Raw genomic sequence first — 56,605 nt, forward strand, 5'->3', positions numbered from 1 at the left:
CAGAACACAAACCAGCAATCGCCAATCCGCTTGAGTTTCTTTAGAACGAAAGACTTCGTCGCCAGCAGCGCCGCCGCCCTCGTTCAGTGAGTGGGCTTATAGAACTAACCCTCCCAAACAGTCAACACACCAAAACAAAGTTTTTTGACATTTTTGTAACAGGTTGATTCGGCAAGGATTTTTGGCGCTCGCCGTTATCCACAGGCTGCCTTTTCGGGTCGGAGTCCCGAAAATTCCTTTATCAGCCGGTCAAAAATTCATCGAAACCGCATCCTCAGCGGCCGAAAGGTGCCTAAAAAACAGCGCCTTGAGCGAATTTATGGTTAATGAAGGATTAAATCGCTTCCGACCGGCGCGCTTTAAATTTCCGTCACAAATCAACGGCCCGCATTTCGGAACCTATCACCGTTTGAGGTGTTGTCTCTCCCATTGAAGAAAGGAGACCGACATGGCCGCCAATACCGAAGACATCAGAGCATCTGTGAGCAAGGACATTGCCGCGCTTCAGCAGGAAGTATCGCGCCTGCAGAAGATGATTTCCGCTCAGGGCGCCGAAGCCTATTACGAGGTGCGCGGCCGCGCCGGCAAGGCTTACGAGGATGCCCTGCCCCGCGCAAAAAACGCCGTCGCCCAGATCAAGGCCGAAGGGGCTGCCGCCGCGGGTGCTGCCCGCGAGCACGCGGCAGCGACGACGACTGCGCTGGCGCTTGCAGGCGCGATCGGGTTCCTCGCCGGATATCTGCTTTCCGGCGCTTCGCAGCCCCAGCCCCGCCATTGGTGGCGCTAAACGCCAAATCCATCCAGAACGAGCTTTTTTACGCACCCGCCGATCCATTTTTCGGCAGGGTGCGTAAATGCTTATGTCTCAGAAAAACCAATTTTTAATGCAAGTGGTGGGAATATAAAAAACGAAGGGAGGACTACAATGGATAACAAGAGGGCCAACTGCATCATTGAAGTCAGCGTCGACGGCGCCAACGGCCGTTACGCGGTCGGTATCATGAATATGCGTCAGGCACTCGAACTGCCGGAAATGCCGAGCCTGTCTTATACACATCCCGACCCCGACAAGGCCGCTGCCGGTATCGTCGTCAGCCGCAAGGAACTGGCCGGCTTCATGGCCTGCCGCTAAGGCAGGGCAACCTCCATCATGTCTGACAGCGCTTTTCCTCGAAGCGCTGACGTTTCGTTGCGGCATCCGCTATCCCCCCGGTTTTTTCTTACCTTGCTGGAATCCTCGCGCTGTTCGTGCCAAGAGATGGCATCGAGACAGGACAGGGACGGCAGATGAGAGAGCGGCGGCCACCGCACAAAACGCGCGCGCGGACAAAGTCCGCTGACGATGCCGCGGCTAAGCGGGTCACCCTTCCCCGCGCCCTTTCCAAGCTCGGCTATTGCTCCCGCACTCAGGCCGAACGGCTGATCGCCGAAAGCCGCGTCGCCGTTGACGGCCGCACCGTCAGCGATGTCTCCGCATGGGTCGATCTTGCCACCGCAAAGATCAGCGTCGACGGGCTGGTCATCGCCGCCGAGACGAAAATATACCTGATGCTCAACAAGCCGCGTGGTCTCGTCACCACGCGCCACGATCCCGAAGGCCGGCCAACGGTCTATGATTGCCTCAGGGAATTCGACATTCCGCATCTCTCCCCGGTCGGCCGGCTCGACAAGGCAAGCGAGGGCCTGCTGCTTTTCACCAACGACACGGAATTTGCCCAAATCCTGCTCGATCCGGTCACGCATGTGACGAAGACCTATCATGTCCAGATCGACCGCATCATGGACGACGAGGCGTTTGCCGCCATGATGTCAGGCATCCGCCACGACGGCGAATTGCTGACGGCAACCGCCGCGCGGCGCCTGCGCCAAGGCGACAGGAACTCATGGATCGAGGTCGAGCTCGACGAAGGCCGCAACCGCCAGATCCGCCGCATGCTGGAGGCGCTCGGCACCGAGTGCCTTCGCCTCGTGCGCGTCGCGATCGGCGAGTTGGAACTCGGCGAACTGCCGAAAGGCGCCGTCCGCGCGCTAAGCGAAGCGGAATTGCAGGCGCTGCGCCGCCGAGCCGGCATGGAGAGGATGAGGCGCAATTGACCGGCGTCCCGGACATCGCGCCGCACGACTTCTGGCAGGAGATTCACCCGCCCGGCAGCTTTGTCGACGCGGGAGAGTTCACCTCCTTCTATGTCGCCGCGCTGGAAGACGGCCGCCAGCTTCGCCTGCCGATCCGGGTGCTTGATGATGGCGATCATGCCCTCGCCTCGCTGATCGTCAATCAGGCGAGCTTCGACGTCCTCGATGCACTGGCGGAAAGCCTCGCCGAAAAGATCAGGCCGATGAACGTCGATATCGTCGCAGGCCTGCCGACACTCGGCCTGACGCTCGCCGCCGCCCTTGCGCAGAAGCTTGGCCACGGCCGCTACATCCCGCTCGGCACCTCGCGCAAATTCTGGTACCGCGACGAACTCTCCGTCGCTTTGTCCTCGATCACCACGCCGACGCAACAGAAGCGCCTCTATATCGATCCGCGCATGCTGCCGCTGCTTGAGGGACGGCGCGTCGCGCTGATCGACGACGTCATTTCCAGCGGCGCCTCGATCGTTGCAGGCCTTGATCTTCTGGCGGCTTGCGGTATCGAACCGGTCGTCATCGGCGCCGCCATGTTGCAATCGGAGCGCTGGCGCGAAAGGCTGGCGGCCGCCGGGCCGCAATGGATGGCACGCACGGTCGGCGTCTTCGCAACGCCCATGCTGGAGCGGAATGCCGCAGGCCGGTGGCAGGCGCAACGAAGTTCAAGCAGGACGTGAGGACTGTTCCATCTTTGCGGACCGGCGCCCTGTACAGCGGATAAAGAACGGCTACAGTCCGCGTGATCGATGAACCACCGGATCCGCCCATGTCGCTCGAGCAAGCATCCCTGCTGATCCTTCTGCTGGCGATGCTCATCCTCTTTTCGCTCGAACGTTTCCGCATCGAGATCGTCTCGATCGCCGGCCTGCTTGCCGGCCACGCGCTCGGTCTTTATCCGGCCGACCAGATTTTCACGGGCTTCGCCAGTCCCGTCGTCATCACCGTCGTCGAGATCCTGCTGATCGTCCAGGTGCTGGCGCGCGCCAGGCTCTTCGACAGTCTGGCGGCCCGTTTCGCGGCCGCAAGGCTCTCGGACTTCAAGGTCATATCAGGCACGTCCTTGCTTGCCGGCTTCATTTCGATCTTCATGAACAATATCGGCGCCTTCGCGATCACCCTGCCGGTGGCTCTGCGGCTCGGGTCAGCGCTCATGATCCCCCGCCGCCAGCTCGTTATGCCCGTCTCGTTCGCGGCCCTGCTCGGCGGCCTCGTCTCGCTGATCGGCACGCCGGCCAATCTGCTCGTCAGCGATGCTCTCGCCAAGGCGACCGGTGCAGGCTTTCACTTTTTCGATTTCGCCTATGTCGGCCTGCCGGTCGCAATCGCCGGCATTCTGCTCGTCACTCTTCGCATACAACGTCTGTTTCCGGAACCGGACGAAGCCCCTCCAACGGTTTCATCGGCTGTGCGCCGCATCGTCGTCGAGCGTCGCGTCCCTCATGTCTCGCCGCTGATCGGTGTTCGGCTTTCCGAGTGTCCGTCGCGTTTCGGGGTCAAGCCGCACGCGCTGATCCGCAGCGACAATTTTGTTTTCGGTCCGCTCGACCAGTCGGCGATCGAACCGGGAGACGTGCTGCTTGCCGAAGGCGCGGACGCGGTCTTCGCCGGCCTTGCCGCCGCGCAGGCGCTGATTGCCGATGACCATCCGCATGGCCTGCATCCGGATTTTACCCGTGTCGAAAGCGTCGTCATGCCGGAAAGCACGCTTGTGGGTTCACGCATCCGCTCGCTCGAGGTCTTTCATAACCGCGGCGTCTTGGTCACCGCTCTTTCCATGCGCGCGCCGCGCATCGAGGGCCGCTTTATCGATCTGCAGCTGTCGATCGGCGATATATTGACGCTGGAAGGCCCCCGCATAGCGATTGCCGAAGCGCTAGAGGAAAGCGAGTGCCTGCCGCTTGCTCCGACAGTCCCGGCCGAACCGGCCTTCTTCTCATGGCAGCCTTTCGCACTCTTCGCCTGCGGCGTCGCCGCCTCCGCGGCCGGATTGCGTCCCGATATCGCCTTTGCCTGCGTCGTGCTCGTGCTCGCCTTGCTCAATCATCTGAATATCCGCCAGGCAATGGCCGATCTCAATTGGCCGATCATCATCATGCTCGCGGCGATGATTCCGATCGGCCAGGCGGTGGCGACCACCGGAGCGGCCGAAACCATTGCCGGCTGGCTGAGCTTGGTCGTGCCGATCGCCCACCCACTCATCGGCATCGCCCTCATCCTCTTCCTCGCGATGGCGCTGACGCCCTTCGTCAACAACGCGACGGTCGCGATCGTGCTGACCCCGATCGCGCTGGAATTCGCAAGAGCCGGCCAGCATGCGCCGAACGCCTATCTGATTGCCGTCGCCGCCGGCGCCTCGCTCGATTTCCTGACACCCTTCGGTCATCACAACAACACGCTGGCGATGGGCATCGGCGGCTACCGCTTCGCTGACTTCCTGCGCGCCGGCTGGCCGCTTGCCGTTACAAGTTATGGTCTCGCTCTGTTTCTCCTGGCTCTCTTCTGGCTGTGATGCGATATTCGGGGCTCTGCTTGACTTCGCCGGCAATGGAACTAGAGCAGGAAACCTTCACCCAATCATAAGGACAGTCGAGCGTCGTGCGAATCCTCTCCGAAGCCCATTTCCCGGAATTGCCGAACTACTATCGCGGCAAGGTGCGCGAGAATTACGACCTTCCGGACGGGAGCCGCATCATCATCAGCACCGACCGGCTGAGCGCTTTCGACCGTATCCTCACCTGCATTCCCTATAAGGGCCAGGTGCTGACACAGACGGCACGCTACTGGTTCGAGGCGACGAAGGATATCTGCCCGAACCACGTTCTGGGTTATCCCGATGCGAATGTCGTCATCGGAAAGCGGCTCGACATCCTGCCGGTTGAGATCGTCGTGCGCGGTTATCTCGCCGGCACCACCGGCACCTCGATCCTGACGCTCTACAAGAAGGGTGAGCGGGAGATGTACGGCATGCGCCTGCCCGACGGCATGCGCGACAACCAGATCCTGCCCGAACCCGTCATCACACCGACGAGCAAGGAATTCGACGGCGGTCATGACGAGCCGCTGACGCCTGCCGAAATCGTCACGCGCGGCCTTCTGACCAGGCAGCAATGGGAGACCCTGTCGCGATACGCGCTTGCCCTTTTTGCCCGCGGCCAGGAGATGGCGGCGAAGCAGGGCCTGATCCTCGTCGACACCAAGTATGAATTCGGCACCGATGGCGACGGCAATATCATCCTTGCCGACGAGATCCACACGCCCGACAGCAGCCGCTACTGGCTTGCCGAAAGCTATCCGGCAAGCTTTGCCGCCGGCAAACGCCCGGAAAGTTTCGACAAGGATTTCGTCCGCGCCTGGGTGGCGGAGCGCTGCGATCCCTATAAGGACGAAATCCCCGAGATCCCCGTCGAACTGATCGAGCAGACCTCGGCCGTCTATATCAGGGCTTACGAGGCGATCACCGGCACCCGGTTTGTTCCCGACGACAGCGGCGAGACGCCGCTAGCCCGTATCCGAAACAATCTCGCTCGCTACTTCCCTGATGGCGATGCATGAAGGCGCCGAGCCGATCACCGGCTTGCAGCGTTTCGCCCAATCGCAATAGAGCGCCGCGCGTCCGGCAGACGCGCTAGGACGCTCTATCACTTTGAATTGGCGCATAATCCCTTCCGAAAATCGATTCCGGTTTTCGGGCTTATGCGCTAGCATCGGCCGAAAAGGGATCGGGCTCGGCCCGGCGGGGGACAGATGGCGAGAAGGCCGAGACGCAAGGCCGAGGAAACGCGGGAAGACATTCTCTCCATGGCGGAGATGCTGTTTCGCGAGCGCGGTTTCGTTGCGGTTTCGATCGCCGATGTCGCCGCAGCGCTCCACATGTCGCCCGCCAACGTTTTCAAGCATTTCCGTTCCAAGGTCGCACTGGTCGATGCGATCGCCGGGCGCCATCTCGACAACGCCACCGAACGTTTCGCCGCTTTCGACCAGGACCTGCCGCCCAAGGAGCAGTTGCTCCGCTTCGTCCTGCGTCTGCTGGAAAGCCATCTGCAGGACATCCAGAAGAACCCTTACCTCTTTGAAATGGTGCTTTCGACCATCGAGGCCAAACTCGAGGCCGGCAATCGCTATCGCGCCCGAATCGAGGAGAAGCTCGGCGAGATCATCCGCACGGGTATGGCGGAGGGATGTTATCATTGCCGCAATCCAGAGCGCGCGGCACATACCGTTGCCGACGTGCTCGCCTGCGTGCTGCATCCCATCCTCATTGCCCGCGACGACAAGGACACGCTCGTGCACCGCGCCGAAGAAATCGTGTGTCTGGTGGATGCCGCACTGCAAAATAAAGCTTGCTAAGTGACGGTTGCTGACTTACGTCACTTCGTAAAGCTTTTCTTAAATTCGGATCGTGGCATTTGAGGCCAAATCAATCCTGACGCTTATATAAGCCTGCGCTCGGCCCTGCCGAGCCCGTGGATCGAACGGCGATTGCCAACGCACAGGGATTTCAGAATGATACGGCGTGCCCTCCTCATCTCCTCGGCCCTGGTGGTCGGCGCATTGCTTGCCGCCTGCAGCGACAACGCCGGCAAGCCTGCCGGCAGTGCCGGCGCGGGCGCGGCGCAGCAGGCGGCCCCGGTCGGCGTGATCACGCTGAAGAAGGGTAATTTCCCGATCACCACGATCCTTCCCGGCCGCGCCGAAACCTTCCAGACGGCCGACATCCGGCCGCAGGTGAGCGGCCTCATCCGCGAGATCGCCTTTAAGGAAGGCGGCGAGATCAAGAAAGGCGACCTTCTCTATCAGATCGAGGATGCGCCCTATATCGCTGCCGTCGAGCAGGCCAAGGCGGCAATCTCCAAGGCCGAGGCGAGCGTGCCGAGCGCTGAAAGCAATCTCGAACGATATCAGCGCCTCGTCGGCAGCGGCGCGACCCAGATCGAATTCGAAACGGCCAAGACGACGCTGCTTCAGGCCAAGGCCGAAGTCGAATCGACAAAGGCAGCGCTTTCCGCCGCACAGATCGACCTCGACCATACGAGGATCATCGCCCCCTTCGACGGCGTCATCGACCAGACCGTCTATAATGTCGGCAACGTCGTCTCGGCCAACCAGTCGACGGCGCTGACGACGATCCGCCAGCTCGATCCGATCTATATCTCGCTGACCGAATCGAGCACCAATCTCCTCAAGCTGCGCGATGCGATGACCGCAGGCAACATCAAGGGCGCAGACAATGTCCCCTTCCACCTGATCCTGGAAGACGGCAAGGAATACAACCAGCAGGGCAAGCTCGACATGTCGAAGCAGGTGGTCAGTGAGACCACAGGCACCTTCATCATCCGCGTGCTCTTTCCCAATCCGGACCGTATCGTCCTGCCCGGCATGTACGTCCGCGCAACGGTCGAGCTTGGCGCTGAAGTCGGCTATGCGTTGCCGCAGCTGGCGACGAGCCGCGATGCCAACGGCCGGCTGACGGCGCAATTCGTGTCCGCCGACGGCAAGGTCGAAACCCGCGCCTTCGAGAACAGCTCGCCCTCCAACAATTCCTGGCTCGTGACCGAAGGCATCAAGGACGGCGATCAGCTGATCGTCAGCGGCCTGCAGTCGATCACATCAGGCATGCCGGTGAAGCCGGTTCCGATGAAGATCAATGACAACGGCGTGGTCGTGCCTGCCGAGCAGCCCGCGGCCGGTGACGCTGGGAAGCCCGCAGCGAAGTAATCGCTGAAAGCCCCGCATCGTCACCGTCTCAGCCGCACAGGAACAACCGATGGCCAAGTTTTTCATCCGACGTCCGATTTTCGCCTGGGTCATTGCGATCACCATCATGCTCGCTGGGCTCTTGGCGATCTTCACGCTGTCGATCTCGCAATATCCCGACATCGCGCCGACGACGGTCCGCATCAATGCCACCTATCGCGGCGCCAGCGCCGAAACCGTCGAGAAATCGGTCACGACGATCATCGAGGACGGCATGACCGGCCTTGACGACCTCACCTACATGACCTCGACCTCGTCAACCGGTTCAGCCAGCATCCAGCTCACCTTCGGAACGAGCGTCGATCCCGACATCGCCCAGGTGCAGGTGCAGAACAAGCTGCAGCTGGTACAGTCGCAGCTTCCGGGCGACGTCATCGATGCCGGCATCAGCGTGACGCGCTCGACCTCGAGCATCCTTCTCGTCGGCTCGCTCGTTTCAACCGACGGCAAGCGCAATTCGGTCGACCTCGGCAACATCATGTCGACCTCGATCGAGGATCAGATCCAGCGCCTGGAAGGCGTCGGCAGCATCAACGTCTTCGGCTCGGGATATGCCATGCGCGTCTGGCTCGATCCCTACAAGCTCCTGAAATACCAGCTGACGCCAAGCGACGTCACATCGGCGATCCAGGCGCAGAACACCCAGGTCTCCGTCGGCTCGCTCGGTGGCCAGCCGACGATTCCCGGCCAGCAGATCAACGTCACCATCACCGCGCAAAGCCAGCTGACCACCGTCGCCGACTTCGAGCACATCATTCTGAAGGTCGAAAAAGACGGTGCGACAGTCCGCCTGAGCGACGTCTCGCGCATCGAGATCGGCCAGGAAAGCTACGGCGGCAGTTCACGCTACAACAGCCAGCCATCGACCGGCTTCGCAGTCAATCTGGCGATCGGCGCCAACGCCATCGATACAGCCACCCGCGTGCGCTCCGCGCTTGAAGTCATCGGCCGCGGCCTGCCGGCGGGCGTGGAGATCACCTATCCCTACGACACGACGCCGTTCGTGGAACTGTCGATCGAGAAGGTCGTACATACGCTGATCGAGGCGATCGTCCTCGTCTTCGTCGTGCTGCTCGTCTTCCTGCAGAATCTGCGCGCAACGCTGATCCCGACGATCGCCGTTCCCGTGGTGCTGCTCGGCACTTTCGGGGTGCTCGCCATCACCGGCTACTCGATCAATACGTTGACGATGTTCGCCATGGTGCTGGCAATCGGCCTTCTCGTCGACGACGCGATCGTCGTCGTCGAAAACGTCGAGCGCATCATGTCCGAGGAAAAGCTCTCGCCGCTCGAGGCGACGGAAAAATCGATGGGCGAAATCACCGGCGCGATCGTCGGGATCGCGCTCGTGCTGACCGCCGTCTTCATTCCGATGGCTTTCTTCGGCGGCTCGACCGGAATCATCTATCGCCAGTTCTCGATCACTATCGTCTCGGCGATGCTGCTGTCGGCGCTCGTCGCCATCGTGCTGACGCCCGCACTTTGCGCCAGCATGCTGAAACCGGTCGGCGAACACAGGAAGCATCGCGTCGGCGACTGGTTCAACCGCAACTTCACGCGCTCGACCAAGGGCTATGTCAGGGCCATCGGTTATCTGCTGAAGCGTCCCATCCGCGTCATGCTGGTCTTCCTCCTCGTCGGTGCCGGCTGTGCCTATCTCTTCACCCGCCTGCCGAGCTCCTTCCTGCCGCAGGAAGACCAGGGCGTGCTGCTGACCATCGTCACCACGCCGCCGGGCTCGACCACGCAGCAGACCCAGGCGGTCGTCGAGAAAGTGGAGAAATACTATCGCGAGAATGAAAAGGACGCGGTCGAGTCCGTGTTCGGCGCGCTGGGCTTCGGCTTCAACGGTTCCGGCCAGAACAGCGCCATCGTCTTCACCAAGCTCAAGGATTTCTCGAAGCGCACCGATCCGCAGCTGAGCGCCCAATCGGTCGTCAACCGCGCGCTGCGCAGCTTCTTTGCGATGCGCGAAGCGCAGGTCTTCGCGCTCCTGCCGCCAGCGATCCAGGGTCTCGGCGTGTCGAGCGGCTTCTCCATGTATCTCGTCGATACCGGCGGCCATGGCAACGATGCGCTGACGGCAGCTTCCAAGCGGCTGATCCAGATGGGCAATACCTCAGGCAAGATCGTGGCGCTACGCAGCAGCAGCAAGGAAGTCGAGCCGCAGATGCGCATCGTGCTCGACCAGGAAAAGATCGGCGCCATGGGCGTCGATATCGCCTCGGTGAATTCGATGCTGTCGATCATCTTCACCGGCCGCGACGTCAACGACTTCACGCTGAACGGCGAGATCAAGCCGGTCTACGTCCAGGGCGATGCGCCCTTCCGCATGCAGCCTGATGATCTCGACCACTGGTATGCCCGCAACACAACCGGCGAAATGGTGCCCTTCTCCGCCTTCACCAAAACCGAATGGGTGAAGGGCGCGCCTTCGCTTGCCCGCTTCAACGCTGTCAGCGCGATTCCTCTCGACGGCGCCTCCGCACCCGGCGTTTCCTCCGGCGATGCGATGAACGAGATGGAAGCGCTGACCGAACAGCTCGGCGGCGGATACACCGTCGCCTGGCAGGGCATCTCCTATCAGGAACGCCTTTCCGGTTCGCAGGCGCCGATGCTCTACGCGATCTCGGTTCTCGTCGTCTTCCTCTGCCTGGCAGCACTTTACGAAAGCTGGTCGATCCCCTTCTCGGTGATCATGGCGGTGCCCGTCGGCATTCTCGGCGCGCTGACGGCGGCAACGTTTTTTGGCCAGGCGAACGACGTCTATTTCAAGGTGGGCTTGCTCACCACGATCGGGCTGGCGGCGAAGAACGCAATCCTGATCGTCGAATTCGCCAAGGACCGCATGGAAAGCGGCATGGGGCTCTACGAAGCAACGCTGGAAGCGGCGCGATTGCGCCTGCGCCCGATCATCATGACTTCGCTTGCCTTTATTCTCGGCGTCGTGCCGCTGGCGATCGCGACGGGAGCGGGCTCGGCGGCGCAGAATGCCATCGGCATCGGCGTTCTCGGCGGCATGCTGTCGGCGACGATGCTGGGAATTTTCTTCGTGCCGTCGTTTTTCGTCGTCATCCGACGCATCTTTGCCACACGCGGCAAAAATGCGGCAGGAGTGTGATAAAAATGCACTGTGATAATGCTGTTCCGATTGCTACATTGCGCCCGACTGCTTCGGTGTGTGTTTTTGTGGGACGAGGCGCGGCGGCCGATTGTGAAGCATGAAGCTTCGGACAAGAATTGACTTGCTCGAGTACAGGATGAAATGAATGGTATCTCTTCGTTTTGCCACACCGGCATTATTGTTATTATTGTCGGGCTGCGTCGTAGGCCCTGATCATGTTCCTCCTGAAATGCCATTGCCCGCCAAATTTGGAGAGGGTGGGACCAAGAGTGATGGCGATGTTGCCACTGCCGCATGGTGGACCGCCTTCAAGGATTCAAGACTGAACGGCTACGTCAAGGCCGGCCTCGATCAGAACCTGACAGTTCAGCAGGCGATCGAAAGAATCAATGCAGCTTCCGCAAACGTCACCACCGCCGGCGCCGGCGGCCTACCGAGCCTGACGGTCGGCGGCTCGCACACGGTCAGCGGCCAGAGGGGTGAGCTGCGCACGCAGCTCGACACGCGCAACACCAGCGCCGGCGACGTCCAGCTGAGCTGGCTGCTCGATCTCTTCGGGCTCTACAAGCGCAACACGGAGAGTGCGCTTGCTTCGCTCGATTCCGCTTACGCATCGGCTGACGTTGCCAGGCTGACCCTCGTACAGGACCTTGTCTCGAGCTATATCGACGTTCGCTTCTATCAGCAGCGCCTGGCGCTTTCGAAGGCCAACCTGAAGTCTCGCCAGGAAACCTACGAACTTACCAAGTTCCAGCTTGAAGCTGGCGCCGCCTCGCGTCTTGACGTCGTTCAGGCCGAAGGTCTTGTCCAGTCGACGCTCGCCGAAATTCCCGGCCTCGAAACCAATATCCGCATATCGGCCCATCACATCGCCACGTTGCTCGGCCTGCCGGCTTCGGCTCTTGTCGATGAATTGCTGAAGGGCTCCGGTCAGCCGGTATTCCGCGGCGGCATCACCTCCGGCATCCCGGCGGATCTGATCCGCAACCGCCCGGACATCCGCGTCGCGGAACGTGATCTTGCCGCCGCAACGGCCAATATCGGCGTTGCCCAGGCGCAGCTTTATCCGAGCATCTCGCTTAGCGGCTCGATCTCGCCGTCCTACATCAACCAGCGTGGCATCCATGGCGGCCTGACGCCCTGGTCCTTCGGCCCGACGCTCAACCTGCCGATCTTCGATGGTGGCCGCCTTCGCGCCAACGTCAAGTCGGCACAGTCCAATGCCGCGACCGCCTATCTGAACTGGAAGTCGACGGTGCTGACTGCGGTCGAGCAGGTCGAAAACGCACTTTCGGCCGTCCGGCGTGACGCTCAAACGGTCGCGGCACTTCAGGCCCAGGTGAAGACCACGCAGGAAACGCTCGAACTTTCGACGGCGTCCTACAAGGACGGCGCCTCCTCGCTGCTCGACGTTCTCGACGCGCAGCGCCAGGTTTCGCTCGCCCAGGCAAGCCTTGCCCAGTCCGTCCAGCAGATGGCCAAGGACTATGTCTCGCTGAACATCGCGATCGGCGGCGGCTATGCTCCCGACGGCAAGATCGCTACGCCAGTGAAGCCTGCGCCCGCAAAGCCCGCCAAGAGCTGATCGGCTTTGCCTTTCTGGAACATACAGAGCCCCGCGATCGTCTCGCGGGGCTTTTTTCATACCGCTCCGCATTGGATAGTTGCGCACAAGAGGAATTTGGATTCGACAAGCGGTGGTCGCTGATATAAGCCTGATTAAACGATTAATCAAAACGCGCTAGATCATGGCTTCACCGCGCCCGGGTCCGAACCTCAGCAAGATAGCGACGTCGCTCGGCGTTTCCGTCGCCACGGTTTCCAATGCGCTTTCCGGCAAGGGCCGGGTCTCCGGCCAACTGGTCGAAAGAATCCGGGAGCATGCCGCCGAATTGGGTTATGTCCCGAGCCAGGCCGGCCGGGCGCTCAGGACCGGCCGCAGCGGCGTTCTCGGCCTGGTCCTGCCCGATATCGCCAATCCGCTGTTTCCGAAGATCGCGCAGGCGATCGAATTCGCCGCTTCCGCTGCGGGTTACGGCGTGCTGATTGCCGATTCCCGCGGCGATGTCGCCACCCAGACCGAGGCGATCAATCGGCTGATCGAGCGCGGCGTCGACGGTATGGTCGTCATCCCCCGCCGCGCCACGCGCATTTCTTCCGCCGCCTGTCCGGTTGCCGTCATCGACACCCCCTCGACGCCAGGCAATACCGTTGCCGCCGACCATTGGCAGGGCGGCCAAGCGATCGCCGAGCATCTCGCAGGGCTCGGCCACCGCCGCATCCTCATCATCGGCAACAATCAGGAATCCAATGTCCAGAACGATCGCGCCGGCGGCATCCGCTCCGGCATGCGCCCGGATATGCATTCCGAAACGTTGTGGATCGAGAGGCTGGAGCAGAATATCGGCAGCGGCTGCCCGCTCGGCCTCGCCGAAAAAGTCAGGCATGGCTTTACCGCCTTCGCAGCCCTCTCCGACCTGCAGGCGCTGCGCGCGCTGACCGAGCTGCAGCAGGCCGGCATCACCGTCCCCGTGGATGTCAGCGTCACCGGCTTCGACGATCTCATCTGGTCGCCCGTCGTCACGCCGTCGCTGACGACGGTGCGGATGGACATGGACAGGATTGCCAGGATTGCCGTGTCGGCGCTGGTGGATACCATCAGAAGAAACAGCATTCGGGAGGGCATGCTCGTTACCGCGGAAACCGAGCGCGTCGCCATGCAGCTGATCGTCCGCCAATCATCCGGGCCTGCGAACCCGGCACCAAAAACCTCAGAGATGGAGAACATGTAAAATGAAAAGAATTCTCATCGCCTCGGTGGCGATTGCCGCTCTGTCGCCGCTCGGCGCAGCCGCGGCGGAGCGGACACTGACCATTTCCGTCTATGCCTTCGCGCAGGACGATTTCAAGACGCTGGTCTACGATCCTTTCGAAGCCCAATGCGGCTGCAAGCTGGTGGTCGAAACCGGCAACAGCGTCGAGCGCCTGGCCAAGATGGAAGCGAACAAGGCCAACCCCGTCGTTGATCTCGCCGCCGTTTCCATGGCCGATGCGCTCGCCGCCTCGCGCGCCGGCCTGATCGACAAGGTCGACACTGCAAAGCTTTCCAATTTCGCCAAGCTATACGATGTGGCCAAGGATCCGAACGGCGATGGGATGAGCGTCGGTTATACCTTCTATGCCACCTCGATCGCCTATCGCTCCGACAAGATGAAGATCGACTCCTGGGCCGATCTCCTGAAGCCGGAATATGTCGGCCACGTCGCCTTCCCGAATGTCACCACCAATCAAGGGCCGCCGGCCCTCTATATGCTCGGCCTGGCGCTGGGCAAGGACACGCCGGACCTGAAGGGCTCGATCGAGGCGCTGGGCGAGAAGAAGGACGACATCGTCACCTTCTACGAAAAATCCTCGCAGCTCGTGCAGCTCATGCAGCAGGAGGAGATCTGGGCAGCACCGATCGGCCGTTTCTCCTGGGCGGGCTTCACCAAGCTCAACGTCCCCATTGCCTGGGCAACGCCGAAGGAGGGACAGACCGGCGGCATGAACGTGCTGGTGCTGACCAAGGGCTCCAAGAACCAGGATCTCGCCATGCAGTTCATGGATTTCTGGCTCTCGACCGAGATCCAGACCACGCTCGCCGAAAAGCTGGTCGACAGTCCCGCCAATAGCGAGGTCAAGCTTTCGGAAGCCGCCGCCAACAACCTTACCTATGGCGAAGCAACGGCCAAGAGCCTCAAGCTGATCCCGTCTGCCATCGCCCTCGACAACCGCGCCGGCTGGCTGAAGACGTGGAACGAGAAGGTCGGCCAGTAAGCGGCTCCTGAAAACCGGTCCCGGCGCCTGCCGGGACCTCCCTCCTCTCCTGAAAAGGCGCCTCATGTTCCAGAACCGCGCAGAAGCCATGGCGCTCGCCTTGCCGGCAGCCGTCTTTGCGACGTTGGTCTTTCTGCTGCCTGTTGCAATCCTGCTGTCCGAGGGTTTTCGCGCCGGCGGCGCCTGGACGCTGTCGGCCTATACCCACTTCTTTTCCGAGACGCTGAACCGCACCGTCTTCCTGCGCTCCTTCCGGCTCGGTCTCGAGGTCACTGCCGTCTCGGCTGTTATCGGCTATGCCGCAGCCTTCGCCATCGTCAACTTGCCGCCCAAGGGCAAGGGCCGCGTGATCGGCCTCGTTACCCTGCCGCTGATGATCTCGCCGGTAGCGCGCACCTATGCCTGGATCGTCATTCTCGGCCGCACCGGCATCGTCAACCAGGCGATCACGGGCCTTGGCCTCAGCGCTGAGCCGTTGCGGCTGTTGTTTACCGAAACCGCCGTCTTCATCGGCCTCCTGCAGCTCTTCCTGCCGCTGATGATCCTGTCGCTGATCAGCGCGCTCGAAAATATGCCGAGGGATGCGATCCCGGCTGCCCGCGTGCTCGGCGCCAACTGGTTTCAGGTCTTTTGGAAAGTCGTCCTGCCGCTGACCCGGGAAGGCCTGGTCGTTGGCGGCACGCTTGTCTTCACCGGTTCGCTCACCGCTTACATCACCCCCGCCGTTCTTGGCGGCTCCAAAGTGCTGATGCTGGAGACGCTGATGTACCAGCAGGTTTCCGTCGCCAATGATTTCGTCTCGGCAAGCGTCATCGCCTTCATCCTGATCGTCATGAGCTTTGCCGCCAATATCCTGCTGAAACGCCTTGCGACGGCGAGGAATCGCCGATGAGCATCCGACTGTTTTCGCCCCTCGTCCTCTTCCTGCTGCTGGTCTTCCTGATCGGTCCGTTCCTGATCATCATCGCCGCCTCACTTTCGGCGGGCGATACGCTGGCCTTCCCACCACAGGGCCTGTCGCTGCGCTGGGTGATGAAGGTCTTCACCGTTGAAAGCTTCCGCGACAGCTTCGCCATGTCGATGTTCCTTGCCGTCTTCGGAACGCTTGCAGCCCTCCTCCTCGGCATTCCCGCCGCTTACGCCCTGTCGCGCTACCGGCTGCCCGCGGCCGAGACCGTCCGCACGATCGTCTCGCTGCCGATCATCGTTCCCGGCATCATCGTCGGCCTGGCATTACTGCGTTATCTCGTCGTGCCCTTCGGCTTCAACATCACACTCGCCCTCTTCTTCGCCCATGCGGCCCTTGTGCTGCCCTATGCCGTGCGCGTCGTCTCAGCCAGTCTCGACAATTTGCGCTCGGATATCGAGGAAGCAGCCGTCCTGCTCGGCTCCTCGAGGTTCGGAGCCTTCTTCCGCGTGGTGATGCCGAATATCCGCGGCGGTATTCTTGCCGCCTTCATCCTCGGCTTCGTCACCAGCTTCAACCAGGTGCCGGTCTCGCTCTTCCTCTCCGGCCCGGGGGTGAGAACGCTGCCGATCGACATGCTGGGTTACATGGAAACCACCTACGATCCCTCCATTGCGGCGCTTTCCGCCCTTCTCGCCTTCCTCTCGATCGGCATCGTCTTCCTCGCCGAACGCTTTCTGGGATTTTCGCGTTATGTCTGATGCCTATCTTCAACTCGACAAGCTGACGCTTGCCTATGGCGATACGGTCGCGGTGAAAAACCTTGATCTTGCGATCGGCAAAGGCGAGCTCGTCGCTTTCCTCGGCCCCTCCGGTTGCGGCAAGACGACGACGATGCGCGCCATCGCCGGTCTGCTGACGCCGGCTTCCGGTCGCATCGGTCTCGACGGCGCCGATATCACCCGCGTCTCCGCAAACAAGCGCGCCGTCGGCCTCGTCTTCCAGTCCTACGCCCTCTTCCCGCATCTGACGGTCTATGAGAACGTCGCCTTCGGCCTGCGTCTGAAAGGGATCTCAGGCGCGAATCTCGACGCCCGCGTCGGCGCCGGCCTGAAATCCGTCGGGCTCAGCGCCTTCGCCAGCCGCAAGCCCGCTGAGCTCTCCGGCGGCCAGCAGCAGCGTGTGGCGCTTGCCCGCTCGATGGTCATGGAGCCGAAGGTGCTGCTGCTCGATGAGCCGCTCTCCAATCTCGACGCCCGCCTTCGCCTTGAAATGCGCGCCGAATTGCAGCGCGTGCAGAAGGAAACCGGTGTCACCATGATCTTCGTCACCCACGATCAGGTGGAGGCCCTGGCGCTCGCCGACCGCATCGTCGTGATGCTGAACGGCGGCATCGAGCAGATCGGCACGCCGGAGGAGATCTACAATAATCCCGTCTCATCGTTCGTCGCCGATTTCGTCGGCTTCGACAATGTCTTCGCGCTGAAGGAGGGAAAGCTTATGACGCCGAATGGCCCGATCGCGCTTTCCGGTCCGGCGCCGCAAAATTCGACGGGCCTGGCCTGGCGACCGCGCGCGGTAACCCTCGGTGCGGGTCCGTTCCAAGGCACGGTGCGCGGCACATCTTTCGCCGGCAACAGCCGCGAATATCTCCTCGATACGCCGCTGGGGGCCATCAAGGCCGAGATCGATGCCAGCCTGCCGCCACACGAGATCGGCAGCGCGCTCGCTTTCGATCTGCCGGTCGCCGGCGCGGCCAACCTCAAGCGCTTCGGGTGATATCATGGGCGTCTGGATCGACACCGATATGGGATTTGACGATATCGCCGCCATTCTGGTGGTGGCGCAGTCGGAATATGAAATCGACGGCATATCGCTGGTTTTCGGCAATGCGCCACTGCCACAGGTGAGAATGAACGCCGCCGGCGCCGCCAGCGCCTTCGGCTGGACGTTTCCCATCCATACCGGTCGGGCCATGCCCGTTCTCGGCAAGCTCGAAACCGCCCAGGCGATTCTCGGCGAAACCGGCATCCCGACAACGGGCAAGAGCCTGCCGAAGGCCCCCGCCCTTGCCGAAGGCGATGCCTTCACCGCGCTCTGCCGGTGGCTGGAAAGCCAGGGCCCGCACCGTATCCTGGCGCTCGGCCCGCTCACCAATATCGCCGCCATAGCGCTCGCCCGTCCGGATCTTGCCGCCCGCATCACCGAACTCGTGTGGATGGGCGGCGGCGTCACATCAGGAAACCATACCGCCTCTGCCGAGTTCAACGCGCTCGCCGATCCCGAAGCCTTGTCGATCGTCATCGCCCATGGTCTGCCGCTGCGCATGGTCGATCTCGACCTCTGCCGCAAGGTGCTGGCACGGCCCGAGGACGCCGAGCCGGTGCGCAATGCCGGTGGCGCCAATGCCGAGCTGATCGCCGATATGTTTTCCGGCTACGTCAGCATCGGCACCAGCCGCGGCCGCCCCGGCATGGCGGTCTACGACCCAACCGCCGCCGTCGCCTTCGTCGCTGCCGATATCGTGAGCTTCCGCCCAGCGCGCATCGACGTCGAGCTGCAGGGCACGCTTACACGTGGCCGCACCGTCGTTGAGACCCGCGCGACGCACGCCGCCTTCAATGCGCAATTCGCCGCCGACATCAATGCCGACATGGCGCGCGTCATCATTCTCGCCGCCCTGGTCAACGAGGCCCGCAAATGACCGTCATCCCTCGCCAGGAACCTTTCGATCTCAACGATCCCGCCTTGCGCGCCCGCGCCGTCGCCGCCGCCCGCGGCGATGCGCCCTTCGATATGCTGATTACCGGAGGACGGTTGCTCGATGCGGTGACGGGCCTGATCCGGGAGGCAGATGTCGGCCTCGTCAGCGCGCTCATTGCAAGTGTTCACCCTCCGGCAAGCCGCACGGACGCCGTCGAGATCGTCGATGCGACCGGCAGCATCCTGACGCCGGGTCTGATCGACACGCACATGCATGTCGAAAGTTCGATGGTGACGCCCGCTGAATATGCGAGTGCCGTATTGCCGCGCGGCGTCACCACTGTCGTCTGGGATCCCCATGAGTTTGGCAATGTCCATGGCCTCGACGGTGTACGCTGGGCGATCGAGGCCGCCCGCACGCTGCCGCTGCGCATGATCCTGCTCGCCCCCTCCTGCGTGCCGTCGGCACCAGGTCTGGAATTGGCAGGCGCCGATTTCGATTCCTCCGTCATATCAGAGATGTTGCGCTCTCCCGCCGTCGGCGGCGTTGCCGAAGTCATGAACATGCGGGGCGTCATCGACGGCGATCCACGCATGAGCGCCATCGTCAACTCAGGGCTTGCCTCAGGCAAGCTTGTCTGCGGCCATGCCCGCGGACTGGAGGGCGCCGATCTCAACGCCTTCGCGGCGGCAGGCATCACCTCCGACCATGAACTCACCTCAGGCGACGACCTCCTCGCCAAGCTTGCCGCCGGCCTGACCATCGAGCTGCGCGGCTCTCACGACCATCTGTTGCAGGAATTCGTCGAGATGCTGAACGGTCTCGGCCATCTGCCTGCGACCGTGACACTCTGCACCGACGACGTCTTTCCCGATGAACTGTATGAGAGTGGCGGTCTCGACGACGTTATCAGGCGCCTGGTGCGCTACGGCATGAAACCGGAATGGGCATTGCGCGCTGCGACCTTCAACGCCGCTCAGCGGCTGAAGCGCTCCGATCTCGGCCTTATCGCCGCCGGCCGCCGCGCCGACCTCGTTCTCTTCGAGGATCTTACAGAATTCCGGGCGCGGCTCGTCATATCGGGCGGCCGCATCGTCGCCCGCAACGGCAGAATCGAAGCGGCCATCCAGCCGCTCGACACAGTGCCGCTGCGCAATTCCGTGAAGTTGCCCCCATTCACCGAGAGTAATTTCCGCATCCCCGCGAAAGGCGAGCGCGTCCGCGTCGCCACCATCGACCGCCCCCGCTTCACGCAATGGGGCGAGGCCGAAACAGAGGTCAGGAACGGCTTCGTCGTACCGCCGGCCGGCAGCACGATGATTGCCGTCGCCCACCGCCACGGCAGGGCCGACGGTATCACACGCGTCGGGTTCCTCACCGGCTGGGGCGAGTGGCGCGGCGCCTTCTGCACCACAGTCTCGCATGACAGCCACAACCTCACTGTCTTCGGCGGCAATGAACGCGACATGGCGCTCGCTGCCAACGCCGTCATATCGGCAGGCGGCGGCATGGCGGTCGCCAAGGACGGCCGCATCGAAGCGATCCTGCCGCTGCCGCTCTCCGGCCTGGTGACCGACGCACCGCTGAAGGACACTGCCCTAGCCTTCGCCGTCATCCGCAAGGCCATGGAAAAAATCGTCGACTGGAAGCCGCCCTACCGGGTCTTCAAGGCCTGCTTCGGCGCAACACTCGCCTGCAATATCGGCCCGCACCAGACGGACCGGGGAATTGCCGATGTTGTGACGGGGAAGGTGCTGGAAAGCCCGGTGCTAGAGGTTTTGTAAGCCGAAACGCACAGATCATGTGACGAGGACAGTGCTGTGTAGCCCCTCAAACTCCAGCTATACCTTTAACTCCTGCTCCACCAACGCCACCCAGTAAGCCGTCCCATAACCCAGCGCCTCGTCGTTAAAATCATACGACGTATTGTGATGCAGCGCTCCATCAACAGCCGGCCCATTGCCGAGCCAGACATAACAACCCGGCGCGTTTTGCGCGAAGAAGGCGAAATCGTCTCCGGCCGTCGACGGCGGAAAGCTTGTCCGCACCTGCCCGCCGAACACCGTGGCGGCAGCCGCGAGCGCCCGGGCGGTCGCGTCCGGATCGTTGACGACAGGCGGTATCCGCCGCTCGAAACGATAGTCGACGGCAACGTCGTACATGGCAGCCGTTCCGCTTGCCAGTCGCCCGATCTCGGTTTCCAGCTGGTCGCGCACCTCGGGCGAATAGGCTCGCGCTGTTCCGCCGATCTCGACCGTATCGGGAATGACGTTCAGCGCCTTCGGATCGCCCGCCTGCAGGAAGCAGGCGCTGACGACAGCAGGCTGCAACGGATCGACCACACGCCCGACGATCGTCTGCAGCGATGAGAGGAAGGTGCCGGCCGCCGTGATCGGATCGCGGCCGAGATGCGGTTTGGCGCCATGCGTGCCGATCCCACGAAAGGTGAGGCGCCAGCTGTCGGAGGAGGCAAGCTGTGGCCCCTCGACCACAGCAATTTCGTCAACATCAAGCCCCGGCATATTGTGCAGGCCATAGACGGCATCGCAGGGGAAAAGCCGGAAGAGCCCCTCCTCCACCATTCGCCTTGCCCCGCCGCGGCCCTCTTCCGCCGGCTGAAAGATGAAATGCACCGTGCCGGAAAAATTCCGTGTCGCCGCAAGATGCCGCGCCGCGCCGACAAGCATCGCGGTATGGCCGTCATGGCCGCAGGCATGCATCTTCCCCGGTACGGTCGATTTATAGGGCCTCTCCGCCATTTCAGGCATGGCGAGCGCATCCATGTCGGCCCTGAGCTCGATCCTGCGCGTGCCATTGCCAAGCTGCAGCGTGCCGACCACGCCGGTGCCGGCCAGCCCGCGATGCACCGTGATCCCGGCCTCCTCCAGAAGCCTCGCGACGATACCGGCCGTGCGCTCCTCCTCGAAACCGAGTTCGGGATGGGCGTGCAGGTCGCGGCGCAAAGCGGTGAGGAACGGCAGATCGTCCTTGATCCGGGCGGGAATGCTCATGGGCCTGGATATCCCCTCATGCGAAACGGGCGCCCGAAAGGCGCTCGCGTCAGATCACCCCTTGTTCATCAAACAGCCCATAAGTTCAACCCCTCAGGCCTCTTCGACGAACACCTCCTCGCGCATCCTCCTGACGCTCGGCAGGAAGACGACGATGAGGACTGCAAGCGCGATCGCCAGAAGCGTGGCGCTGATCGGCCGCGTGATGAAGGTACTCGGATCGCCGCGCGACAGGATCATGGCGCGCCGCAGGTTCTCCTCCAGAAGCGGCCCGAGCACGAAGCCTAGCAACAACGGCGCCGGCTCGCAGCGAAGCTTCGCCAAGGTTCGGATTACTTATTTGCCGCTGCGAAAAATCGACCCGCAATCGTCACCGCCGCTTTCGAAAGACAATTCTGCGACGGTGCGATGCAGCATGGGTCGATTTGGAAACAAACGGCTGATGCGATGGGTGGAAATCCACCCATCGTGCCATGGTGACCGCCCTATTTTTTGGGCGGCAGCACCACCTCGCCGGTCTCGATCAGCGACTTGAGGTTGGAGAGAATGCGCGGCCAGCCGCCGGAGACGGCATTGATGAGCTTGGAATTCTCGACGGCGATGGAATGGGTGACCGTCAGCTTGGTGGCCGTTTCGGTCGCCGCCTCGATCTCCATCACGCATTGCGAATAGCCCTCTGCCTTCAGCTCCGGCATGAACTCGTTGCGCCACTTCAGAACGAGCCGTTTCGGCGGATCGCATTCCAGGATTTCGCCGGTATCGGCGACTGATCCGTCCTCGAACAGAAGCTTCCAGGCAGCGCCCGCGCGCCATTCGGTTTCGAAGTGGGCGCCGAGCCAGAACTTCTTCATGAACTCGGCTGTCGTCAACGCCGCCCAGAGCTGCTCCGGCGTCGTGCGGATAAAGGTGACATAGTTATATGTACTGCCAGCCATGATGATACTCCTTTTGGCCAAGTGTCAGCACTCCTGATGGCAGGACCGTCAGTTGCGGCCCTTGCCTTCGAGGGTTTCCTTCAGGTCGGCCAGCGCATTCAGGTGCTGCCGCTCGAATTTGCTGATCCAGCGCTGCGCGATCGCGTTGATCGGCACCGGATTGATGAAATGCAGCTTCTCCCGGCCCTGGCGCTTGGACGAAACCAGATTGGCCTCCTCCAGGATCGCGACATGTTTCGCCACCGCCTGGCGCGTCATGGCGAGCCCCTGGCAGAGTTCGCCCAGCGTCTGGCCGTTCCTCGCATGCAGCCGATCCAGCATCTGCCGGCGGCTCGCATCCGCCAAAGCGCGGAAAACCGCATCATCATCCATGTCTTTATACGGAACCATTTGGTTGCCTGTTACTCTATTTATAGGCAACCAAATGGTTGCATGTCAAGTCCGCAATTGCGGTTTGGGAAGCATCCGCAGAGGCGCTAGCTCTCGGTGATCAGCATCCGAGGCGGGCGAGGATTTCCAAGGGCCTGTCGAAACTTGACACCCGGCGGGGCCGGATGTCCTATTGCTGCACGGCAAGGAGACCACACATGAGCGACGACCAGACCCCGGCTGACAGCAAGCTCACCAGCTCCAAGCGCCGCTGGGCGGCAGAGGGAAAATTTCTGACCGGCCGCATCAGCCGGCCCGAGGCCGAGCGTCTGCCGCCCGGCCAGCACCTCGTCAAAAACTGGCCGGTGCTCGATCTCGGCCAGCAGCCGGTCGTTTCCACAGACAGCTGGCGGCTTGAGGTGCGCGGCCTCGTCGAAACGCCGCTCACGCTCGCCTGGGGCGATTTTCAGGCGATCGAGCAGAGCACTGGGATGAGCGATATCCACTGCGTCACCACCTGGTCGCGCTACGACAACAAATGGAAGGGTGTTTCGACCCGCGATCTGCTCGACCTCGCCATGCCGAAACAGGAAGCTGCTTACGTCATGCTGACGAGTTATGACGGCTACACCACCAATCTGCCGCTCTCCGATTTCGCTGCCGAGGATGCGATCCTCGCGACCTCCTGGGAGGGCCTGCCGCTGACGCCGGATCACGGCGGTCCGATGCGCCTCGTCGTACCGCACCTCTATTTCTGGAAAAGCGCCAAATGGCTGCGCCGCATCGAGTTGATGCCTGACGACCAAGCCGGATTTTGGGAAAAGAACGGCTACCATATGTATGGCGATCCGTGGCGCGAGCAGCGCTATTCCGACGATTGAGCCCGCGGCCGCAGGAAGCGGCCAAATGCAAAAGCCATGAGGCCGAACGCGGAGGCAAGCCCGGTCAGCGACGCCATGCTGACCGGATGAAGCGGCACCTTGCTCCAGTGCGGCTTGACGATATCGGCGGTGTTGAAGGCCTCGCCACTGAACCGGCAGGTGATGGGCGCAAGCCCGCGGCCGACCATGTCGGCATCGATGGCGGAGATGATTTCGCCTGCGGCAGATGCCTCCCGCGGCATCTCCCGCATCGACATCAGCACGGCTTTAGTTGCCGCGAGATAGGCATGGGCGCATTCGTTGAACGGACTTTCCTCATCCGTCACGCTGCCCGGCATCCTACCCCACAGACAGTAGGAATACTGGATCTCGGCATAGTTCAGGACACGGCGGAACGGCTCGTTCGTATCGGTCGCCCGCGACGCCAGATCGATGATCCCGTTGCGATAATCGGATATGACGGCCATCTCGCCATGGGAGATTTCCGGGATATCGAGCCCGGCGTGGCTGCCGCCGGCGCTACGGCCGTGCGCAAGGCAGCTTCCGGCAACCGCGAAGGAGCAGGCGATGACCGCAAACGTCATCAGCAGAAATGGCCTGGTTCTCTCGCGTCTCATGATCGCCCGGAAAGTTCGGGGCGCAGGCCAGGCTGCGCCCTTGAATGCGTTCAGCGAAATGCCGTTGCCGGCCGTCCGCGTTGACCGCCCTTGACGGCAAGCCGTCTTTCCGCCAGCGCCCCGAAGACAAGACCGAGCGCTGCCCAAAGGATTACGTGCATGCCAAGCGAGGTCGTGCGGAAACGCCAGAGCACCATCGCCGAGAAATTCTCAGGTACCTCGTTGATCGGTGGCAACAAATAAAGCACGAGGCCGATGAAGACGAGATAGGCGATACCGGCGATGGTCGCGCCGTTCCAGAGACCGAAACGCTCGGAGAGACGGCGCGAAAGCGCCACCGCGGCAATCAGCGCGGCAAGCGAGACGACGATCATCAGGAAGAACAGCTCGGTCCTGACGCCAATCGTGTCGGGATTGCCGACCGCCGGCGGGTTCGCCGGATATTTGACGGCAGGAACGAGCACGATCGCCACAAAGGCGGCGATGGCGATGACGGCCGAGGTGCCCCGCGCCGAAAGGTTGCTGATGCGGCCGTGCACAAAGGCGAAGGCGAGCGCGAAGAGGCCACCGACGGCAACGCTGTAAGCCATGACGCCGGTGAAAAGGCCGAGGCCGGCCTGCGTGGCGCGGCTGACGATTTCAGGTTCGGCGGCTTCGCCGGCCGCCTGGGCGCTCGCCTCTTCGAAGGCAATTGCCGCATCGACCAGCGGCTCGCCGAAGGTGTGGGCGAAGGCGAAAACGAGGATGCCAGCAATCAGGCCCGCGAGCATGCCGCGAAGCAGAAGGTTTCCAACCATGTCAGAAACTCCCTTAGTGGCAGGGAAAGCCGAGGAGATGCCGACCGTCATGCACGAATTCATGCACATACATGCCGTTGAAGAGCGCCATTGCGCCTTCCTCGGTGCCGACGAAATAGATGGCGATGATCATCAGCAGGCCACCGAAGATCGCCCAGGGCAGGATCTCGCCTACTGGGATCGGCGCCGGTGCTGCGGCGGGCGCGAAAGTGGTATCAGACATGTATTCCTCCGGGAATGACGCGTTCAGTCGAAAGAGTGCTTGTGCGGCAGGGTCTGACTTCCAGCGCGAAGAGCTTTCGACACGCTGGTCACAGTGGCGCGACCGCGCCGGATTTTCACCGGCTTCCAAACCCGCAACAGCATGGTTATATCTGCACCCCGGAGAGACTGTCAACGAAACTTCACGAGCCGGCAAAGGGCCGTCCCCATCGCATTCCGGAGATCAGAACGACCGTGAACACGCGCCTCACCTGGATCTGCCACGGCGCGACGGCGGCAAGCCGTAAAGCCCTGTTCCCGCTCGACGAACCGCTGGAAGACAAGGCGGTGGAGGAAGCGGCCAGAATGGTCGCGCCGCTCCGCGCCGACCGCATTGCCGCAAGCCCCGCTCTGCGTGCCCGCCAGACCGCGCAGGCGCTTCGCCTCGAAGCCGGGATCGACCCGGCCCTTCGCGATTGCGACCATGGCCGTTGGGCCGGCAGGCCGATCGTCACGATAGGGGCGGAAGAGCCGGAAAAATTGGCAATCTGGATGAGCGATCCGAAAGCAGCCCCACATGGCGGTGAAAGTATTTTTGACCTGCGCGCACGCGTCGCCGGCTGGATGGACGCCCAGTCCATCCTCGGCGGCCACGTGATCGCCGTCAGCCACGCGGCCGTCATCCGGGCGGCGGTTACTCATGTGCTTCAGGCGCCGCTCTCCTCGTTCTGGCTGGTGGACGTCGAGCCGCTCGCCATTGTCCGCATGACCAGCAACGGAGAACGCTGGTCGCTGCGCTTCAGTATTAGTGATCACTGAACTGATCCAGCTTTACACAAGCAAATCGCGTCATCTCTATTGAACCCGGTTTCGCCGGGACTACTTCCTTGTCCCAAGGAGATGGAAGAAATGACATATGACTGGAGTGGGGAACGTACGCGGCGCCTGCGTTTTATGCGTGTCGCCACGGTTACGGTTCTGGTCGGTCTCATCGTCAGCGTACCGCTGCTGATTGTCACCGCCTGAAATACGAGAAAAGGCGAGCGATGCGATTGCACGCTCGCCTTCGTTCTTCCCAAGCTCGTAGACAAAATAGATCGCAATCGGCCTTTCGCTCCATCATCCGTCCTCACCGTTTCGCTATTGCCCGTAGAGCGAGCATCCGGCGCCCTGCCGTCAAGCCTTTCGAGGTGCGGCAACACGCCGCCGCTCCGATAATTCGCCTCCTGGTTTCAACGAACATTTCAGACTTTCATGATTACGTCGGCGCGGGCGGAGATGGAGAAGGCCAATGCCGGTGTTTTTCCAAAGCAGAGCCGGAAGGCAATGCGTGTCGATTGTGGCGTTCGGAGTAACCCTCTGGCTGCTCGGCACGCTGTTGCAATTCGACGACAGCATGATCTCCTTCATGATCGGTTTCAGCGAATACGGCGCCGACAAACTCATCCTGGCGCTGGGCATCGCCGGCGCCATGAGCTTCGTCTACTCGGTGCTGCGCATCGCCGATCTGCGCAAGGAAATGGAACTGCGCGCGACCGCCCAGACAAAGGCCGACTGGACCGCCACCCACGATCACCTGACCAAGCTGCCGAACCGCTATGCCTTTGAGCGCAGGATCCTCTCACGGCCGATCAAGGACGACGAGACCGGGATCGAGGGGTCGGAAGGCAACGTCACCATCTTCTCCGTCGACCTCGACGGCTTCAAGAAGGTCAACGATCTCGTCGGCCACAAGGGTGGCGATGTGCTGTTGATCGAGGTTGCCAAACGCATCTGCGCGCTCGGCAATGCCGATTGCGTCTATCGCTTCGGCGGCGATGAATTCATCATCGTCGCCTTCGCCCTGACGGAACAATGCGAGGAGCGTTTTGCGAGACTGCTGATCCAGGCCGTCACCCGGCCCATCCACATCGACGGCTTTGCCGTCGAGGTCGGTGCCAGCGTCGGCTACGCCCGCTGGGCCGAGGGGGCCGAGCCGCTGGAAGATGCCGCTCATCGCGCCGACCTTGCCATGTACGAGGCGAAATCGCGTGGACCCAACCACCATCTTGTCTTCAAAATGTCGATGCAGGACAAGGTGACGGAACGCGCTGCGCTGGAAACCAGGCTTCGCGCCGCAATCGCCAAAAAGGCGATCAAACCTTTCTATCAGCCGCTGATCGATCTCAAGACCGGCCAGCTCTGCGGCTTCGAGGCATTGGCGCGCTGGATCGATGACGACGGCATCAACATCCCGCCGCCCCTCTTCATCGATATCGCCGAGGAAACCGGCATGATCACCGCTCTGTTCGAGGATCTTCTCGCGCAGGCCTGCGGCGACGCACTCACCTGGCCGGAGCATGTGACCTTGTCCTTCAACGTCTCGCCGGTGCAGATGGAAGATAGGCTCCTGACGTCCCGCATCCTCAAGATTCTCTTGGCAAGCCGGCTGCCGCCGCAGCGCCTGGAGATCGAGATCACAGAAAATGCGCTGATCCAGGATCCCGCCGCCGCCGCCGTCGCTCTCGACGAACTGCACGCAGCCGGCATCCAGATCGCCCTTGACGATTTCGGCACGGGCTATTCGAGCCTTGCCCAGCTCGCCCGCTATCGTTTCGACAAGATCAAGATCGACAAGAGCTTCATCGCCACCTATCGCGACGACGAACGGCAGGAAAAGATCGTCCGCGCCATGCTCGGTCTCGGCAGGAGCCTCAACATCAAAACAACAGCGGAAGGCGTCGAAGAGCACGGCCAGCTCGCCTTCCTGCTGCAACTCGGCTGCGACATCGGCCAGGGTTATCTTTTCGGCAAGGCGATGCCCGCCGCCGAGGCGGGCATCTTCATCAGCAATCGCAATTCCAGTCTGGCCTCTACGGCCTGACGGAATGCTGGCTTTTTGTTTTATGCATGTCGTTGTCCCAGAACCGCTGCACACTTCTGGGCGATATGCATTAGAACACCTGGCGCAGGATCACGAAGAGCACGAAGGCGATCGCGATCGAGGCCGGCAGCGTCAGCACCCAGGCCATCAGCATGTTGCGCACAGTCGACCATTGCAGGCCGGAACCGTTCGCCGCCATCGTGCCGGCAACGCCTGACGACAGCACATGCGTGGTCGAGACCGGCAGGCCGAGATGGTCGGCTGAAGCGATGGTGATCATCGCCACGACTTCTGCTGCCGCGCCCTGCCCGTAGGTCAGATGCGTCTTGCCGATCTTTTCGCCGACAGTGACGACGATGCGTTTCCAGCCCACCATCGTACCGAGACCGAGCGCGATCGCGACCGCCACCTTCACCCAGAGCGGGATGAACTTCGTCGCGTTGTCGACTGCCTTGTGGTAGTTCGTCACCGCGCTGAGGTCGTCGGCGTCCATCGACAGCAGCTTCTTCTTGTCGATCAGCTTCAGCGCCTCGCCGATGAGGTAGATGTCGTTGCGGACGTTGCCGACGAGGTGGGTTGGCACCGCTTCGAGCGTCGGGAATGCGGCGACTTCTGCGCTCGTCTGGTGGATATATTGCTGCAGGGCCGGTGTCGTCGCATCCGTCCAGGTCTTGTTCTTGACGGCGTTGCTGACTTCGGCCTTGTAGTCCGTGACGGTCACGCCGGGCTTCACATATTTGCCGAGCGCGGTTTCCACCTGAGCCGATGCTGACTTGTAGGCTTCGAGATAATTGACGTCAGGCGTGCGGTTCAACGCGAAAGCGGTCGGCACGAGACCGATCAGGATGAGCATGATGAGGCCCATGCCCTTCTGACCGTCGTTGGAACCGTGGGCGAAGCTGACGCCGGTGCAGGTGAAGATCAGGATCGCGCGGATCCAGAGCGGCGGCGGCTGGTTGCCCTTCGGTTCGGCATAGAGCTCCTTGTTGCGCACCAGGACCTTCATAACAAGCAGAAGCACGGCGGAAAGACCGAAACCGATCAGCGGCGAGATCAAAAGCGACAGGCCGATATTGGTCGCCTGCGACCAGTCGACGCCGCTCGTTGCGGTGCCTGCCGGCGCCAGGAACTGGTTGGCGAGGCCGACGCCGATGATCGATCCCACAAGCGTATGCGAGCTCGACGACGGCAGGCCGAGATACCAGGTGCCGAGGTTCCAGACGATCGCGGCGATCAGCAGCGCGAAGACCATGGCAAGGCCGGAGCCGGAACCGACCTGCAGGATCAGTTCCACCGGCAGCAGCGCCAGAATGCCGAAGGCGACGGCGCCGCTCGAGGTCAGCACGCCGAGGAAGTTGAAGAAACCCGACCAGATGACGGCGAATTCCGCCGGCATGGAGCGGGTATAGATCACGGTGGCGACGGCATTGGCCGTATCGTGGAAACCGTTGACGAACTCAAAGCCGAGCGCGATCAGCAACGCAAGGCCGAGCAGAATCCAGGGAACGGCAACTGCGGTTGTCAGGTCGCGGGTGAGTGCATAGGCGACGTATCCGAGGCCGCAGACCAGAACGAGTGCGAATACCGGCAGGAACCATTTGCCGGCCGAATTCGAACTGTGCAGCGGGTGGGAAGTGTCGCTATGAACCTGGCTGGGGGCAATATCGGCCATGGCATAGTTCCTTATTCCGTTTGTAATTTTGCCTTTTGTTAATAATTCCGCAGCGTGAAGCTCTCATGACGCCCAGCCTGCCCCACCCCTTAAGGCACTGACATCAGGCAATATTAGCCGTCACATCCCGTCCGGCGCAGGGATGAGAAATACCCTGGCCGCAAATCCCTGCCGACCGGATGACAGGCTGCACAGCGACAAAAATATGCGATCGGCCAACAAATGCCTTTCCGTCCGAAGCCCCGGCGCTAAGTTCGGCCATCGTGACGCGGAGTCTTCGAAACATGCCATCGACCGACCTCCTCCTGACCTTCAATGCCGGCTCCTCAACCATCAAGATCGGCATCTTCGCAAGAGATGGCGCCGAGGCCCGGCGCATCGGCAAGGGCGTGATCGATTTTCGCGCCGAACCGCTTTCGCTCAGCCTGATCAAGGGATCGCAGACATTCGAGATGCCGCTGAAGGCCAAATTGACGGAAGACCTGCAGGATGTCATCGACGAGACTTTCGTGCGGCTTGGGGATCATTTCGATATCGCCGCCACGCGTGTCGCCGGCCACCGTGTCGTCCATGGCGGCGACCGTTTTATCGGACCGACCGCCCTCGACGCCGCCACCATCGATGCCCTCGATGCGCTGACCCCGCTTGCGCCCCTGCACCAGCCTCAGGCGCTGCGCTTCATCCGCGCGCTCCGGCATCTGAAGCCGCATCTTGCTCAGACCGCCTCCTTCGATACGGCCTTCCATGCCACGCAGGACGATCTCGTTCGCCGCTTTGCCATTCCCCGCGCGCTGCATGACGAGGGCGTCAAGCGTTATGGCTTCCACGGGCTTTCCTACAAATTCATCGCCGGCGAACTCCGCCGCAGGGCGCCGAGCGCGGCAAAGGCGGTGGTCGCCCATCTCGGCAGCGGCGCCAGCCTATGCGCGCTGGATCAAGGCGTCAGCCGCGACTGCAGCATGGGTTTTTCGACGCTCGACGGCATTCCGATGGCGACGCGCCCCGGATGGCTTGATCCCGGCGTGATCCTGCATCTGGCAGGCGAAAAGAAGCAGTCCTTCAGGGAGATTGAGGATCTGCTCTATCACCGCTCCGGCCTGCTCGGCGTCTCAGGCATCAGCGCCGATACGCGCGAGCTGTTGAAGGACGGCCGGCCGGAGGCGCGCCAAGCGATCGACCTTTTGACACTGCGCATCGCCGGTGAAATCGGCCGTATGACAGCAACGCTCGGCGGCCTCGACGCTGTCATTTTCACCGCCGGCATCGGCGAGCATCAGCCGGAAATCCGTGCCGGCGTGGCGAAACGGCTGTCCTGGCTCGGCCTTGCGATCGATGAAAAGGCCAATGCCGCCAATGATTTCACGATTAGCACTGGGGAAAGCCGTATCGCGACCCATGTCATCGCGACTAATGAGGAACAGGTCATCGCCGACGAAGCGCTGTCTATTCTTCGCGGCGACTGATCCAGATCCATTGGGGAACGACACCAGGCCTGAACTTCATTTATGCGCATCTGAACCGCCTCATCCGAGCCCGCGACCTCGATATCATCTACATGTGCGGAACTGGACGTGGCAGGCCTCATGAAGCAAAGACCATGCAAAATCGCGAGGAAACGGTCCGCGCGATTTTTGTGTCGGCTGGGCGGCAGGGTTGCCGCTACTGCCCGCCGCCGGCACCCGGCGTCTCGACGGCTTTCGGCGGAATCGTCGATCCGGAAGGTACGGCCGTGGTCGGAGCAACGGGCGTCGTCGATGCGGTCGGGGTGGGATCGGTCGTCGTCTGCCTCGGCCACATGGCGACGCCAGCGCTTGCGATGAGAACGATGACGATGCCGGCACCGATCACATTCCATGCCGAGGAGACCTTCCGCTCGCCGACGATGATCTCTTCATCCTCGTCATCATCAGGCGTGTTCTCCAGCGGCAGGCCGGTCCTTTCATCCACGGGCAGATTGTTGTGGTCATCAAGATATCGGCTCATGTGATGCCCTCCCATCCGTGCGGTGCGAACGTAGCACCTGGCAAAATGTTCCATTGGCCGGGCATCGAATGGAATGGGCGCAAAGATCCATGTCTTCATCGATTTCCGCGCGGAGATTATCCGCCGAAGCCATCGGCAAGCAAAGTCTAAAGTTGGTGAAAACCATCGGCGCGCCGTTCCCGGAAGGGCGTATCGTCGGCTATGCATCTCGGACAACTTCAAGGTCCAACCGAGGAAACGACATGAAGGGCTTCGCTGCCACGCTCACCGCCGCCCGGCTGGAAAAGGCGCTCGCCATCTACATGACGCCCGAGGCCCGGCAGGATGGCGCAGCCGATACCGTCGAGTCAGCAAAACAACGCGACGAATACGAAACCCGGGCTGGCAAACGCAGCCGCAACACGGAAGACGGCGTCGAGGCCTGGTAGGCCGATCGCCACAAGGCGACGGCCCGTGAAGAAAACCTACGCGTCTTCAAGCCGGACCTTCTCCTTCATGCGCCAGACCCGCGGCGTTTCTCCGGTATATTTGAGGAAGAAGCGCGAGAAATAGGCGGGATCGGCAAAACCGAGCCGAAATCCGATTTCCTGAACGCTGGCGAGCGTAAAAACGAGCTGACGTTTCGCCTCTTCGATGAGTTTGCCCGCGATCATTTCATGGGGAGTATTGCCGGTCATCGACCGGACGATCCGGGTGAGATGTGTCGGCGAAACCCCGATTTCCCTCGCATAAAAGGAAGCGGGCTTGTGCGATCGAAAATGCTGCTGGATCAATTCGTTTAGCATTTCCATTCGCTGCGCGTTCTCGTTTGACGGAAGCTCCTGCGCGTTCCCTTCCCGGGAAATCCTTGCCGTCAGCCGCAGCGCCAGGGAGACATAGGCGGCCAGCACTTCATTGCGGCCGCTGCGGCGGTTTTCGAATTCATCGCCCAACCGTCTCAACGTCTGCATCACATGAGCAGCCTCGGCATTATCAGCATCGAGCGGCGTCAGATGCGGCGTCGCCAGCCATTCGCCGAGATGGCTTCGCTCGCCCGGCCGATGGCTGAGGTGGGACTTCATGATGGTGATGACGAAGCCGTCGATATCGCGTGAAAAGCGAAAGCCGTGATTGAGCCCGGGGGGAACGGTGATGATCGCCGGCGGATGGATGGCATGGCTCTTCTCGCCGAAAATCGCATCCCCCGAACCGGCCTCGATGTACAATATCTGAAAGAAGCTCTCGTGGCGGTGCAGGCGAATTTCCCACTGATGCAGGCTGCTGCGGGAGCGAATTGTTTCGCAATGCAACCAAAAATCCGGCTCTCGCCCGGTATTTTCGCCATAGAGCTCATAGGTCGGTACATGTCTGCTCATTGGGCTCCTCCCGCACCAATGTTCGATTAGTGCAATTTTTAGGCTGGAATGTCCATTGTTGCGGCAGGGGCGACGCGGCAGAATCTGGCAAAACGCAAGAATGCAGGGAGGGAAGCATTTGCGAACCCAGGTCGCCATCATCGGTTCGGGGCCATCCGGCCTACTGCTCGGCCAGCTTCTGACCGAAGCCGGCATCGACAATGTCATCCTCGACCGCGTGAACAAGGACTATATCCTCGGGCGGGTCCGCGCCGGTGTCCTGGAAGAAGGCACCGTCGGTCTGCTGGATCAGGCCAAGGCAGGAGCACGCCTGCATGCCGAAGGCCTTCCGCATGACGGCTTCTCACTCGCCTTCGACGGACGCGACCACCGCATTGACTTGCACGAATTGACCGGCGGCAGGCGCGTCACCGTCTACGGACAAACGGAGGTGACGCGCGATCTGATGGAGCGGCGCGAAATGAGCGGCGCCCTGTCAATCTACGACGCCGCCGATGTCACACCGCATGATTTCGACGGTCGCTCTCCCTTCGTCACCTACGCAAAGGGCGGCATTGTCAATCGCATCGATTGCGACTTCATCGCCGGCTGCGACGGCTTTCACGGAGCAAGCCGCAAGGCCATCCCCGAGCGGGCAATCAGGATTTTCGAGAAGGTCTATCCTTTCGGCTGGCTGGGCTTGCTGGCCGACGTGGCGCCTGTCAGCCATGAACTGATCTACGCCAACCACCCGAGGGGCTTTGCGCTCTGTTCGATGCGCTCGGTCACGCGCAGCCGGTACTACATCCAGTGCCCGCTCGATGAAAAGGTCGAGGACTGGAGCGATGACCGCTTCTGGGACGAGTTGAGACGGCGCCTGCCGGCACATCACGCAGAGGCGTTAACGACCGCGCCGTCCTTCGAGAAATCGATCGCCCCGCTTCGCTCCTTCGTCGCCGAACCGATGCGCTTCGGCCGGCTTTTCCTTGTCGGCGATGCCGCCCATATCGTGCCGCCCACCGGCGCCAAGGGGCTGAACCTCGCAGCCAGCGACGTCCACTACCTCTTCTCCGGGCTCCTCGAACATTACCAGGAACGCTCGAATGGCGGCATCGACGCCTATTCGCAAAGGGCGCTCGCCCGCGTGTGGAAAGCCGTACGGTTCTCCTGGTGGATGACGACGATGATGCACCGTTTTCCCGATACCGGTGATTTCGATCAGAAGATCCAGGAAGCGGAGCTCGACTACCTCACACATTCCCGTGCAGCCTCGACGGCGCTCGCGGAAAACTACGTCGGATTGCCGTTCTGAGACGGAGATCGTTCCGCGACGCACAATCATAAGCGCACGGTGATGGATTACGCGCCCTCATTTTCGTTGCCAGATACCCGATAGGGTTGCATACTCGGGCAAAGCAAACGGGGGATGGAAATGGCAAACCACAAGCCGGTCGCAGGTGACGTATACCAGCCTATTTTCAACATCGACAACCCGATCGACGGCAACATTCTGGACAACACCAGTGACAGGGATACCGATGGAGATCGGGTGCGTCTCAACTTCGTCAATGGACAGCGAATTCCGCAGCCGGCCGATCCGGACGGGCCTGCCACGACCACGACAATCGAAGGAAAATACGGCACGCTGACCGTCTATTCCAACGGCAACTACACCTATGAGCTCGATCACACCAACCCGGTCGTAGCAGCGCTCGGCCCGGGAGATCAGCTCACCGACCAATTCAATTTCAAGATCTCGGACGGCAGAGGCGCGACCGATTTCGGCTTGCTCAATATCGCCGTCGACCTGCCGGAGCGTGGCGACGTCTTCGTCAATTTCGAGGATGTCGGCAAGCACGACTTCCCCACCGGCTACAAGGGCTTCGATTGGGGCGCCTGGCGAGACGGCGACGACGCGACCGTGCAGAAAGAGGCTGACGGCAACCACTTTCTGTCGGGCGGCGTATTCTGGACACCCATCTATTCAGCTGATGGCGGCCCATTCCAGGTGAAACAATTCGAGGTTGCCAACGGCACAGCCGACTATGACAACGTCCTGACGATCGAAGGCCGGCTGAACGACAATATCGTATTCTCGACCACGGTGACCGTAACCGCTGACAGCATCGACCATCCCCAGTTGATCGATCTCAGCGCCTACGGCCCGATCGACTATCTTCTGCTCGATAGCGAACCGATCATCACCGAAACCAGCGGCCCCGATTATTTCGGTGCGCAATACGACAATTTTCATTTCCTCGTTTGATCGGCGAATGAGAGGCGGCAATCCCTCCGGAACATCGGAGGGATGAGGCCGGTGCCTCGGTCGCTCCCTCCGTTCAATCATGATTTCGAAAACACGCAGCTGTCGTATCGCGGTGCCTGCTCAACGGCCTGCACTGCGAGAAGGCAATTGTGTTTGCTTCTGCTATGCGTCTATGTTGCCGCATCTTTGTCTCGGAGGACCGTGCCATGGAATATCGTCGTCTTGGAAAATCCGGCCTGCAGGTCAGTGAATTTTCGTTCGGATCATGGGTTACGTTCGGCAGGCAGGTCGATGGCAGCGATGCCGTCAGTCTGATGACGCGCGCCTATGACAGCGGCATCAATTTCTTCGACAATGCCGAAGGCTACGAAAGCGGAAAATCCGAGATCGTCATGGGGCAAGCTCTCAAGACCTTGGGCTGGAGCCGGGATAGCTTCATTGTATCGAGCAAAGTGTTCTGGGGCGGCAGCAAGCCGACGCAGCGCGGACTGTCGCGCAAGCACGTCACCGACGCCGCGCATGCGGCGCTCAAGCGCCTGCAGGTGGACTATCTCGATCTCTATTTCTGCCACCGTCCCGATATCGATACGCCGATCGAGGAAACGGTTCGTGCCATGCACGACCTCGTCGCCCAGGGTAAAGTCCTCTACTGGGGCACGTCGGAATGGTCAGCCCAGCAATTGACCGAAGCCTATGCGGTGGCGCGCGATCTGCGTATCACGCCTCCGACGATGGAGCAGCCGCAGTACAATGTTTTCGAACGCCAGAAGGTCGAAGCCGACTATCTGCCGCTCTACGATCTGATCGGGCTCGGCACCACGATCTGGTCGCCGCTTGCATCAGGCGTCCTGACCGGCAAGTACAATAACGGCGTACCCGACGACAGCCGCATGAACCTGCCGGGTTATGAATGGCTGAAGGAGAAATGGACCAGCGACGCTGGCCGCGCGCAGCTTGCCCAAGTCGCAAAGCTGGCAGATCTCGCCGGACAGATCGGCATTTCGATCACCCACCTCGCCCTGCTCTGGTGCCTCTCCAACCGCAATGTCTCGACAGTGATCCTTGGAGCCTCGCGGATGAGCCAGCTGGAGGACAATCTTGCTGCGCTTGCCCACAAGGACAAGCTTACCCCCGATGTGCTGGACCGCATCGACGCCATCGTCGGAAACAAGCCGGCCGCTCCACGACGGTTTTGACGAGGACAAGGCGGCGGTCGGAAGCCGTTCTCGAAGATTCCTTCGAAAGCAAATGGTCACTTCGGAACGAATCGCCTCGACATTTGTTGAGTCGCGGATTTGTGATTCGTGAGGTGCTGAAATGTCCGATTTGACTGACCCGTCACCCGTCCCGATCAAAATGATATCCGCTCAAATCCATGGTGTCGGCAGCTATCGAAGCGCCCGCACCGTCGCTGATCTGGCCGGAATGCTGATATGCGATGACTGGCCCAAGAAAGCCGGGGATCCGATATTCCAGCGAGCGTTGGTTGCGTGCCTGACCGCTCTCACAGATCAGTCAGGCGGTGCTCGAGCCCGCAAGGCTTTCATCGCCGCCGCGAGAGCCGCCGGCATTACCCTGCTTCCGGATGATGCATTGGACCTGATCGGCAGCCCTATACCCAAGGCGCCGCGCGGCAAGGGCCGGACCGGCAACCGGCCGCCAGATCTTCACCATCGGCAATAACGACCGGCGTTTGCGGCGCGAGGCGAGCCCATGAAAATGCTGATGGCAATCATCATCGGAGCGATGATAGCGTCGATCCTCGGCATCCTCGTGATCAAGCCATTCGATCGAGGCAGCGGGAAGAGCGAAACACCGCCGCCAGTTATACAGCAGCCAGAGCCGAAGTGACGACGTCTAAAGCGGAAATAAATGAAAAGGACGCGGATCTGACCGGTCGCGAATGAACAAAATGCCTTACGGCTTAACTGTGGGCCTCGTCGCAAGGCCGAACGACCGCAGATACCGCCACATTCTGTCACCAAATGTCGGCGACATGCCCATGACTTCGCGGCCTGCTGCTGTCAACTCGAAATACAGGCCGACGCTACCAAGTTGCCGCTTTATGAGGCCGCTCTCCTCCCCCCGCGAGATTCCGGGAAATTCTTCGTCGGGATCGCAGTTTTCGAATACAAAAACGGAGCCCTCCTCCTTGATCAGGGAGAGAACGCGGCGGAGCTGTGGGTCTATCATGAGTGATCTCAGGGCGAGGAGCTTGTTCGAAACTACTTACCTGAGATTTTCAACCATGCCTAGAGGATACCATCCACAGTCGTGAGGTTAGACGTTGCCCCAACGTGGCTTGGGGTCGCCCGCCTCGATGAGGCCCGAGCCGTGCACTTGACGACGATCGGCGCCGCACCCGCGGCGAAGGCTTCCGCCCCGAGCAGGCGCAGGATAAGCGGCATTCTCGGCCCGGCGTTGGACGCTGACATGAAGGTCGGATCGCTCTCAAGATAGAAAAGCTTGGCGACACCATTGGACTTGCTAGGTCCGTTCCGCCAGCTCGTCACAGCGGTAGTTGTCTATCCTACTGAAATCGGTGAGGTTTATGAGATCGGGATAAAAGGCTACCTGTCTAGCCTGATCGACACCGAATTGTCGGTGATAAGATGGTAGCGGAGGAGGGATTTGAACCCCCGACACAAGGATTATGATTCCTCTTCCCAATTTTATCGAGTCCTTTACCCTACCATGAGAAGAACGAGTAAATTGTTGACATAAAACGGCTTTCGCTTCAAGCAAGGATTCATCGATGTCCTTGCAAGGATTGAATCCTTGGATTGAAATCGGTACCCAGACGGTACAAGGATTCGTGAAATGGTCATTCGGAGCGTACTGACAAACTACCATCTGGCGGACGCAATCCGCCTCGCGGAAGCCGGGAAGACAAAGTATCAGGAGTGGTCGGACGTACGCGAACCAGGACTCAAGCTCCGGGTTAGGAACTTCAACGCAACGTGGTGTCTGAAATTTCGTGACAACACCGCGACGCTCGGCTCGGCTTCTCGCTGGACCGTAGTGCAGGCGCGCGCAATGGCTTCCCATGTTCGCGGCATGCTCAAGTCTGGCCTTGACCCGAACCCTTGGATAGATGCGCGCCTCGCCGGAGCATCCGCAGACGAGGCCGTCGGTGTCGTCTTGAGGCGCGAGGGCAAGGAACGGAATGAATGGACGCTTGCCGAACTGATGCAACGATATCGCGACGATCACGTTAAGGTCGGGCGCGTCGTCCGCGGCCAGCGTCGCCCTCCATCAGCAAACACGCTGAACGATGTCGAGGTTCTAATGCGTCAACAGCCATACCTCGCAATCGCGGGCAGACTACTCCGTGAGCTGGACGAGCGCACGCTTGAGACCTACCGCAACGACCTCGCCAACCTTCATGGTGGCTCTGCAAGCCGGAAGGGATTGGCGTATATCAAAGCGGCGCTGACGTGGGCCCGGAAGCATCACCCGGCGGCGGCGGGTCTTGTCGGCATAAGCGGATGGTGGCGTGACGTGGCGGCGCTTCATGTCGAGGAAGTCAAAACTCGAGCACCAACGCTGGACGATCTCGGCATGACGATCGCGTTGGCCGAGGCTACACGACGATTACCTGGAAGATCGATCAATGCGAAGATAAACGGGGGGACACTCGCCGCCCTCTGGCTTCTGGCCTTCACCGGCCATCGTCGCGAAGCCGCTGTCTCGGTAGCTCGTGGCGAACTGATCGAAGATATCCGGTCAGGAAACGGTTGGGGAATTTTGTATCGCCCTCCACACGTCATGAAGGGCCGTCGAGAGCATGTCCTGCCAATCCCACCTTCTGCGATGTCGATCCTTCGTCCGACCATCGAAGAAAAGACAAACTCGAACTGGCTCTTCCCGGCCGCACGGCGTTCGAGGGATGGGAGCAAAGGGCACCTGCATGGTTCGGCAATCAACAAATTACTTTTCCGGCTACGCGGCCTTGACGAAAAGGGCCGTGAAACAGGCGTTCCGGACCTACTTACCCTTGCAGGCGTCACTGTTCCGGACTGGTCTCCCCACGATGTTCGTCGGACATTGGCGACACTCGTGGAGGACTGGACGACGCGAGGCGATGCCGTCTCCGCAGTAATTGATCATGAAGGCCAAGGCGCGGACCGGGCAACGCAAGAGACGGCAGCGCGAGGTGCCGCGGCGATCACCAGGACTGCCTATAGCCAGTCGCAGCGCCTTCTCCTGAAGAGGATCGCGATGGAACCATGGTGTGATGCCGTCGTGGCCGCCGTCGAAGCGGCACGGCCGCTGGCGGCGCAGATCGCGGCGCGCCTGTCGAAGACGAGAGCCTCCTGAAAATCGTTTTGGATTCGGAAGAGCTGATTGCTACCTCTCACGGTAGCTCGGTTCGAAATCGAAACCTTTACTTTCAGAACCGTTGTCTCTCGAATTTTTACAACTTTCTGCTAGGACGTTAGTGCGCGTGTTGGAGAAGGAAGCGAAGTGCCAAGCCCAGACAATACCATCTCGCTACCATTTCGACCGCGTGCTCGGATCCTTCAACTCTTGGGAGATGAGCTGATTGGATCACCGCGCCTCGCGGTCTTTGAGTTGGTGAAGAACGCATATGATGCGGATGCGTCGGAGGTAAAAGTCAGCCTTCTGGATGTCCATTCCGAGAACCCTAAGATCCGCGTGAAAGACGATGGAACGGGGATGAGTCTGGAGACCATCAGGGATATCTGGCTAGTTCCTGCACACGACCATCGCGGCCTGCAACGCAAAGCTCGGCAGCGCACCGCAAAGGCCCGTTTGCCACTAGGCGAAAAGGGACTCGGCCGCTTTGCCGTGCACAAACTTGGCGACCGGATACGCATGGTCACTCGCGCATCCGGCAAGCGGGAATGCTTCGTCGAGATTGACTGGCGCGATATGGCCGGGAAGGCGTTTCTATCGGATGCAAATGTTAAGGTCATCGAGAGAGATCCCAAGATCTTCAAGGATGATGCGACGGGAACTGTCATCCTCATCGAAGATTTGAAAGAGAAGAACTGGACAAGGGGTGAAGTTCGACGCCTGCTGAGGCAGATAACCTCAATCACGTCACCATTCTCCAATGTCTCGGATCAGTTCGATGCCACGCTGTCGGTTCCAGATGAGCCAGACTGGTTGCGGGATGTGCCGGATATGGGCGCTCTCCTGGAGCGCGCGCCCTGGCATTTCACCTTCAATCTGGACGAAGGGATTTATGACTGGAATTACGAATTTCGCGGAGTTCCAGGGTTGAAAGTCGAGAAGAGGACAGCTGAGTCGGCAGGACTCCCTCTTGAAGTTGTGGAAAGTGCTGTTTTTGATGACTTCGGCACGCCCATATCGTCGGGACGACGAAAGAAGAAAACTGCCGATGCTACCACGACCGCGGGCATAGGACCGATCCGCGGCGAGTTCTTTGTTTTTGACAGGGACCGTGAAGTTATCGGTCGGTTGGGCGACAATAAACTCATCCAAAGCATTTTGGATGAGCAGGGCGGTGTTAGAGTCTATCGCGATGGCATCAGGGTATACAACTACGGCGAACCTGGCGATGACTGGCTCGGTCTCGATCTCCGCCGCGTCAATGCCCCTACGCGTAACATCAGCAGAAATATCATCCTCGGTTACATCGAATTGAACCTCGAAACCAGCCAAGCATTGATCGAGAAGACCAATCGCGAAGGGTTTGTTGAAAGCGTGGCATACTCCCGATTGAGAGATGTCGTCCTCGGGGCAATGGCAACCTTTGAAATTGAACGCAAGCTCGACAAGGATCGCATAAGAGCCTTGACCCAAGCGAAGAGTGATCCGGATGTGGATCGGCTGCAGAAGCCGATGGCTGAACTCCGGGCTGGCCTCAAGCGGCATCGCCTGGAGAACGAATTTGCGCCCCTGCTCGACAAGATCGAACGGGACTACAACGAGATGCGCGAGAGCATGCTCCGGGCCGGGATTTCGGGAACAAGCCTTGCTCTGGTGTTCCATGAAGTCGAGCGTGGTGTAAGGGTGTTGCACAACGCTCTTCGAGAGGGCTCGAATCCACAACAGCTTGAGATCCAGGCACGGGAACTTGTTCGAGTATTGGACGGCTTCTCTGAGCTTCTGCGGAAAGGCGCCAAGGCGCGGAACAGCCTCAAGCATCTCCTTCGGGAAGCCCGGAACATCAACCGGGTGAGATTTCGCCTTCACAATGTTCGGCTGGTTTGCCCTGCTCTCGAAGATGATGCGCCCGACACGGAGGCAGTGTTTTCATTTGGCCTCATGCTTGGGGCTATGAATAATCTGATCGATAACGCATTACATTGGGTGCAGATGCGCTGGGCCGAGGATATCTCGGCAAAGCCATCGCCTCGCGCCATTTATCTGAATATTGTCGACGACCTTGGCAGCGGCCCGGCCATTGTCATGGCCGACACGGGACCGGGTTTCCAGGATCTTCCAGAGGATCTCGTGCGTCCGTTCTTTACGCGAAGGGCCGAAGGAATGGGCCTTGGTCTATATTATACAAACCTGGTGATGCAACTTAACGATGGTGAACTGATATTTCCGAATCGCGTCGATGCAGATATACCAGATGAGTTCGACGGTGCTGTTTTGGGATTGCAGTTCAAGGGCATTGAATAGTGTTTACGCCAGCTCGCTTTATTGTTGTCGATAATGAAATCAGTCATCTCAATGCCATCGGTTCTGTGTTTCAGGCGCTGGGGATCCCCTCCGTTGGTTTGCACTACAACGGATCCCAATTTCAGAAGGCTCACTTCGGTGGTGTCCGCGTCCTTTTCATGGATCTGCATCTGAATAGTGGAGTCCTCGGAACGGACGAAAAACCGCATTACGCAACGATCGCGTCCATCCTGGAGGCGAACATTGGTGAGGACGGTGGACCGTATGTCCTCGTGTTGTGGACACAACATCCTCAAAAGGCCGAGGAACTCGCGAAGTATCTGGAGGACGCCATCGAGGAACCACATGCGCGCCCTCTCGCCGTCATACCTTTCGATAAGAAGGAATACATCGCCCTCGACACCGGAGCCCTCAAAGACCCCGAAAACATGAGGGAGGCTCTGAAGGCGCAGGTTACAAAAAACGCTCAGATCCACGCGCTGCTTTCCTGGGAAGCAGAAGTTCATCAAGCCGCCGCCTCGACCTTGGCATCTCTCTTGAAACTCATTCCGGTAGAGAAGAGAACAAGCAAGGATTTTTCGGGGGAGCTGGATATTTCACTTAGTCGTCTAGCTACTGAGGCGGTCGGAAAAAAGCACGTGGAGGCAGATATTCGCGGTGCGATCAATTCGGTATTCGCACCGCTCCTCGTAGACAGGCTCCACGCGATGTCTGGTTCGGATACCCAAGACATCTGGAAACAGGCCGTGACACAATACAAGAAGAAGTTGCCCGCGCTGACGCCCGAAGCAGCAGGTGCGCTGAACCAGATGCTGCATGTTGAAGTGGGATCTGGACCGCCAGATGCCTGGGGCGCGGTCCTTACCCTTCCCGACGACTGGAAGGAAGGAAGGTCAAAGGAGATGTTCGGCGCATCGATCGCTGAGATCATCGAAAAAGAGTTCAAGATCGAGCCTGCCAATATCCAGAACTGTGTTCCTGTATTGGTGCGGGTCGGAGCCGTATGTGATTACGCACAGAAAAAGCGTGGGCCGATCCCCTTCATACTAGGTATCGAAACGCCTCTCGGTTTCGAACAGAAGGATCTTCCCGCAGCCATCTGGACGAGCCCGACGCTTGCCGTCGGAGATCGCACGTTTGAACTGCAGACGAGTGATAGATATCTGACATCCATGCCGGAAGAGGCATTGAAGGACATTTCGGTCAGGTATCGAATGAGAGAGCTGATCCTGATGGAACTGATCACTCACGTCAGCAACTACATGGCGCGTCCAGGGAAAATTTCACTTCGCGCTGGCTGAGCACAATTTGTCGACGGCGACCTCCTTGGCCAGAGACAGTTCAGAACCGCCCACTTTAGCTCCCGGCGACTAGCTATTCACAACGTTCCCAAGATGCCAAGCGAGCGCCTCCGCGTCCGGGCGAAGCGCCGGGTTATTGGGCTCCCTTAATTTCTGACCATCGAATGCCACAAGGTGAGCATTCCGAACGTCCGCCGCTGCCGACGGATGAACAGTTATCTTCCTATCGGGTAGAACGCCAAAAAGTCCTTGGTCAAATGCCCAATGATGCGACCTGCATAAAGCCAATCCGTTCCGAGCATCATCCGCGCCTTTGACCCCTCGCGGGACAATATGGGCTGCTTCTGCTTCCCATACTTTCTCCCCCGCATGTCCAGTACCGCACACCGCACACCGGAAGTCATAGATGGGCAACACCCGCTTGGAGAATGCCTTCGACCGCGCAATTCGCATGACCCGCGTTTCAGTCAAGGCGGCATCGTTGTCAAAAAGCTCCAGGGGCGACAGTTCTCGCGTTTCCTGATCCTGCTCGGAATTGAGAATCTCTGTCTCTTTGACGGGGGTATCGCGTGCATCTACAGCTCCCCATCGCCGTGCACCGGCAGCGGCAAGCATAGCGGCATAACCTGGAGTGCCAGCTCTATGCAGGGTCAATCGATAGAAAAGGGGATCAGTAAGGCTGCGCTCGATCACGAGAAAGTCGTCCCTAGCCGCGATTCCCCTTATAGGCCCAAGGTTGTCGGTCAGTCTGGGCTCCAAGCGCGTGCCGCCCCAAGATTGGTATTGATAACGGGTATTGACCAGTCCAACTTGGCTGGTCCCATCAAACAGGACAGCGTTCAGCCTGATGCTCGGCGCTGGGTTGACTGCCGAGGGAGTAGCAAGTGTGGGAAAGAATGGATCAAGTGATATCGGAATCACGACACCTGCTTGCTTTCCTCTGGCCGCACCAGTGTCGTTCTTGGCCAATCTCTTGAATAAAGGCCTGTCAAAATCATGCACGCGATCGTCCCCCGCAGAATCATCTACACTCGTTATGAGGGAGGGAATTACGTTTGTCGATCGATAAGCAGCAGCTTAAGGGATAGTAGAACTTGAGCGGATCTCAATGTTTCTTGATCGAGAATTTTACATTCTCAGATAACCAAAACTCGGTATCCAGAGCTTTCGGTTCGATCCATGCGAGCTCTGATGGACGATGAACTTGCTATTGCGGCGGCAGCCACCGGTATGGAGGTTCGTCGATGGAACTCGGCAAGAGTATCTACGTCTCATGCGGTCCGGACATCGCCGATGAATTCTTCCAGTGTGATTAGGTGAGGCCTCACAGTTTCCGGATATGCATCATGTATCCCGGCAGGGACCACGAGTCGAACACCCGCCTCCGTCATCTCGGTGAACTGCGCCTGCGAGACGCCTTCCTGAAGCGTCAGAAGATGCTTTGTCTGGATGCGATCGGCCTCGTTGATGATCTGCCTCCATCTGTCCTTGCAGGTCGTCTTCGCGGCGAGCATGCGTAGCCGATTAGCCGGAAACGAAGTATCCTCGTACGCCGCGACGCTCGGGAAAAGGAAATCGGGCCTTTTGTTCACTTCGATGAGCGGGTTGTGGACGAACGCCGTCCCTGGCACGAGCCCTTCTTCTTCCAGGATCGATGCTGTGTGGTACTCCAGAGACTTGCCAGCCCGCGATTTCCGGCTCTGCAGGATCGTGTTCGCCAGTCCAAGAAAGCCATCAATCGAGTGGAAACCTTCCTTGATCTTTGGGAGCCAGCTTGCTTCTTCGATAGATTTGAAGATCTCGAATTCGCATGTACGCCGACGTAGTAGCCGGACATCGGCATTCATTCCGGTTGCCGAACGTAGCTCGATCGTCTTGGCGATGATCTCGCGTCCGGTTGGGAATGTGATCAACCAGTCAGCAGGGATCTCCTCTGGCTGTAGCCAGCAGGAAGCCCTTGCTGGAGGAGCGCGAGTGAACAGGTCAGCCTGCGGCTCCGACACGCCCGGTCGCCAGATGACAGGAATCTTTGGCTCAACAGGGCCGAGGCGTTCCTCGACAAGGTCCGCCTCAGTGCCCTCCCCGCCGCAAACCCATACGTGGCACTCGGCTGCCATCGTCTCTGTTTCTGGACGAAAGGCGAATACGGCAAGTGCGCCAGTGCTGTCAGGATCGAGTAGCGCAGATTGTGCACCGCCGAATCCCGTCAGACGCGTCTCGTTGCGCGTCTTCCCATGAAGCTTCCCATTGTACCAGATCGCCCGGATTGTCTTCACGTCGGGGTGGGAATCGACGTAGAGTTCGAAGAAGGAATCGGGGTTCAGTATCTGAGGTTTGTTGATCCTCGGCACCATCTCGAAGAGGAAATCCTTCGGGATGTAGGGCCCTGCCTGATGGCTCTGGTTGGCGAGGGTGTCGTTGCCAGATAGTCTCTTCGCATACCAGACGAATCCTGGCCGACCGAACTCGTTCATCCAGTCAGTCAGATCAGCCAGCGCCATCTCTCACCCCTTCGATTTCCCCCATCGGCTTTGCTGATTCGAGCCATTCGACGATCGTGTCGATGAGGGCAGGAAATGGCAATCTCGTTCTACCCTTGAGTGCGCATTCCCAAACTGTCAGGTATCGCCAGCCTAGCTTTTGCAGCTCGATCCTGACGCGGACGTCGCGCTGCCGATTGCTATCTATCTTCGTATGCCAGAAGTCCGGACGAGAGGATGGCATCTTGAACAGATGGCAGTCGTGCCCATGCCAGAAGCAGCCCTCAATGAAGATCACAGCCTTGCGCTTCGGAAAAACCATATCAGGCTTGCCAGGTAGCCGCCTGTCATGGATGCGATAGCGCCATCCGAGCGCGAAAAGGGCTTTGCGGATCGCAATTTCGGGCTTGGTGTCCTTGCCTCGGATGCCCGCCATCATGGCGCTGCGCTTCTCGGGGCTGACGATATCGGCCATCAAGCCCGCTTTCTGATGGCTTCATCGAATTCCTGGTAGTCAAGAATATATGGCTTCATCAGTTCCGCAACAGCCTTCACGGCTGGTACCGCAACCGAGTTGCCGAACTGGCGATAGGCTTGTGTGTCGGAGACTGGAATTCGGAAGTTGCTCTCGCCCGGCCCGTCGAAGCCCATGAGGCGGGCACACTCTCGCGGAGTCAGCCGACGGGGGTTGCGTCCGTCGCCTCTGGAAATCAGGATTTCAGAACCGTCCTTGTGATATCGTGCAGAGAGTGTACGTGCGATACCTTCCGGTGTGAAAAGCCCGAAACCAAAACCATTGCCCGCAGCCTTGTGCTTCTGTGCATAAGCTTGGAGGTAGGCCCAAAGCTTGTCGGTCAACGTGTACTTGTCCGATACACCTCCGATGTTGCCGTCCGTGAACGGTTTCTCGGGGGCCTCTTCACCATTTTCGGGATGCAGGATCGTCTTGAGGGTCGGTCCTTTAAGCACGTCAGGGATCTGCAGGTCGTCGAAGCTGAAGCCCTGATCAGTCCGGAAGCCGACGATAAAGATACGCTCGCGGTGCTGCGGCAGCCACGACTTCGCGTCGAGAATCTTGAACTGGATCGTGTAGCCGAGCTGGTTCTCAAGGACATCGCGGATGACGGCGAATGTCCTCCCCTTGTCGTGGTTGACGAGGTTTTTGACATTTTCGAGCAGGAAGGCCTTCGGTCGATGGTAGGCAAGGATTCGCTGAATTTCGAAGAAGAGCGTCCCTTGAGTCTCGCATGCGAATCCGTGCGGTCGGTTGAGGGCGTTCTTCTTCGAAACGCCTGCAATCGAGAAGCTCTGGCATGGGAACCCTGCCAAAAGGACATCGTGCTCAGGAATGTCCTGCTCCTTGAGTTGCCGGATATCCCCCCAGATCTCATGATCGTCGTCTGGGAAATTGGCGCGATAGGTCTGCTGGGAATGCTTGTCCCATTCGCACGTAAAAACACAACGCCCACCGATGGCATCGAATCCTCGACGAAGACCGCCGATGCCAGCGAACAGATCGATGAAGTTGAACGAGTGCTCTGGGGTAACGGACGCGCAGCGCTCCAGTCTCAGCGCTTCGAGCTTGTCCGTTACGACCTTGCGAGGAATGTTCTCCCCTGACTCCCACCTATAGACTTGGCGTTCGTTGTAGCCGAGAAGTTCGGCTGTTTCCGGGACGCTGAGACCAGCCTTCTGGCGCAGAGTCGAGAAGTAGGACATGAATCACCTCGCACAATCACTGGGAATCTTTCTGACATCTTGGCAGGATTTTACCAATAGAACAAAAACAGAACATTAACAAGCTAGTTCCGTTCTTGCGCTGGTGTTGCTTTCCGGATTCACCACGACGAGTTGTATTCAGCGCGGCCAGTGATAGCTGTGTTCGGAACCTGTCGGAGATTTCAAGCGCCCATCGGAGGGCTGGATTCTTTACTGGTGTCACGGCGATTGCGATTTCCACCGAAACCTCGATGTTCTGACGGAGGACGGACACCCCGTTGCAGGTGGGTGGGTTGTTTCGGTATGGCCGGGGCGCGCGGCTACCTTTTTATCTATACACCTATTTTCACCGCTTTTAGGTTGTGCATTCTCAATTGATACAACTTCGCTCCACCGAGCCGTTGCCGTGCGGACGGAAACGCCCGCTTCAGTGGCCAGCGCCGCCCGCGTCACGATCCCGCCCGCCACGATGAGCCGTTGGTGCGCTTCTCGTAGCCGCTGGAGTGTGTTCGCGCCCTTGACCTTGCCCGAATACCGTCCACCCGCCGACTGTCGCTCAGTGACCGTCTTCAGGCCATCCACGACATCGAGCAACTTGCCACGGTTCACCGCCTTGCCTTCAAGCTTCACCGGGTCGAAGTGCGCGACCAGATAGTCGGCGACTTTTGCCGTGACATAGCTGACAGTCTTGTCCTCAAGACCGCTCTTGTCGGAATAGTTCGCAAGCGCCTCATGAAGATGATCGGCCAGCGCGACACGACTACCGCGCATCCGGGCGTCCGCTCCGAAATGCCATTCGGCCAGGAGCCGTTGGCCTTCCATACGCAGCGCGTCGAAGATCGCGTTCGATGCCGTCAGGCCAAGCCCGGATTGCGTAGCAGCAGCCTTCCGCACGAGGACGGCTCGGCCGACGTTGGTGTCGACATAATCCGAATACTCCGTGAGGGTTGGCCAGATATTGTCATTCGGTGTCATCGTGTGCCAGAACGGCGACGTAGAGCATTTCATGCGCCCGGTCATCGTCGGAGCCGCTGGATCGGCACCGAGATCGAGGAGCGCCGCCGCGAGGCCACGAGCTACAGCATCGAACAACCGGATTGGTTTCTGCCGACACCGCTTGTCATCGCTCCGCCAGACTGCCGATCCTTGCGGCAGTAGCCAGACGAAGTGCGGACGGGAATAGCGACCATCTTTCAGCAGATCGCCGACGATGATGTGCGGCAGGCACGGAACCCGACCATCGCGCACCTGTTCCGTCAGGGCGGCGAGACATGCGGCAGGGCTCAGAAATACGCCGTCGCAGTCTACGCGCAACGCTGCCATGAACTCCCGGTTCAACTCGATGTAGGGATAATCCAGTGTCAGAATTTTTTGCGGACACTGGTTTTCAAGATGCGCCTTGTCCCATGATGCTCGCGCTCGGCTCCCCCTCGGGACGAGGGATACGAAATATTTAAGGACCGTGTTTTCTTCCGATCGTAGGCCCATTTCCCAAACACCACTGCGCCACCGGCCGCCGATCTGGCGCTCGCCAGACTGAATGTAGCCCCGCCTCAGTCGTTGCCGTACCATTTCGCGTTGCTCCGCCGCTTGGCGCGCAAAAGTCGCAGTGTCGAAGTCTAGGGTCCGTTCGGCGCGCTGATCGCGCTGCTCCGCTTTCCGGATACGCACCCGGCTGGCGTGTCGCTGTGCTTCGGCATAGCGATCCTCGAAACCGTCGAGCCAAATTTGTTGACGCGGTAGAGTGTGAGAAGCTGATGTCAGGGCTGGCTGATATGCCAGCCCTCGGCTCACTGACCCATCGACGGGGTCTTTACATCAATGTCGCCGCAGGCAATCATGTGAATACATTCCTAAAAACGCCGCCGAGGGTTCCAGCCCAATGACGCGGCGTTTTTTAATGGTCGATCGACGGCGGACACGGGTCAAGCGCCACGCTACATCGTTCCGCATACGAAACAACTACCTGGGGTGAATGGCAAATCCGGCATCAGATTTGCTATCGACTTCGACAGAAGAATATCGCGGCTGCGGCTCGATCTTCGGTCGGTCACCGAATCTGATTTTCCGACGGACGATATTGATGAAGCGCCGAAGGTCCTCGGCCAGCTCCCGAATACGGCCCCAGTCGAGCCGCACGAGCTGATGCGACAGAAGGCGCGGTAGCAGAGTCGAATGTGTATCGAGCTGACGGATGGCAACATTGTCCATTTCCGTCCGCATGGCCGCCGTGATCGAAAATCCTTTCAGGCCAGTCGTCCACCTCGCCTCGTCGAGGTGGCGGCGTCTACTTTCTGATGTAACTCCAGCATCGACTGGTGTAGCAGGCGCTGGCTCGTCAGGATCGATTCCAAGACCTCCTGAAGCTGCTCGATCGGCGACGGCCCCTCCGTCGGTGAGTTGTCCAGGAGCTGAAGCAAGGGCTCCAGCTTCTCGGCTGCCACCGTCGCATTCCGGGCTTCCTGGTACACGATCTGGAAGCCCTCCGTCGGACTGCTGATTTTCTTCAAGCTCATTTTCGAATCCTTCCATACGTGCCGCGACCTCGCGGCGCTTGAGTTTGACGATGCGGTCGAGGGCGCCGATTTCCACGGCGCCCTGTCGGATGACGAATACCCCGGTCTTCTCGCCGGGGACCACGTCGAGTCCGTCGGCGCGTAGCGCGGCCGCGAAGGAGCGCCCTCCGTCAGATGCGGCCCAGGCCGAGCGGACGATATCGGCGGCATCGGCAAGTTCGATTCCCTTCCGCGCGAGGGTTTGCCGCTTCGACGGCGAGGCAGCCGAAGTCGGCTTGTCGGGATCGGGACCATGGGCAGCTTCCAGCCAGTCAGCCACATCGGCCCGACCGTTTGCCCGGAGCCACCGTATGCCAGAGACATGGTGGCGCCCGAGCGTGGCGATTTCGCCCAGCTCGAATTCTGCCATTCGCATGGCGGTTTCCATCCGGATGATTTCGAAGCCAGAGGGTAGGACATTACCCTCTGGTCCGACGCGGCCCACGACCATGTGCAGATGTCTACCTCCCTCGCCGCCTTGGCGAGGCTTGTCGTGGTAGACGAATGCGGTCTGGTGTTCTTCGGCACCAAAATGACGCAGCACGAGTTCGCCGGCCTGCCGGAGCTCGTCGCGGGACATGTCGCGGGATGGCGAGATGAACACGTGCAGGAAGGCCGCATCGGCAGTCGTGCCGTCGCGAGCCAGCTCCATATCGGACATGACCGCCCGAAGGTCGGGGGCGACGCTGTTGACGATCTCAACAGTAGCTCCTGACTCCTTCAGCAGGTGGGTCGCGAGGTTGCGGCTGTCCCGCTTCGTGCGGCCGTGCCGTCCGATGCCGCCGATCATCCGACAAGCTCTTGTCGGATACGGGCGAGCTCGTCGACGATCGCCAGCACGGCCGGAGCGGATGCCGGGGAACGCGTCGAGTTCGCGATCCGGGCGAGCTGGTTCGCCGACGACGCGATGCGTCCGAGCTGACCGAGGACCTTCGCGAGATCGGCAGCGCGCGGGTTCGCGGCACGCTCGGTTCGCGGCGCTGGCAGCTCAGCCGCCGCGAACGTCGCGCGCCTGGCGAACGTGGTCGGCCCGACACCACGGGCCGAGGCAGCCAGCCGGATCGTCTCATGCTCGCTGGGCTTGAGACGAAACGACAGAACAGAGGTCGCCTTGCGGGATTTCGATCGCGACATGGTGTCCGTCTCCGACGTGCGGGTTCGCTCCGCACGAGGCGGGTGGGTTCCACAGGGAGGGCTTGCCCTCCCTTGGCCAGTTCGGGCGGTGCAACCGCCCGCTGCTGGCTTCCTTCGGAAAGGATGGCGCCGAGCTATGAGCTGGAGCAATAGCCGGCGGGGTTAAGCCGATCCCTTTCATCCTTTGAGCAGACAATGAGAGCATCGGAGCGTTCAGCATAGCGCCTGGAACGCGGGAATTCTCGCATGCGATGAACGGTTCCCGGTGGTAGCCATAGGAGCGCCTATGGGCGCGGGACTGACTACCCCCGGCATCGCATTCCTTACAAGCCGCGCTTCGTCAGAGCAGCTTGCGCAACGATGTCGTTGATCTGCGATTCCATCGCGTCGGCTTGGTCTATGTGGAGTTTGAATCCATCGATGACTTCTGACGGAAGGTCTGTTTTCGATTCAACGACCACCTCTAAGTCGGCTTTCAGTTCTCCTAGTAGCCTGCCCAAATCCATAAAAAATTTCTGCGACTGTTGGATGCTCACATTTTCCTCCTGATTGGTTTTCTTGGTCCTAGTCCTATGCCGCCGGCGCGTCCACCCTGATACGATACCAGGGAGGGAAAACAGATGAAAGCGAAGCACACACGCGGGGACTGTGGTGATGAACTGATCCAGTTCGCAGACTTCGACGCGGAAGTGTTCCGCGACCTCTACCAGAGGCAGACCGTCCGCTATCGCTACGAAGCGAAGACGACCAGAGGCGGCAAGGGAAGCGTGTGGACAGATGCCACACCCGGAGCAAAGGAACGTGCCTCGCAGATCCCGGCCAATCTTGCCCAGCGGCAGCATGCAGAGGCGATTGATGCAGACAAGGGTTTTGGCAACGTGAACGGTATTCGCCTCTATCGAGAGGTGATCGTTGACAGTGATGGCGAGGTCGGCACGCTGGCAGTCATGCGCCTACCTTCCTACTTCGCAGCGGTCCTGTTTTTCGAGGATGGTCGATGGAGCCAGATCGATAAGCATGTGAAGCCAGACCACGTTCAGCGACAGCGACGACGACGAGCGTTTCCTTGATTATGTCCGCTTGTGGCTTTGTCGCGGCTTTATGCGCCCAGATTTCGAGTTCGCCCGCGAACTACTGGCCGAAGCGCGGGAAGAGGAAAACGGACACCTCAATTGACAGGAGCATCCACCATGATGACCGATTTCAAGACCCGCGTGCAGCGGCTTCCAGAACTGGCCGACGCCTTCGGCCCCGCCTACACCCTCGGACGACATGCCATGCGAGCCTTAAAGAGTGCTGCCGATCCTCGGCGCGTCGATTGGGACAGGGTGCATAAGGCAACGATCGTCGAGAGCATCGAGCAGCACGGTCAGGATCCCGACGACGTTCACGCGGCCCTATCGAAGCATAGCCCCGGCGCTACGTCCGACGACGCGCAAGCGAAGCTTCGTGGGATCATCGATGAGCTTGCCCCAGACCTCTCCCGGAAATACGACCAGGCGCGGACTCTACAGGATGCCGAGTATGCCAGCCGGAAGGCCGCAAACGGCGGCAAAATCAGGTTCATCAAGTGAACGATTTTGAAAGCATCGACCGCCCATGTTCGTAATGTGATTTCACGTTACGGCATGGCAGGGGTTTAAGTGCGAGTTGTGGAGCTATTCAGCGGGGCCGGGGGAATGTCTCTCGGTCTGAAGCAAGCGGGATTCGAAATCGTCAGGGCATATGACGCATGGCCCGTCGCGGTGGCAAACTACAACCTCAATCTCGGCGGGGATCGCGCCCAGGTCACGGACTTGGGCGACATTCTCGGTATCGTTCCGGAGTTGCTGGCACTCGCTCCCGACATGATCGCCGGGGGGCCACCTTGCACGGACTATTCCAGCGCCGGCCGCCGCGAGGAGGCCGAGAACGCGAAATTGACGCTCGCCTTCGCGATCCTTGTTACGACCGTTCGACCTACCTGGTTCATGATGGAAAACGTCATCAATGCCATGAAGTCGGAAACGTGGGCGGCTGCTCGGCAAGTTCTGATGGCGGCAGGATACGGCCTGACGGAATCGAAGGTCGATGCTTCCCGCTATGGAGTTCCCCAGAGCCGCCGACGCCTGATCGTCGTCGGAAGGATCGGGGAGCGCGATGGATTCCTAGCTTCGGCGATCGCTGCTGCAGCAGCACCCCAGCCGATGACCTTGCGCGACCTTTTCGGAAGCTCTACCCCTCATGCTGCGAATATCTCCACGACCTCGGAAGCTCGGCGCTCGATCTGGTCTTCACATGAGCTAGGCCAGACGATCTGGGAACGGCCGATAGGGCCGCATCCTGATGATGTGGCGCTTATTGCCAACGGCTTCGTCTATAGCCGACCAGTCCGCGCCGGCCGCGGTGTTCGCTCGATCGACGAACCCTTCCCGACCGTCACGCGAACCTCACACGAGCGGCCGGGGCCGAAGTATCTTTCTGCCCCACACCTTGACGACCCTATTGCGGCATCCGAAACGGCTGTCCTCTCCACCGACCAGGTTTCTCGGATCCAAGGCTTTCCGATGTGGTGGGAGTGGAAGGCCAGCAGCCAGCGCGATGTGTTCCAGATGATTGCGAATGCCGTCCCAGCGCCCGTTGCGGAGTCAATCGGCCGTGTCGTCCTCGACCGCGAGGGCGGGAAATCAGCCCCTGATATACAGGGCGGTTTTTTACAATGGCTTGTCTGTCGCGGACGGTCTCGCCAGTCCGCCAGGAATGTAAAGTCGCTCGCTGGCCGCGCTCGGCGGCTGCTCGGCGGGAAGACATTCGCGGTCTCGGCGCTGGAACTTGCAACACTGGAAGTCGTGCCAGAATTCCAATCTATGAAGCGGAACCCGCAATCTGACCTTCGGCAAGCGTTGCGGCTCCTGGCCGAGTACCAGGCCGAAGGCGACCAGCGCCGCAAGCGGCCCCAGGTCGTCGCGCAGCCGATCGAGGAAGAGCCGCGCAAGGCCGCATAGAAAAACCCTCCTGGTGAGCCAACCAGGAGGGCCAAGGAAACATCGCGTGATGGAACATGGGACGATGCCCTATTCATGTTCGCCGCCGGCGACGCGGCGGTCAATCGACGCCCACGCGCGAGACTGGTAGACCAGCGGAATGAAACGAATCCTATCCATTCTCCGCGCCTTTTGGGCCTTTCTGGGCCGTGATCCGGGAATCGAGCGACAGCGGCGGATTGCCGACGAAATCGCCTCGATCTACCCGAAACCGCTGAAAAAGCGCGATCGCCGCGAAAAATGAGGCTCGGGGAAGCCTGTACAGTGCGTTCGCGGGACCAGGATGGGTATAGATACCCCTGAAATGCAGAAAGGGAGGCCGAAGCCTCCCGATCCCAAATCCCTCAAAGGGAGCGATAACAATGGAAAACCAAGTTTGAACCCGGCTATTTCCTAATCCCTTATAGGGAGCGAAACCGCGTCGATTGTCATGCCGACAAGAAAATGCTGACGCCAATCCGAACCCATTGCAAGAGGGAAAGTGCGGCCCGCTCGCTCCGGGAGCCTACAGCGCTAGTGGAGCGCGCGGCCCCTCCGCTCGCTCTGTAGGCGGACGCGGGCACGTAGTATCTTCATCCCCTCTGGGCCCAGTACGTCCTCACGGATTTCCCGTCTCATAGCGGGTAGATCGTCGGCATCGACCCCGTAGAACCAACCCTTTTCGCCGGGACGTTCGAAGACGATATATCGAGGATCGTCCGCCCGCTTCTCCATATTCTCGGCCCACTCGTCAACGGACATTGCTTCTGGAATCATGAGATCAAACTTGATCCCGTGCACCTTCTCAAATCCTTTCCCGACATACATCAGTAGCTCTGCGAGTTCGCACGTCGCGAACTCAGGAGAGGTGACCTTGGCGGACACCTGCCGAAGGAATCCATTATGTCCGGTGAGCTGCGCGCCAAAAGAGTCGGCAAACCGCATAATGAGAAGGGCGGCTTTCTCGTGCGTTGAGAGTTCCACAAGCGTGAAGTAGAGGCGAGGTTTCCGCTTATCCATGATGCTCACTCCTCAGTGCGTCGTGCTTGGACGCTTCACCATGCCGCCCTGCCGCATGTTCGGATTCAGCTCGGAGGCGGGGATTGTCGGACCTTCGAGGCGCTCGATTTCCTGCCTCCGAAATTCCTCCGATGCCATCATCTCCAGTAGCCGTACCAACCTCTGGTCAGGGGTGCCGCTGCGCATGGCCTTGGTGGCATCGGCCATGAGCTTCGCCAGCTCCTCCACATAGGCCTCGATCCGCTTCACGATCCCGCCATATGTTGGCGTCTCCCGGAGGAGAGAAAGAGCGGCATCCACACCCGTTTTGCGGTCCCCATGCGCTATTGCCTCTTTCCAGCGCGGCCCCATCACTGGATCGCGCTTAACTTGGAGAATGAGACCCTGCAAGAGCGCGGAATAGTGACGTTCACCGTCGATGATGGAATGAACGAGCTTCTGAATATTCGTGGTCATAATGGCGCTCATCCCTTCTTCCGGGCCGCGCGATCCTCCGAGGCCGCCCATGCGTCGTAGGTGGTGAAGGCACCAGGAGCGGCCTCGTCATCGAGCCGGAAAGGATCGTCATCAGGGCGGACCTTCTCGCGCCACCGCTGCGCGTCTTCGTGACGAAGAATGGATTGATGGTAGAACCGCGCCGCCTCGGCAATGTCGCGGTCGCGGAAACGTTGTTCGACGGCATCGAGCAAAAGCCCCTCTGCCAACCGCTTCGCGGTCAGGTGGATTTCTTCGATTCTGGTTTCAAGCTCATACATGGCATGTCCTCTCTGTTGCCCCTTCCATGGTCGCCGCCGGCGGCGAGAGGGACAACAGGGAGAGCGAGCGAGACCCCCGCGCTACCCAATTGCGCCGTAGGGGAGTCGAGCGAGTGGGCGGCGATTCAAAGCGGCTGCTGACAGATCGGCGCGGCCTTGTCCGTTTCGGAATCGCAAGGCGGGCAGACCGCATCGAACCCGGCAAGGGCATTCAACTTCGCGCAGCTCTCTGGCGTCTGGCCGTCGAGTGGCTTCCCGATCCTCGTCCCGTCAGAGCTGATGAACCATGCTCCGGGCGGGACATCCTTCAGATAGCCGCCGCTATGGAGTTGGTCGAGCAACGCGGCATTCTCGCCGTTCGGAGCGCGGACGTTATCCTGTTGGTAGAGCATCAAGGCCCCGCCGATCTGCTGTTCTTGCTGGCTGACCGCGACCAATTCGGCCCGAAGCTTGGCATCGGTCCACTGGTGACCGCCAAACCATATCAGCGATGTGAGAGCGGCGAAGATGGCAACAGAGATCGCGCCAACGATGAGATGATACATTGCTCTCTCCTCAGGACACTACGAGCGTGATTGATGTCATGGTAGAATCGCCGCTCGCCTTGTCGGTGACTGCGATCGAGATTGAATAGCTCCCCCGAACGAGGGCCTT

The 56,605-nt window shown here is 60.3% G+C and carries 56 protein-coding genes and 2 pseudogenes (1 of these 58 cut by a window edge); 34 read left to right on the forward strand and 24 right to left on the reverse strand.

The window, feature by feature from the left end; all coding sequences use genetic code 11:
• Positions 1-448 precede the first annotated feature (448 nt).
• The 17 genes from EFB14_RS15535 (at position 449) to EFB14_RS15615 (ending at position 20,219) form a co-directional block, all read left to right on the forward strand.
• Positions 449-787, forward strand: coding sequence for a hypothetical protein (locus EFB14_RS15535; protein WP_125847237.1), 339 nt, complete (start codon positions 449-451; stop codon positions 785-787).
• Between the two features lie 138 nt (positions 788-925).
• Positions 926-1,132 carry a hypothetical protein gene (locus tag EFB14_RS15540; RefSeq protein ID WP_125847235.1) on the forward strand — a complete coding sequence of 69 codons (207 nt, stop codon included), beginning with the start codon at positions 926-928 and terminating at the stop codon, positions 1,130-1,132.
• 155 nt (positions 1,133-1,287) lie between these two features.
• On the forward strand, positions 1,288-2,094 hold the full coding sequence (locus EFB14_RS15545) for a pseudouridine synthase (RefSeq protein ID WP_126826683.1): 807 nt from the start codon (positions 1,288-1,290) through the stop codon (positions 2,092-2,094).
• Between the two features lie 14 nt (positions 2,095-2,108).
• Complete coding sequence (locus tag EFB14_RS15550; protein WP_376772344.1) at positions 2,109-2,807, forward strand: phosphoribosyltransferase; 699 nt, start codon at positions 2,109-2,111, stop codon at positions 2,805-2,807.
• 89 nt (positions 2,808-2,896) lie between these two features.
• On the forward strand, positions 2,897-4,639 hold the full coding sequence (locus EFB14_RS15555; RefSeq protein WP_126826689.1) for an SLC13 family permease: 1,743 nt from the start codon (positions 2,897-2,899) through the stop codon (positions 4,637-4,639).
• Positions 4,640-4,725: 86 nt separating this feature from the next.
• Complete coding sequence (locus EFB14_RS15560; protein WP_126826692.1) at positions 4,726-5,682, forward strand: phosphoribosylaminoimidazolesuccinocarboxamide synthase; 957 nt, start codon at positions 4,726-4,728, stop codon at positions 5,680-5,682.
• Positions 5,683-5,874: 192 nt separating this feature from the next.
• Positions 5,875-6,477: a TetR/AcrR family transcriptional regulator gene (locus tag EFB14_RS15565; protein ID WP_126826696.1), complete on the forward strand. Its 603-nt coding sequence runs from the start codon at positions 5,875-5,877 to the stop codon at positions 6,475-6,477.
• 156 nt (positions 6,478-6,633) lie between these two features.
• On the forward strand, positions 6,634-7,845 hold the full coding sequence (locus EFB14_RS15570; RefSeq protein ID WP_126826699.1) for an efflux RND transporter periplasmic adaptor subunit: 1,212 nt from the start codon (positions 6,634-6,636) through the stop codon (positions 7,843-7,845).
• A 49-nt stretch (positions 7,846-7,894) separates the two neighbouring features.
• A complete protein-coding gene (locus tag EFB14_RS15575) occupies positions 7,895-11,005 on the forward strand; it encodes an efflux RND transporter permease subunit (RefSeq protein ID WP_126826701.1) in 3,111 nt (1,036 codons plus the stop codon).
• A gap of 148 nt (positions 11,006-11,153) precedes the next feature.
• A complete protein-coding gene (locus tag EFB14_RS15580) occupies positions 11,154-12,593 on the forward strand; it encodes an efflux transporter outer membrane subunit (RefSeq protein ID WP_126826704.1) in 1,440 nt (479 codons plus the stop codon).
• A gap of 163 nt (positions 12,594-12,756) precedes the next feature.
• Positions 12,757-13,800, forward strand: a complete 1,044-nt coding sequence (locus EFB14_RS15585; RefSeq protein WP_126826707.1) for a LacI family DNA-binding transcriptional regulator — start codon at positions 12,757-12,759, stop codon at positions 13,798-13,800.
• 1 nt (position 13,801) lies between these two features.
• Positions 13,802-14,824 (forward strand): ABC transporter substrate-binding protein, encoded by a 1,023-nt coding sequence (locus EFB14_RS15590; RefSeq protein WP_126826711.1) that lies wholly within the window; start codon positions 13,802-13,804, stop codon positions 14,822-14,824.
• 64 nt (positions 14,825-14,888) lie between these two features.
• Entirely contained in the window at positions 14,889-15,716 is an 828-nt protein-coding gene (locus tag EFB14_RS15595) for an ABC transporter permease (RefSeq protein ID WP_126826714.1), read from the forward strand.
• The gene (locus EFB14_RS15600) at positions 15,713-16,492 is read left to right on the forward strand and encodes an ABC transporter permease (protein WP_126826717.1); all 780 of its coding nucleotides are present in this window, start codon (positions 15,713-15,715) and stop codon (positions 16,490-16,492) included. Before EFB14_RS15595 ends, EFB14_RS15600 begins: the two co-directional genes overlap by 4 nt.
• Positions 16,485-17,510, forward strand: coding sequence for an ABC transporter ATP-binding protein (locus tag EFB14_RS15605; RefSeq protein ID WP_126826720.1), 1,026 nt, complete (start codon positions 16,485-16,487; stop codon positions 17,508-17,510). Before EFB14_RS15600 ends, EFB14_RS15605 begins: the two co-directional genes overlap by 8 nt.
• Before the next feature lie 4 nt (positions 17,511-17,514).
• Complete coding sequence (locus EFB14_RS15610) at positions 17,515-18,435, forward strand: nucleoside hydrolase (protein ID WP_126826723.1); 921 nt, start codon at positions 17,515-17,517, stop codon at positions 18,433-18,435.
• The gene (locus EFB14_RS15615) at positions 18,432-20,219 is read left to right on the forward strand and encodes an adenine deaminase (protein ID WP_126826726.1); all 1,788 of its coding nucleotides are present in this window, start codon (positions 18,432-18,434) and stop codon (positions 20,217-20,219) included. The genes EFB14_RS15610 and EFB14_RS15615 overlap by 4 nt, the downstream gene beginning before the upstream one ends.
• A gap of 57 nt (positions 20,220-20,276) precedes the next feature.
• Here EFB14_RS15615 and EFB14_RS15620 read toward each other — a convergent pair whose 3' ends face one another.
• The 4 genes and pseudogenes from EFB14_RS15620 to EFB14_RS15635 all read right to left on the reverse strand — a co-directional run bounded on the left by EFB14_RS15620 (position 20,277) and on the right by EFB14_RS15635 (position 22,753).
• Positions 20,277-21,446 carry a M20 aminoacylase family protein gene (locus EFB14_RS15620; protein WP_126826729.1) on the reverse strand — a complete coding sequence of 390 codons (1,170 nt, stop codon included), beginning with the start codon at positions 21,444-21,446 and terminating at the stop codon, positions 20,277-20,279.
• A 93-nt stretch (positions 21,447-21,539) separates the two neighbouring features.
• Positions 21,540-21,770: pseudogene (locus tag EFB14_RS15625) on the reverse strand (tripartite tricarboxylate transporter permease); the annotation flags it as partial.
• Between the two features lie 161 nt (positions 21,771-21,931).
• A complete protein-coding gene (locus EFB14_RS15630) occupies positions 21,932-22,381 on the reverse strand; it encodes an SRPBCC family protein (protein WP_125847202.1) in 450 nt (149 codons plus the stop codon).
• Between the two features lie 48 nt (positions 22,382-22,429).
• Positions 22,430-22,753: an ArsR/SmtB family transcription factor gene (locus EFB14_RS15635; RefSeq protein ID WP_126827404.1), complete on the reverse strand. Its 324-nt coding sequence runs from the start codon at positions 22,751-22,753 to the stop codon at positions 22,430-22,432.
• A 215-nt stretch (positions 22,754-22,968) separates the two neighbouring features.
• On the opposite strand from EFB14_RS15635, the gene EFB14_RS15640 reads away from it, so the two are divergent.
• Positions 22,969-23,631, forward strand: coding sequence for a sulfite oxidase-like oxidoreductase (locus tag EFB14_RS15640; protein WP_126826733.1), 663 nt, complete (start codon positions 22,969-22,971; stop codon positions 23,629-23,631).
• On the opposite strand, the gene EFB14_RS15645 is transcribed toward EFB14_RS15640, so the two are convergent.
• Genes EFB14_RS15645 through EFB14_RS15655 form a run of 3 tightly spaced genes read right to left on the reverse strand, consistent with a single transcriptional unit; the run spans position 23,616 to position 25,268 of the window.
• Positions 23,616-24,248, reverse strand: a complete 633-nt coding sequence (locus tag EFB14_RS15645) for a hypothetical protein (RefSeq protein WP_126826736.1) — start codon at positions 24,246-24,248, stop codon at positions 23,616-23,618. The two genes, EFB14_RS15640 and EFB14_RS15645, sit on opposite strands and share 16 nt — an antisense overlap.
• A 50-nt stretch (positions 24,249-24,298) precedes the next feature.
• Positions 24,299-25,045: a CbtA family protein gene (locus tag EFB14_RS15650; RefSeq protein ID WP_126826739.1), complete on the reverse strand. Its 747-nt coding sequence runs from the start codon at positions 25,043-25,045 to the stop codon at positions 24,299-24,301.
• 13 nt (positions 25,046-25,058) lie between these two features.
• Positions 25,059-25,268 (reverse strand): CbtB domain-containing protein, encoded by a 210-nt coding sequence (locus tag EFB14_RS15655; RefSeq protein WP_126826742.1) that lies wholly within the window; start codon positions 25,266-25,268, stop codon positions 25,059-25,061.
• 233 nt (positions 25,269-25,501) lie between these two features.
• On the opposite strand from EFB14_RS15655, the gene EFB14_RS15660 reads away from it, so the two are divergent.
• Together EFB14_RS15660 and EFB14_RS15665 are read left to right on the forward strand one after the other, a co-directional pair.
• On the forward strand, positions 25,502-26,065 hold the full coding sequence (locus tag EFB14_RS15660; protein WP_126826745.1) for a histidine phosphatase family protein: 564 nt from the start codon (positions 25,502-25,504) through the stop codon (positions 26,063-26,065).
• A gap of 472 nt (positions 26,066-26,537) precedes the next feature.
• Positions 26,538-28,109 carry a putative bifunctional diguanylate cyclase/phosphodiesterase gene (locus EFB14_RS15665; protein ID WP_126826748.1) on the forward strand — a complete coding sequence of 524 codons (1,572 nt, stop codon included), beginning with the start codon at positions 26,538-26,540 and terminating at the stop codon, positions 28,107-28,109.
• A 70-nt stretch (positions 28,110-28,179) separates the two neighbouring features.
• Here the strand turns inward: EFB14_RS15665 and EFB14_RS15670 are convergent, their stop codons facing one another.
• Positions 28,180-29,781: an inorganic phosphate transporter gene (locus EFB14_RS15670; protein ID WP_126826751.1), complete on the reverse strand. Its 1,602-nt coding sequence runs from the start codon at positions 29,779-29,781 to the stop codon at positions 28,180-28,182.
• Positions 29,782-30,065: 284 nt separating this feature from the next.
• Between EFB14_RS15670 and EFB14_RS15675 the strand changes: the two genes are divergently transcribed.
• Positions 30,066-31,244, forward strand: coding sequence for an acetate/propionate family kinase (locus tag EFB14_RS15675; RefSeq protein WP_126826754.1), 1,179 nt, complete (start codon positions 30,066-30,068; stop codon positions 31,242-31,244).
• Positions 31,245-31,252: 8 nt separating this feature from the next.
• Positions 31,253-31,363, forward strand: a pseudogene (locus tag EFB14_RS33900) (phosphoketolase family protein); the annotation flags it as partial.
• Between the two features lie 77 nt (positions 31,364-31,440).
• Here the strand turns inward: EFB14_RS33900 and EFB14_RS33435 are convergent.
• Positions 31,441-31,764 (reverse strand): hypothetical protein, encoded by a 324-nt coding sequence (locus EFB14_RS33435; protein WP_126826758.1) that lies wholly within the window; start codon positions 31,762-31,764, stop codon positions 31,441-31,443.
• Positions 31,765-31,916: 152 nt separating this feature from the next.
• On the opposite strand from EFB14_RS33435, the gene EFB14_RS15690 reads away from it, so the two are divergent.
• On the forward strand, positions 31,917-32,192 hold the full coding sequence (locus EFB14_RS15690) for a hypothetical protein (protein ID WP_245438252.1): 276 nt from the start codon (positions 31,917-31,919) through the stop codon (positions 32,190-32,192).
• Between the two features lie 36 nt (positions 32,193-32,228).
• Here the strand turns inward: EFB14_RS15690 and EFB14_RS15695 are convergent, their stop codons facing one another.
• Positions 32,229-33,119: a helix-turn-helix domain-containing protein gene (locus EFB14_RS15695; protein WP_126826761.1), complete on the reverse strand. Its 891-nt coding sequence runs from the start codon at positions 33,117-33,119 to the stop codon at positions 32,229-32,231.
• A gap of 118 nt (positions 33,120-33,237) precedes the next feature.
• Between EFB14_RS15695 and pobA the strand changes: the two genes are divergently transcribed.
• From pobA to EFB14_RS32920, 5 genes are all read left to right on the forward strand, one after another.
• Positions 33,238-34,410: a 4-hydroxybenzoate 3-monooxygenase gene (pobA, locus tag EFB14_RS15700; RefSeq protein ID WP_126826764.1), complete on the forward strand. Its 1,173-nt coding sequence runs from the start codon at positions 33,238-33,240 to the stop codon at positions 34,408-34,410.
• Between the two features lie 120 nt (positions 34,411-34,530).
• Positions 34,531-35,364, forward strand: a complete 834-nt coding sequence (locus EFB14_RS15705; protein ID WP_126826767.1) for a VCBS domain-containing protein — start codon at positions 34,531-34,533, stop codon at positions 35,362-35,364.
• A gap of 206 nt (positions 35,365-35,570) precedes the next feature.
• Positions 35,571-36,560, forward strand: a complete 990-nt coding sequence (locus tag EFB14_RS15710; RefSeq protein WP_126826770.1) for a potassium channel beta subunit family protein — start codon at positions 35,571-35,573, stop codon at positions 36,558-36,560.
• A gap of 121 nt (positions 36,561-36,681) precedes the next feature.
• Positions 36,682-37,047, forward strand: coding sequence for a DUF982 domain-containing protein (locus EFB14_RS15715; RefSeq protein ID WP_126826773.1), 366 nt, complete (start codon positions 36,682-36,684; stop codon positions 37,045-37,047).
• A 30-nt stretch (positions 37,048-37,077) separates the two neighbouring features.
• Complete coding sequence (locus EFB14_RS32920; RefSeq protein WP_164737537.1) at positions 37,078-37,215, forward strand: hypothetical protein; 138 nt, start codon at positions 37,078-37,080, stop codon at positions 37,213-37,215.
• 66 nt (positions 37,216-37,281) lie between these two features.
• On the opposite strand, the gene EFB14_RS15720 is transcribed toward EFB14_RS32920, so the two are convergent.
• Positions 37,282-37,557: a hypothetical protein gene (locus tag EFB14_RS15720; protein ID WP_125847171.1), complete on the reverse strand. Its 276-nt coding sequence runs from the start codon at positions 37,555-37,557 to the stop codon at positions 37,282-37,284.
• Positions 37,558-38,184: 627 nt separating this feature from the next.
• Between EFB14_RS15720 and EFB14_RS15730 the strand changes: the two genes are divergently transcribed.
• From EFB14_RS15730 to EFB14_RS15740, 3 genes are all read left to right on the forward strand, one after another.
• Positions 38,185-39,684 carry an integrase arm-type DNA-binding domain-containing protein gene (locus EFB14_RS15730; RefSeq protein ID WP_126826776.1) on the forward strand — a complete coding sequence of 500 codons (1,500 nt, stop codon included), beginning with the start codon at positions 38,185-38,187 and terminating at the stop codon, positions 39,682-39,684.
• Between the two features lie 210 nt (positions 39,685-39,894).
• Positions 39,895-41,985, forward strand: a complete 2,091-nt coding sequence (locus tag EFB14_RS15735) for an ATP-binding protein (RefSeq protein WP_210302840.1) — start codon at positions 39,895-39,897, stop codon at positions 41,983-41,985.
• Complete coding sequence (locus tag EFB14_RS15740) at positions 41,985-43,286, forward strand: hypothetical protein (RefSeq protein WP_126826783.1); 1,302 nt, start codon at positions 41,985-41,987, stop codon at positions 43,284-43,286. The genes EFB14_RS15735 and EFB14_RS15740 overlap by 1 nt, the downstream gene beginning before the upstream one ends.
• A 69-nt stretch (positions 43,287-43,355) precedes the next feature.
• Here the strand turns inward: EFB14_RS15740 and EFB14_RS15745 are convergent, their stop codons facing one another.
• The 8 genes from EFB14_RS15745 to EFB14_RS15780 all read right to left on the reverse strand — a co-directional run bounded on the left by EFB14_RS15745 (position 43,356) and on the right by EFB14_RS15780 (position 51,710).
• Positions 43,356-44,288, reverse strand: a complete 933-nt coding sequence (locus EFB14_RS15745; protein WP_164737538.1) for an HNH endonuclease — start codon at positions 44,286-44,288, stop codon at positions 43,356-43,358.
• Positions 44,289-44,557: 269 nt separating this feature from the next.
• The gene (locus EFB14_RS15750; protein WP_126826790.1) at positions 44,558-45,787 is read right to left on the reverse strand and encodes a type II restriction endonuclease; all 1,230 of its coding nucleotides are present in this window, start codon (positions 45,785-45,787) and stop codon (positions 44,558-44,560) included.
• A complete protein-coding gene (locus EFB14_RS15755; RefSeq protein WP_126826793.1) occupies positions 45,774-46,241 on the reverse strand; it encodes a very short patch repair endonuclease in 468 nt (155 codons plus the stop codon). Before EFB14_RS15755 ends, EFB14_RS15750 begins: the two co-directional genes overlap by 14 nt.
• Complete coding sequence (gene dcm, locus EFB14_RS15760) at positions 46,241-47,485, reverse strand: DNA (cytosine-5-)-methyltransferase (RefSeq protein ID WP_126826796.1); 1,245 nt, start codon at positions 47,483-47,485, stop codon at positions 46,241-46,243. The genes EFB14_RS15755 and dcm overlap by 1 nt, the downstream gene beginning before the upstream one ends.
• A gap of 219 nt (positions 47,486-47,704) precedes the next feature.
• A complete protein-coding gene (locus EFB14_RS15765; RefSeq protein WP_126826799.1) occupies positions 47,705-49,279 on the reverse strand; it encodes a hypothetical protein in 1,575 nt (524 codons plus the stop codon).
• Positions 49,280-49,447: 168 nt separating this feature from the next.
• Positions 49,448-50,830, reverse strand: a complete 1,383-nt coding sequence (locus EFB14_RS15770; protein WP_126826803.1) for a relaxase/mobilization nuclease domain-containing protein — start codon at positions 50,828-50,830, stop codon at positions 49,448-49,450.
• The gene (locus tag EFB14_RS15775) at positions 50,827-51,174 is read right to left on the reverse strand and encodes a plasmid mobilization protein (protein WP_126826806.1); all 348 of its coding nucleotides are present in this window, start codon (positions 51,172-51,174) and stop codon (positions 50,827-50,829) included. Before EFB14_RS15775 ends, EFB14_RS15770 begins: the two co-directional genes overlap by 4 nt.
• A gap of 323 nt (positions 51,175-51,497) precedes the next feature.
• On the reverse strand, positions 51,498-51,710 hold the full coding sequence (locus EFB14_RS15780) for a hypothetical protein (protein WP_126826809.1): 213 nt from the start codon (positions 51,708-51,710) through the stop codon (positions 51,498-51,500).
• Between the two features lie 84 nt (positions 51,711-51,794).
• Between EFB14_RS15780 and EFB14_RS15785 the strand changes: the two genes are divergently transcribed.
• From EFB14_RS15785 to EFB14_RS15795, 3 genes are all read left to right on the forward strand, one after another.
• A complete protein-coding gene (locus tag EFB14_RS15785) occupies positions 51,795-52,244 on the forward strand; it encodes a hypothetical protein (RefSeq protein ID WP_126826812.1) in 450 nt (149 codons plus the stop codon).
• 120 nt (positions 52,245-52,364) lie between these two features.
• Positions 52,365-52,748, forward strand: coding sequence for a hypothetical protein (locus EFB14_RS15790; RefSeq protein WP_126826816.1), 384 nt, complete (start codon positions 52,365-52,367; stop codon positions 52,746-52,748).
• 78 nt (positions 52,749-52,826) lie between these two features.
• The gene (locus EFB14_RS15795; RefSeq protein WP_425375426.1) at positions 52,827-54,158 is read left to right on the forward strand and encodes a DNA cytosine methyltransferase; all 1,332 of its coding nucleotides are present in this window, start codon (positions 52,827-52,829) and stop codon (positions 54,156-54,158) included.
• Between the two features lie 552 nt (positions 54,159-54,710).
• Here the strand turns inward: EFB14_RS15795 and EFB14_RS15800 are convergent.
• The 5 genes from EFB14_RS15800 to EFB14_RS15820 form a co-directional block, all read right to left on the reverse strand.
• Entirely contained in the window at positions 54,711-55,196 is a 486-nt protein-coding gene (locus EFB14_RS15800; RefSeq protein ID WP_126826822.1) for a hypothetical protein, read from the reverse strand.
• Between the two features lie 12 nt (positions 55,197-55,208).
• Positions 55,209-55,664: a hypothetical protein gene (locus tag EFB14_RS15805; RefSeq protein ID WP_126826825.1), complete on the reverse strand. Its 456-nt coding sequence runs from the start codon at positions 55,662-55,664 to the stop codon at positions 55,209-55,211.
• Positions 55,661-55,951, reverse strand: coding sequence for a hypothetical protein (locus EFB14_RS15810; RefSeq protein ID WP_126826828.1), 291 nt, complete (start codon positions 55,949-55,951; stop codon positions 55,661-55,663). Before EFB14_RS15810 ends, EFB14_RS15805 begins: the two co-directional genes overlap by 4 nt.
• A gap of 125 nt (positions 55,952-56,076) precedes the next feature.
• On the reverse strand, positions 56,077-56,496 hold the full coding sequence (locus EFB14_RS15815) for a hypothetical protein (RefSeq protein ID WP_126826831.1): 420 nt from the start codon (positions 56,494-56,496) through the stop codon (positions 56,077-56,079).
• A gap of 10 nt (positions 56,497-56,506) precedes the next feature.
• Positions 56,507-56,605: the 3' end of a putative Ig domain-containing protein gene (locus EFB14_RS15820; protein WP_126826834.1), read on the reverse strand. The gene runs 333 nt beyond the window's last position; 99 of the gene's 432 nt are visible here — the last part of the coding sequence; its start codon lies beyond the right edge, outside the window; its stop codon occupies positions 56,507-56,509.

This window comes from Rhizobium fabae (assembly GCF_003985135.1).
GTDB lineage: Bacteria > Pseudomonadota > Alphaproteobacteria > Rhizobiales > Rhizobiaceae > Rhizobium > Rhizobium pisi.

Excerpts from the sequence above, each read along its gene's own strand:
- EFB14_RS15535 (WP_125847237.1), top strand. The coding sequence starts at position 449 with ATGGCCGCCAATACCGAAGACATCAGAGCATCTGTGAGCAAGGACATT.
- EFB14_RS15540 (WP_125847235.1), top strand. The coding sequence starts at position 926 with ATGGATAACAAGAGGGCCAACTGCATCATTGAAGTCAGCGTCGACGGC.
- EFB14_RS15545 (WP_126826683.1), top strand. The coding sequence starts at position 1,288 with ATGAGAGAGCGGCGGCCACCGCACAAAACGCGCGCGCGGACAAAGTCC.
- EFB14_RS15555 (WP_126826689.1), top strand. The coding sequence starts at position 2,897 with ATGTCGCTCGAGCAAGCATCCCTGCTGATCCTTCTGCTGGCGATGCTC.
- EFB14_RS15565 (WP_126826696.1), top strand. The coding sequence starts at position 5,875 with ATGGCGAGAAGGCCGAGACGCAAGGCCGAGGAAACGCGGGAAGACATT.
- EFB14_RS15570 (WP_126826699.1), top strand. The coding sequence starts at position 6,634 with ATGATACGGCGTGCCCTCCTCATCTCCTCGGCCCTGGTGGTCGGCGCA.
- EFB14_RS15575 (WP_126826701.1), top strand. The coding sequence starts at position 7,895 with ATGGCCAAGTTTTTCATCCGACGTCCGATTTTCGCCTGGGTCATTGCG.
- EFB14_RS15580 (WP_126826704.1), top strand. The coding sequence starts at position 11,154 with ATGGTATCTCTTCGTTTTGCCACACCGGCATTATTGTTATTATTGTCG.
- EFB14_RS15585 (WP_126826707.1), top strand. The coding sequence starts at position 12,757 with ATGGCTTCACCGCGCCCGGGTCCGAACCTCAGCAAGATAGCGACGTCG.
- EFB14_RS15590 (WP_126826711.1), top strand. The coding sequence starts at position 13,802 with ATGAAAAGAATTCTCATCGCCTCGGTGGCGATTGCCGCTCTGTCGCCG.
- EFB14_RS15595 (WP_126826714.1), top strand. The coding sequence starts at position 14,889 with ATGTTCCAGAACCGCGCAGAAGCCATGGCGCTCGCCTTGCCGGCAGCC.
- EFB14_RS15600 (WP_126826717.1), top strand. The coding sequence starts at position 15,713 with ATGAGCATCCGACTGTTTTCGCCCCTCGTCCTCTTCCTGCTGCTGGTC.
- EFB14_RS15605 (WP_126826720.1), top strand. The coding sequence starts at position 16,485 with ATGTCTGATGCCTATCTTCAACTCGACAAGCTGACGCTTGCCTATGGC.
- EFB14_RS15610 (WP_126826723.1), top strand. The coding sequence starts at position 17,515 with ATGGGCGTCTGGATCGACACCGATATGGGATTTGACGATATCGCCGCC.
- EFB14_RS15615 (WP_126826726.1), top strand. The coding sequence starts at position 18,432 with ATGACCGTCATCCCTCGCCAGGAACCTTTCGATCTCAACGATCCCGCC.
- EFB14_RS15620 (WP_126826729.1), bottom strand. The coding sequence starts at position 21,446 with ATGAGCATTCCCGCCCGGATCAAGGACGATCTGCCGTTCCTCACCGCT.
- EFB14_RS15630 (WP_125847202.1), bottom strand. The coding sequence starts at position 22,381 with ATGGCTGGCAGTACATATAACTATGTCACCTTTATCCGCACGACGCCG.
- EFB14_RS15635 (WP_126827404.1), bottom strand. The coding sequence starts at position 22,753 with ATGGATGATGATGCGGTTTTCCGCGCTTTGGCGGATGCGAGCCGCCGG.
- EFB14_RS15640 (WP_126826733.1), top strand. The coding sequence starts at position 22,969 with ATGAGCGACGACCAGACCCCGGCTGACAGCAAGCTCACCAGCTCCAAG.
- EFB14_RS15645 (WP_126826736.1), bottom strand. The coding sequence starts at position 24,248 with ATGAGACGCGAGAGAACCAGGCCATTTCTGCTGATGACGTTTGCGGTC.
- EFB14_RS15650 (WP_126826739.1), bottom strand. The coding sequence starts at position 25,045 with ATGGTTGGAAACCTTCTGCTTCGCGGCATGCTCGCGGGCCTGATTGCT.
- EFB14_RS15655 (WP_126826742.1), bottom strand. The coding sequence starts at position 25,268 with ATGTCTGATACCACTTTCGCGCCCGCCGCAGCACCGGCGCCGATCCCA.
- EFB14_RS15665 (WP_126826748.1), top strand. The coding sequence starts at position 26,538 with ATGCCGGTGTTTTTCCAAAGCAGAGCCGGAAGGCAATGCGTGTCGATT.
- EFB14_RS15670 (WP_126826751.1), bottom strand. The coding sequence starts at position 29,781 with ATGGCCGATATTGCCCCCAGCCAGGTTCATAGCGACACTTCCCACCCG.
- EFB14_RS15675 (WP_126826754.1), top strand. The coding sequence starts at position 30,066 with ATGCCATCGACCGACCTCCTCCTGACCTTCAATGCCGGCTCCTCAACC.
- EFB14_RS33435 (WP_126826758.1), bottom strand. The coding sequence starts at position 31,764 with ATGAGCCGATATCTTGATGACCACAACAATCTGCCCGTGGATGAAAGG.
- EFB14_RS15695 (WP_126826761.1), bottom strand. The coding sequence starts at position 33,119 with ATGAGCAGACATGTACCGACCTATGAGCTCTATGGCGAAAATACCGGG.
- EFB14_RS15705 (WP_126826767.1), top strand. The coding sequence starts at position 34,531 with ATGGCAAACCACAAGCCGGTCGCAGGTGACGTATACCAGCCTATTTTC.
- EFB14_RS15710 (WP_126826770.1), top strand. The coding sequence starts at position 35,571 with ATGGAATATCGTCGTCTTGGAAAATCCGGCCTGCAGGTCAGTGAATTT.
- EFB14_RS15715 (WP_126826773.1), top strand. The coding sequence starts at position 36,682 with ATGTCCGATTTGACTGACCCGTCACCCGTCCCGATCAAAATGATATCC.
- EFB14_RS32920 (WP_164737537.1), top strand. The coding sequence starts at position 37,078 with ATGAAAATGCTGATGGCAATCATCATCGGAGCGATGATAGCGTCGATC.
- EFB14_RS15720 (WP_125847171.1), bottom strand. The coding sequence starts at position 37,557 with ATGATAGACCCACAGCTCCGCCGCGTTCTCTCCCTGATCAAGGAGGAG.
- EFB14_RS15730 (WP_126826776.1), top strand. The coding sequence starts at position 38,185 with ATGGTCATTCGGAGCGTACTGACAAACTACCATCTGGCGGACGCAATC.
- EFB14_RS15750 (WP_126826790.1), bottom strand. The coding sequence starts at position 45,787 with ATGGCGCTGGCTGATCTGACTGACTGGATGAACGAGTTCGGTCGGCCA.
- EFB14_RS15755 (WP_126826793.1), bottom strand. The coding sequence starts at position 46,241 with ATGGCCGATATCGTCAGCCCCGAGAAGCGCAGCGCCATGATGGCGGGC.
- dcm (WP_126826796.1), bottom strand. The coding sequence starts at position 47,485 with ATGTCCTACTTCTCGACTCTGCGCCAGAAGGCTGGTCTCAGCGTCCCG.
- EFB14_RS15770 (WP_126826803.1), bottom strand. The coding sequence starts at position 50,830 with ATGATCGGCGGCATCGGACGGCACGGCCGCACGAAGCGGGACAGCCGC.
- EFB14_RS15775 (WP_126826806.1), bottom strand. The coding sequence starts at position 51,174 with ATGTCGCGATCGAAATCCCGCAAGGCGACCTCTGTTCTGTCGTTTCGT.
- EFB14_RS15785 (WP_126826812.1), top strand. The coding sequence starts at position 51,795 with ATGAAAGCGAAGCACACACGCGGGGACTGTGGTGATGAACTGATCCAG.
- EFB14_RS15790 (WP_126826816.1), top strand. The coding sequence starts at position 52,365 with ATGATGACCGATTTCAAGACCCGCGTGCAGCGGCTTCCAGAACTGGCC.
- EFB14_RS15800 (WP_126826822.1), bottom strand. The coding sequence starts at position 55,196 with ATGGATAAGCGGAAACCTCGCCTCTACTTCACGCTTGTGGAACTCTCA.
- EFB14_RS15805 (WP_126826825.1), bottom strand. The coding sequence starts at position 55,664 with ATGAGCGCCATTATGACCACGAATATTCAGAAGCTCGTTCATTCCATC.
- EFB14_RS15810 (WP_126826828.1), bottom strand. The coding sequence starts at position 55,951 with ATGTATGAGCTTGAAACCAGAATCGAAGAAATCCACCTGACCGCGAAG.
- EFB14_RS15815 (WP_126826831.1), bottom strand. The coding sequence starts at position 56,496 with ATGTATCATCTCATCGTTGGCGCGATCTCTGTTGCCATCTTCGCCGCT.